The sequence below is a fragment of the Clostridium sp. AN503 genome (assembly GCF_040719375.1).
Taxonomy (GTDB): Bacteria; Bacillota; Clostridia; order Lachnospirales; family Lachnospiraceae; genus Brotaphodocola.
This window is the reverse complement of the sequence record NZ_JBFDTP010000001.1, coordinates 1,498,443-1,556,113: the sequence shown is the minus strand read 5'-3', so window position 1 is coordinate 1,556,113 and position 57,671 is coordinate 1,498,443. Positions and strand designations below refer to the sequence as shown.

The following is a 57,671-nucleotide window of genomic DNA, read 5'->3' as shown; positions in this document are numbered from 1 at the left end:
ATAGAAAGGACTGGTGATATCCGGCACCACAAGCCCAATGGTCTGGGTGTGCTGCATCACCAGTCCTCTCGCCAGTGTATTAGGTACATATGCCAGCTTCTCGCAGACACTAAGGACATACTCCCGGGTCTCCTCACTTAACCCCCCAAGGCCATTAAGTGCTCTCGAAACGGTAGCCACCGAAACACCCGCTTCTCTGGCAACATCCTTGATCGTCACCTGCTTTGGTTTCATGTCTCCTCCCCTCAGTATTTCGCAAACGTTTAACTTGTTGCAAATATCATAGCATATAATATTTTTACAAACTATTCGTGAAACAAACGATACGTTTTAAGTAAACTTGTACACATTCCACAAAACTCAAACGTTTACTCTGTGCATTTTTTATCAATTAATTTCTGTTATATGATTTTCAAAACAAAATGAGCGGAAAAATGCAGTCCACACCGCAATTTCTCCGCTCATTCTATCCTTTTTACTATGATATTATACTATGACATACACGTTTTTATCCAGTCACTGCCGCTTCTCAATCTCCATCAGCTGATCCACCCTGCGTTTATGCCGTCCCCCCTCATAGCTGTTGTCCAGCCACTCATCTACGATCATCTTTGCCATCTCCACTCCGATGACCCGGGCGCCGAAGGTAAGGACGTTGGTGTCATTGTGCATCCGGGACAGCCTGGCGCTGTAGGGCTCGCTGCAGGTGCAGACCCGCACTCCCTTTACCTTCCCCGCCGCAATGCCGATCCCGATGCCGGTGCCGCAGATGGCAATACCATAATCCGCCTCCCCGGCAGCTACCGCACGGCCGACCTTCTCTCCGAATTCTGGATAGTCACAGCTCTCATGACCGTTTGTCCCGACATCAATCACTTCATACCCCTTCGATTCCACATACGCCCTGATCTCTTCCTTCATCTCCAGAGCCGTATGGTCATTACCGATTACAATCTTCATTGTACTGTCTCCTCTTAAGATTCATTCTGTTCCGTCTGGTCTGCCTGATAGCCGCGGCGCTCCGCTGCTCATGGGATCTCAGGCCTCACGCATCCGCGCGCTCCGGTCCGCCAGCAGCAGGTCTGCTATGGTCAGCGCCGTCATGGCTTCCACCACCACCACGGCCCGCGGGACCACCACAGGGTCGTGGCGTCCTTTGATAGCGATCTCCACATTCTGTCCGGCATTGTTGGCTGTGTGCTGCTCCTGTGCGATGGACGGGGTCGGTTTAAAGGCCGCCCGCAGCACAATATCGCTGCCGTCGCTCATGCCGCCCAAAATACCGCCGGAATGATTGGTCGCCTTCTTTACCGTCCCATCCCCGTCTGCAAGGAATGGGTCGTTGTTCTGGGAACCCAGTGCCCTTGCCGCCGCGAAACCATCCCCGATCTCAAAGCCCTTCACTGCGCCGATGGACATGACTGCCCTGGCCAGACAGGCGTCCAGCTTGTCAAATACCGGCTCTCCGATCCCGGCGGGGACTCCATGTACGATACATTCTACCACGCCGCCCACCGAATCATGCGCCGCCATCATCCGTTCCAAAAACTCAGCGGTCTCTGAAGCCGCCACTGCGTCCGGCATATTGAGGCTGTTTAAATCCCGCTCCGCCAGATCAAACCGTTTCGGATCCACCTCAAACTCGCCGATGCTCTTCACATAAGCGGTCACGGTGATCCCGAATTGGGATAACAGCTTACATGCCACCGCGCCTGCCGCCACCCGCGCGATCGTCTCCCGCGCCGAGGAACGCCCGCCGCCCCGGTAATCCCGAAAACCGTACTTCTGCTCAAAACAGTAATCCGCATGTCCCGGGCGGTACACATCCATGATCGCGCTGTAGTCTTTCGACCTCTGGTCCTGGTTGCGCACCATCATGGCGATCGGGGTGCCCGTGGTCTTACCTTCAAATACTCCCGACAGGAGCTCCACCTCATCGCCCTCTTTCCTGGCGGTGGCGTACCGGCTCTGCCCCGGCTTCCTTCTGTCTAAATACTCCTGAATATCCTCCTCGCACAGAGGAAGTCCCGCGGGACAGCCGTCGATGGTGACACCGACGCCTTTGCCGTGGGACTCTCCCCATGTCATGATTCGGAATATGGTCCCAAATGTTGAACCTGCCATATCTTTCCTCCGTTGATCACAACTCTCTATTCCAGCCGTTTGCCTGCACTCAATCACCGACCTTGATGATCACGCAGCTGTTCGGCTCATTGCACCGGATCTCATTGGCGCTCATGATCAGCAGACCTTTTTCATAATCCACCTTAAAAAATGTGATCGTACCGCTCTCATGGTTGATGGATGCAAGATGCCTGTCATCCGGGAACACACACAGATCCTTGGGATACTCACCGCTGATGGGCAGGCAGCAGAGCTGTGTCAGAAGCCCGGTCTCCGGATCACGGCTGTAGACGGAAACCGTCTCGTCCCCCGCATTCCCGCAGAACAGATGCCTCTCATCCGTTGAAAACCGCATGGAACAGGCTGCCGTCAGCTGGTTGTGCTTCGGCGCTGTGGTGGAGATGGTCTGGATCTTCTCGATCACCGGCACCCGGTCCCCTCCTTCATAGGTATAAACGTCGATCACGTTCTTCTGCTCATACATCAGGTAGATGAACTTCCCGTCAGAGCTGAACCGGAAACAACGGGGCGCCGACTCTAAATCGCAGCGGATCGCGTCCACCTGCATCAGATGTTCATCCTGCTCGTTGAACCGGTAGATCTTCACCTGGTCAAGTCCCGAATCGGCGACCATCACATACTTGTCGTCCGGCGTCCTTCTGGTACAGGTCACATGGGGACGGAAATTCCGGTCCGCTACGCTCCCTAATCCCTTATGGAACACCCCGTCCACGATCTCGCCCACGCCTCCGTCACGGCGCAGCCGCAGGATCGTCGCTTTCCCATCGTGGAACCCGGAGACAAACACATATTTATCATTCTTATCCGTGGACAGATGGCAGCCTCGCATTCCCTTGATCTTGGCGCTGTTCAGCCTCGATAAGCTTCCGTTCTCCAGGATACGGAACGCCACTACCCCTTCATCTGCGATCGAATATAAGGTCTTGCCATCCGTAGATGCGATCAGATAGGAGGAATTGTCAACCTCTACCTCACAGCGCTCACGGAAAACGCCTTTTTCCACGTCCACATCATATACCGTGATACCCTTAGCTTTGCCGTTATAGGAATAGGAACCGACATACGCCATGTATTTTCCTTTTGCTGCCATAAACATTCCTCCTCGTAGTTATGTATTTAAAATCCATTATGATTACGTAATTTGTGACTTCTTACTGTCTACGTGAACATCTTACCACATAATCCGAAAAAAATCTATTCACAATGTATTGACATACGGATATTTTTCAGTATAATTAGATTTACTTTGTGTTTATTAATACTAAACTTTTATATTATTTTTACATTCATTTACTATAAGTAAACTTTTTGGTTAGTATCAGTCTGGAGGCATACGAATGAACATCGGTTTAAAACTGAAGGAACTGCGGGTCGTAAAAGGGCTTACGCAGGAGGAGCTGGCGGACCGCGCAGAGCTCTCCAAGGGCTTTATCTCCCAGCTGGAGCGGAATCTGACTTCCCCTTCCATTGCAACCCTGACTGATATCCTGCAGTGTCTGGGGACGTCACTGGGAGAATTTTTCAACGAGACCCCGGAGGAGCAGATCGTTTTCGGAAAAGCTGATTATTTTGAAAAATATGACGCGGATCTGAAGAATGATATCAGGTGGATCATCCCCAACGCCCAGAAAAATGTGATGGAGCCGATCCTCCTTACCCTGGAGGCCGGAGGCTCCACCTACCCGGACAATCCCCATGAGGGGGAGGAGTTCGGCTACGTGCTCCAGGGCGCCATATCCATACACATCGGAAGCCGGACCTACAAAGCAAAAAAAGGCGAGTCTTTCTACTTTATATCGGATAAAAAGCATTATCTTACCAGCAAAACCGGCGCAGTCCTGATCTGGGTCAGCTCACCGCCAAGCTTTTAATTACCTTCAGGAGGAAACTTAAGATGGGTCAGTCTTTAATTGATTTAGTAAATATTTCCAAGAGCTTCGACGGGACCATGGTCCTGGACGATCTAAGCCTTTCCGTAAAGGAAAACACCTTTGTAACCCTCCTGGGTCCCAGCGGCTGCGGCAAGACCACAACACTCCGGATCATCGGCGGATTTGAGACCGCTGATAAAGGACAGGTGATCTTCGACGGACAGGATATCGGGAAGATCCCGCCCAACAAGCGGCAGCTCAACACCGTTTTCCAGAAATACGCGCTGTTCCCCCATATGAACATTGCGGAAAACATCGCGTTCGGCTTAAAGATCAAGAACAAACCGAAGGCTTATATCGACGACAAGATCAAATATGCCTTAAAGCTGGTGAACTTAGACGGCTTTGAGAAACGGAGCGTGGATTCCTTAAGCGGCGGCCAGCAGCAGCGGATCGCCATCGCCCGCGCCATCGTCAACGAACCGAAGGTGCTGCTTCTCGACGAGCCTTTAGGCGCGCTGGACCTAAAACTCCGGCAGGATATGCAGTACGAGCTGATCCGCCTGAAGAATGAGCTGGGCATCACCTTTATCTATGTGACCCACGACCAGGAGGAAGCGCTCACCATGTCCGACATCATTGTGGTCATGAACCAGGGCTATATCCAGCAGATGGGTACCCCGGAGCAGATCTATAACGAGCCGGAAAATGCATTTGTTGCGGACTTCATCGGCGAGAGCAACATCGTGCCGGGTATTATGCTCCGCGACGAACTGGTGCAGATCTTCGGCGCAAACTTCCCCTGTGTGGACAAGGGCTTTGGAATCAACCAGCCGGTTGACGTGGTCATCCGGCCCGAGGATATCGACCTGGTTGACCCGTCCGCAGGGATCCTGACCGGCGTATGCACCCACCTGATCTTCAAGGGTGTGCACTACGAGATGGAGGTCACTACCCCTGACGGCTTTGAGTGGCTGGTCCATTCGACGGATATGTGCCCGGTGGGCAAAGAGGTGGGCATCCATGTGGACCCCTTCGATATCCAGATCATGAACAAGCCGGCTTCGGAAGATGAGGAGGCTGTGGGTGTCAATGAATAAGAAAATTTTAGCCGGGCCTTACCTGGTATGGATGGTTGGCTTCATCGTCATCCCGCTGGCGCTGATCTTTTTCTATGGACTGACGGACAAGTCCGGGGCCTTTACCCTGGCAAACGTTTTGTCCATCGCCACGCCGGAGCATTCCAAAGCATTGTTTTTATCTCTGCTGCTCTCTTTTGTGAGCACGGTCATCTGCCTGCTTCTGGCATATCCGCTGGCGATGATCTTGAGAAACCGCGGCGTGGGGCAGGGAAGCTTTATTGTATTTATCTTCATCCTTCCCATGTGGATGAACTTCCTGCTGCGTACCCTGGCATGGCAGACCCTTCTGGAAAAGAGCGGCGTGATCAACGGGATCCTCGCTTCCCTGCATCTGCCCAGGCAGAACCTGATCAACACGCCGGGCGCCATCGTGCTGGGCATGGTATACAACTTCCTGCCCTTTATGGTGCTTCCGATCTACAACGTGCTCTGCAAGATTGACGACAATACCATCAACGCGGCCCGGGATCTGGGCGCCAATTTTACCCAGACACTGCTCTGGGTGTGGTTTCCATTAAGCCTGCCGGGTGTGATCAGCGGCATCACCATGGTATTTGTGCCGGCGCTGACCACCTTCGTGATCTCCAACTTATTGGGCGGCAGCAAGATCCTTTTGATCGGCAACGTCATTGAGCAGGAGTTTACCAAAGGCAGCAACTGGAACCTGGGCTCCGGGCTTTCTCTGGTGCTGATGATATTTATCCTCATAAGCATGGCGCTGATCGCCAAGTATGACAAAAACGGAGAGGGGAGTGCATTCTGATGAGCCGGCTGAGACAGAATTTCAAGAAAATCTGGCAGGATTTCTATCTGGTCATCATCATGATCTTTTTGTATGCACCGATAGCCACCATGGTGGTCCTGTCCTTCAACAGTTCCAAATCCCGTACCCAGTGGGGCGGGTTCACACTGCAGTGGTATACCCAGATGTTCGCCAGCCGCAACATTATGGATGCCCTGTACAACACGCTGATGATCGCATTTTTATCGGCTCTTATCGCGACCGTCATCGGCACCGCCGCCTCCATCGCCATAAACAGCATGAAGGCCCTGCCAAAGACCATACTCATGGGCATCACCAATATCCCCATGCTGAATGCGGATATCGTGACCGGTATCTCCCTGATGCTGGCGTTCATCGCATTTGGCATCTCACTGGGATTTAAAACTGTGCTGATCGCGCATATTACCTTTAACATCCCGTATGTGATCCTAAGCGTCATGCCGAAACTGAAGCAGACCAGCCGTTCCACCTACGAGGCCGCCATGGATCTGGGCGCAGGTCCTGTATACGCATTTTTCAAGGTGGTGTTCCCGGATATCCTTCCGGGGGTGCTGTCGGGATTTTTGCTGGCTTTCACCATGTCGCTGGATGATTTCATCATCACGCATTTCACCAGAGGAGCGGGCATCAACACCCTGTCCACCCTGATCTACAGTGAAGTGCGGCGCGGCATCAAACCTTCCATGTACGCACTGTCTACCGTGATTTTTGCCACCGTCCTGGTGCTGCTGATCATCAGCAATTTTGCACCCCGCAGGAAACAGGCAGGCAAATAGGTTAACCCTGTAAAACCACAAGAGGAGAATGATTATGAAAAAAAGAGTATTTGCACTGTCCCTGGCAGTCCTGACTGCCGCTTCCACCCTTCTGTCCGGCTGCGGAGGCGGCCCGGAAGGCAGCATGCCGCCAGACGGTTCCGGCGGGGATTCCGGGTCCAATGAGCTTTTCGTCTACAACTGGGGCGAATATATTGACGAGGACGTGATCTCCCAGTTTGAGGAAGAGACCGGCATCAAGGTAGTCTATGACTTATTTGAGACCAATGAGGAGATGTATCCGGTTATCGAGGCCGGCGCTGTCAACTACGATGTGGTCTGCCCGTCCGACTACATGATCCAGAAGATGCGCGAAAATGACCTGCTGGCGGAGCTTAACTTTGACAATATCCCCAACGCCGACCAGATCGATCCGGCTTATATGGAGATGTCCAGGACCTTCGATCCGGAAAACAAATATTCCGTGCCGTACTGCTGGGGGACCGTGGGCATCCTGTACAACACAAAACGGCTGGAAGAGCTTGGAGTAGAGCCGCCCACAAGCTGGGAGGACCTTTGGGACGAGCGTTTAAGCGGCGAGATCCTTATGCAGGACAGTGTCCGCGACGCATTTATGGTAGCGCTCAAAAAAGACGGCTACTCCATGAACAGCACCAGTGAAGAAGAATTAGAGCTGGCAAAACAGGATCTGATCGACCAGAAGCCTCTTGTCCAGGCTTATGTCATCGACCAGGTACGCGACAAGATGATCGGCGGCGAGGCCGCAGTGGGCGTCATCTATTCCGGCGAAATGCTCTACATCCAGGAGGAAGTGGAAAACCTGGGCTTAGACTACAACCTGGAATATGTGCTCCCAGAGGAGGGCACCAACCTCTGGCTGGATTCCTGGGTCATCCCGAAAAATGCCAGGAACAAGGAAAATGCAGAGAAATGGATCGATTTCCTCTGCCGTCCGGAGATCGCCAAGGCCAACTTTGAGTACATCACCTATCCGACCCCGAACAAGGGCGCTTTAGAGCTGCTGGATGAAGATGTAAGGAACAACAAATCCGTATTCCCGGATATGGACTCTTTAACAAACAGTGAAGTGTACATGTATCTGGGCGATGACGTGGATGCCATCTACAATAACCTGTGGAAAGAAGTCAAATCCAACTGATGTATAATCTGTCCATTTTGGCACATACTACCTGTGTAAAGGAGGTAGCGCCATGAGAAATAAGGCATTGGATTATACGGCACTGACCATCGCGATTATCGGTGCGGTGAACTGGGGTCTGGTGGGATTCTTCGACTTCAACCTGGTGGCTTTTCTGTTCGGAAGCATGTCCTGGCTTTCCAGAATCATCTACGCTCTGGTAGGACTGTGCGGGCTTTATCTGATCAGTTTTTATATGCGGACAGGAAATGTTGAAGCCCAGTAAATAAGAGCTTTTTGTTGAACGAAGTAAACTGTACCCTAATAGCCGCAGAGCTGTTAGGGTACTTTTCTGTTCCTTGAGACAGTTTCCGCATATTGCAGCGGCGGCGGGCTGGGGATCGGACAGCATGGTTTTTGTGACTTTGCAGGTCTTTAGAAGATGTTAGCCTTCAGGATTTTCTGTTCTGACAGCGGAAGGGGTTGTCTGAGCGTTAGCGAGTTGCCCCTTCCACTGGCAGGTTTTTAAGAAAATTCTGAGGGCTTACAGCTTCTTAGAACCGAAACCGGAACAAAAACCATGCTGTCCGATCCCCCGCCCGCCGCCGCTGCAATATGCGGAAACTCAAGCTCTGTTCCAGTTTTATTTCACCGGGATTTGTGGTATGATACATGCATATATGCTGCATCCGGATATGCACACCCAGCTCAGAAAGTGAGGAATCATATATGAAGATAACCTATATCCATCACAGCGGATTCCTGGCAGAGACAGACCAGGCGCTGCTGCTGTTTGATTTTGTGGGAGGTCCTTTGCCGGACCTGGCCCGGGACAAGGACTTGATCGTATTTGCCAGCCACCGCCATGGGGACCATTTCAGCCCAAAGATCTTTGAGCTGGCCCAGACCCATCCACGCATCCGCTTTGTCCTGTCAGACGATATCTGGCAGAACCGGGTTCCCGAGAAATTAAACTGCCATACCGAATTTATGGACCCGGGCAGGACGCTCCGTCTGCCTGACGGAGGCGGTATCTGCATCACTGCCTTCAAATCCACCGATGAGGGCGTAGCTTTTATGGTGGAAACAGGCGGTAAGACCATCTATCACGCCGGAGACTTGAACGACTGGCGCTGGAAGGAGGAGCCGCTTTCCTGGAACAACAATATGAGCGCCAACTACAGGCGGGAGCTTGAGCTGATCCACAGCAAAGGATTCCTCCCCGATGTGGCGATGGTTCCGCTGGACGGACGGCAGGAAGATCTGTTTTCGCTGGGGCTGGATGCGTTTATGAGGATGGTAGGCGCAGGGACCGTATTTCCCATGCATTTCTGGGAGGAGTACGGCCTGATCCGGCAGTTTAAGGAGCTGGAATGTGCAAAGGAATACCGGGACAGGATCATGGAGATCACAGAAGAAGGACAGGTCTTCCTGCTTGAGCCGTGATCCGGGATCAAAGGGGGCAACTATGGAACAGGCAAAACGGGAACGGGAGATCCTGCTGGTGGCGCTTCAGGCCGGCAGGATCCTTCTGGAAAATGGTGCCGAGATCTTCCGCGTGGAAGATACCGTCTACCGCATCTGTCATTACTATGGGCTGAAATCAGCAAGCGCTTTTGTACTGAGCAACGGCATTTTTGTGACCTCCGGCGACGAGGAGGAGACGCAGTTTGCAAAGGTGCTGCAGATACCGGTCAACAACGCGAATTTAAGCCGGGTGGCTGAAGTCAACCAGCTCTCCCGGCAGATCGAGGAACATGCCTTTACGCTTCAAGAAGCGCGGGAGGAGTTAAACCGGATAGAAAACATGCCAGGTTTTCCGGCAAAGCTGCAAATCGCGTCCGCAGGTATTGCAGGCGCCTGTTTCAGTTTTATGTTCGGAGGAAACCTGCAGGATTTTATATGCTCCTTTTTCATCGGCGTCCTGCTGCAGTTTTACCTGCTGCGGATCGGGAAACCGCATTTTTCCAAAATCGTATGCAATATCATCGGCGGAGCCTGGGTGACTCTCTTAAGCATCCTCTGCTACCGGCTGAAGCTGGGTTCGCACTTGGAAGCGATGATGATCGGCGCCATTATCCTAATGGTCCCCGGAATGGCTTTCACCAATGGGATCCGAGATATGGCGGACGGCGACTACATATCTGGTTCTGTCCGAATGATGGATTCAGTGCTTGTATTTTTCTGCATTGCCATAGGCGTGGGATTCGTGATCGCGCTGTACGGCGTGTTGACGGGAGGTGTGCTGTTGTAATGGTATCTGCATTTTTAGTGACCGGATCATTATTCCCCCTGCTCCGGCTTCTTCTCCAGACGGCGGCCGCTGCCATAGCCACAGTAGCCTTTTCCCTGTTGTTTGGCGCACCGGCAAAGTATTTCCCCTATTGCGGGCTGATCGGAGGTGCCGGCTGGCTGTTTTACCTGCTTTTGACGCCCTCAACCTCTGCCACAACTGCCACGTTCATCGCAACTGTCATCGTGATCCTGATGTCACGATGGTTTGCAGTGCGCAAGCGCTGTCCTGTGACCATATTTTTAATCTCCGGCATTATCCCGCTGGTCCCGGGGGCAGGCATCTACTGGGCTTCCTACTATGCCGTCACAAACCAGCTGGCCATGGCGTCCGAGACCGGGTTCAATGCTCTGAAGATCGCCGTAGCTATCGTGCTTGGGATTGTATTTGTATTTGAACTGCCGCAAAAGATATTCCGTGTGGGGCTTAAGCTCCCCGATACCAAATAAAACCGATCAACACAGCAAACCGATAGGATAACAGGAGGAAATAATATGTTAATTATTGAAAACGGACGGGTGATCGATCCCCGTTTTGGCATCGACAAAGTGATGGACCTGGCGGTCGATCACGGGAAGATCACAGATATGGGTACTGGCCTAAAGGAGAAATATCTCCATGAGACATCAGAGGCTGGCGCAGACATCTGTATCGCTGCAGACACCGGAGCCGCCGCCAACATCGGTACGTCGGTGATCGACGCTTCCGGCCTGGTCGTGGCGCCTGGCCTGATCGACGTGCATGTACATTTCCGCGATCCCGGTTTTACCTACAAGGAAGATATCCAGACCGGGGCAAAGGCCGCTGCAAAAGGCGGTTTCACCACAGTTATCTGCATGGCGAATACAAAGCCGCCGGTGGACAATGTGGAAACGCTGGAATATGTCATCAGCGAGGGGAAAAAGACCGGCATCCACGTGCTGACTGCCGCCAACATCACCATCGGGATGAAAGGGGAGACTCTGACTGATATGGAGCTTTTAAAAGCCCATGGCGCCGCCGGATTTACTGACGACGGCATTCCACTAAAGGACGCCGCCCTGGTACAAAAGGCCATGGAGGAGGCCGTACGCTTAAACGTGCCATTGAGCTTCCATGAGGAAGACCCGTCCCTGATCGAGAACAACGGCATCAACCGGGGCGAGGTGTCCAGACAGCTCGGTATCGGTGGTTCTCCCGCTGCTGCCGAGGACGTGCTGGTGGCCCGCGACTGTATGCTGGCGCTCCATACCGGGGCCGTGATCGACATCCAGCACATCAGCTCCGGCCCCTCCGTCCGCATGGTGGAGCTGGCGAAACAGCTGGGCGCACACGTGATGGCAGAAGTCACACCCCATCATTTTTCCCTGGATGAGACTGCCGTTTTAAAACACGGCACGCTGGCGAAGATGAATCCTCCCCTTCGCACGGAAAAGGACCGGGAAGAGATCCTGCGCGGCCTGAAGGAAGGCATCATTGATATCATTGCCACGGACCACGCCCCTCACAGCAGTGAGGAGAAAGGCCGTCCCCTGACCCAGGCTCCCAGCGGCATCATCGGTCTGGAGACCGCCCTTGCCCTTGGCGTGACCAACCTTGTGCGCGCCGGGCATCTAAGCCTCCTTCAGCTGATGGAAAAGATGTCTTACAATCCTGCTGTCCTCTATCATCTGGAAGACAGCAGGGGCTGGCTTGGCAAAGACGCAGACGCAGATCTTGTGATCTTTGACCCGGAGGAGGCATGGACGGTGGATTCATTTGAGTCCAAATCCTCCAATTCCCCCTTTGTGGGAGAAACCTTGTATGGAAAGGTGAAATATACGATTTGTAATGGAGAGGTGGTCTATGAAGACTGAATTTACCACGGTTCTGTTAGACGTTGACGGTACCCTGCTGGATTTTGATGCGGCGGAGCGCTTAGGCGTCTGCGCCGTCATGCGCGCATGGGGAGTGGAGCCTACTGATTATCTGATCGAACGGTACCACCAGATCAACCAGGGCTTCTGGAAATCCTTTGAGCGGGGAGAGATCGCCAGAGAGGATATCTTTGGCAACCGCTACCGCAAATTTTTTGCTGCCATCGGCAAAGAAGTGGACGGCGATGCCGCCGAGGCCCTGTACCGGGAACAGCTTGACAACTGCGCGATCCTTATGGATGGTGCAGAAGAAATCTGCTCCTGGTTAAAAGAGAAGGGCTACGACCTGTACATTGTCACCAACGGTGTCTCCTCCACCCAGTACAGCCGCTTGAAACGTTCCGGCCTGGATCAGTATTTTACTGATATTTTTGTATCAGAGGATACCGGCAGCCAAAAACCCCAGAAGGAATATTTCGACTACTGCTTCGCCCGGATCCGCGAAAAGGACCCGGCCCGGATGCTGATCGTCGGCGACAGCCAGACCTCCGATATCCGCGGCGGGCTGAATGCCGGGATTGCCGCCTGCTGGCTCAACGACGGCACCCAGCCGCGGGCGGCTGGGATCAGGGCGGATTATGAGATACGGGGGCTGGAGGAGTTAAAACGCATTTTGTGAATGTGATTTACAGCTTCTATTCTGGCCCCTCCACGCGAAAAAGCCTGACCGTTTTCTCTGATACCAGTGAAAACACATCACACCCTGGTGGAATCAGGAACTGGCTTCCTGGTTCCATCAGGTATTCTTCGCTTTTACTGATCAGTTTTCCTCTCCCTTCCCAAACATATAGACCATACGCGCTTTTCTCCCCTCTCATGGTACAGTTCCCCAAAACCTCAATGTAAAGCAAGGAAAAACAGCTCACCTGCGGTTTCCCCGCCAGACAGACCCAGGAAATCCCCGCACGCTCCGTCTGCCGCCTTGAAATCCTGCAGCGCTCCATCAATTCTTTTTCTGTTAATCCATTATAATCAAAGCATTCAAACATATTTTCAATGCCAATTCCCTGATGGATCAGTTTTTCATCAATCCGCTCCCCGGATGGTGTAACGCACTCAGTCCGCAAAGTATAATCGGTCGGTTCCTGAATTTCCAGGAGAAGACATCCCGCCCCGATCGCGTGCGGCATCCCTCCTGGTATTAGATAGGTTTCTCCCGGTTTAACAGGTATCCGATGGAGACAGCCCAGCATCCGTTCTATATCCTGCCGCCAGAAACATTCTTCCCAGATCATTCTGGTTATACCGGGCCGGAAGCCAAGATAAATACAGCCGTCTTTCTGCCGTTTTCCAAGAATATGCCAGCATTCCGTCTTTCCATAGGCTGAATGAAAATACCGCATTGCCCGATCTCTGTCGGGATGTACCTGGATAGTCAAACGCTCCGCGGAGTCAATGACCTTGGTCAGCACCCCCATATTAGGACACAGCGCAGTAAACGGCATCTTCTCCCCACCCCAGTCTGCCTTACAGATTCCTTCCTCCGCTCCATCCGGCCCAACCGCCGCAACAGAAGACAAAATCCATTCCTCCGGATAATGTCCATCCCCAGCCTCCGTTTTTCCCAACCTGCCATCCAAAAGCTTTCCACCGAGATAAGTCCTCCACACACGCTCCGGATACACCTTGACTGGTCCGCTCATTGTACAATTGAGCGTCCCATTGACCGCCTCCTTCATCTGCCCCGCACCGCCTTCCTGGTTCGCCATATCAACTCGTTTCTTTCTAACCTTAAAACACCTTATTATAGATACTGTAGGAAGCGCTGGTCTCCTTCTCACCCGGACCCACCGGTGCAAAACGCAGCACATAATACTCCGCATCCGTCATGGTTACATCTCCGGTTCGTTTCATCTCAGTCCACATGCCCTGAGCCATCTCCCTGACCACTTCCTGATACCGCTCATTGTGAATCTCATTTACCAGCTCATGCGGGTCTTCCTCCAGATTGTAAAACTCATCATAATCAAAGGTATTAAATACATATTTGTACGGACCTTTCCAGAATATCCTCTGAGTATATGCGAAACGCTGTCCGAAAAATTCCGCAAAAGCAGTCCTGCCGCACGAAACCTCCCCTAAAAGCCAGGGAAGTACAGATTCCCCGTGGATCTCGCCATCCAGACTGCGGCATCCTGCGATCTCCAGGACTGTCGGTGCGATATCCTGGGTGCTGACATACTTGTTGACAAAACTTCCCGCAGAGCGGTTCTGAGGCATTTTAAAAAACAGGGGAATATGATAGATCTCTTCAAAAGCGGGCACCCCTTTACAGAACAGGCCATGCGCTCCCATGAGATCTCCATGGTCAGACAGATATACGATCAACGTATTGTCATACTGGCCTGTCCGTTTTAGATACTCTGTCAATCTGCCAACTTGGATATCCACCAGCGTACAGTAACTGTAATAGCAGCGGATGATCATTTTAGCCTCTTCTTCCGTCAAATCCTTCCATACCGACTGCAGCCTCCGGTATATGGCCGGCTTGTCTTTCATGCGGTCCCCAAAGCTTTCCGGGAGCGGGATTTCCACGTCCTTATACAGATCAAATACCTCTTTCGGCACACTGTACGGGTCATGCGGAGCGTAGGTAGATATAAAGGTACACCACGGTTTTCCCCCTGCCCTGCTCCGTTCTATAAAGTCCATAGCCTTTCCGTATATATAGGCCTCCTCCGTACTGGAGGAATCCTCAGCAAAAACTCCGCAGATAATCTTATCTGAATATTCCGGGGTATGTACCGTAACCTTGTCAACCGGCGTGAGTTGAAATTTCGGTATCGTCATCTCCGTCTCATACTCGTCAAATCCGAACCGCTCCAGCGCCCCGCTCCGTTCTATATGCCATTTCCCGTAATATGACATCTGATAACCACTATCCTTCAACGCCTGAGGAAGGGTATCTAAATCCTTATCAAAAACAGCCCTGTAAGGAGGCACCGCATGGGCGCAATCCACCATTCCATGGCGATGGGGCAGCATCCCCGTTATGAGGGACGCCCGGGACGGGGAACAGATCGCATTGCAGGTATGGGCCTGCCCGCATACAATACTGTCCCGTTTTAGTTCCCGGATATTAGGCGTGATACAAAAATGACCGTCTTCAATGGCCTGGGCCTGCTGTTGATCCTCCAACAAAAATATAATATTAGGTTTCCTCTCCAAATTCATCCATCCTTCCTGCACTGTGGCCTCCCTCCATATATCGTTTCAGGATATCCCACAGTCTCTGCTCTATTTGAGGTTCTTCCAGTATCCGGTTCTTCCGTTCGCGCACATCTTCATCCATACGATAAAGCTGATGTAAGGGAAAATGGGCAGGCACATCTCCCGGTAACGGGCTGCTTTTCCTCCCGAATCAGGACACAGGATCAGTTTCCATGTCTCATCCCGTATGGACAGAGAACCATTTACCGAGTGCAGAACCAGGCAGCTATGCCTGGACGCCTCTTGATCACCAAGCCAGAACGGAAATGCTGATTCGCTGTCTTCGGCTTCCCTCCGCCCCAATGGAACACCCAGGATATCCGCCACAGTCGCATAAAAATCAATCAACCCTGTCATGCGGCGGCATACACTTCCAGCCGCAACATGCCCCTTCCACTTCACCACCAGCGGCACCCTGTGGCCACCCTCATAAATATCAAACTTTGTCCCTCTGAATATATAGCTGGGATTATGGAAATACTGGGCCAATTCAGGATAATCGGCTCTTGGCGAGCAGCCGTTGTCGCTGGTGAATATCAAAATGGTATTCTCCTCCAGGCCACTCTCCTTCAGCCAGCAGTTGATCTTTCCCACCACATCATCACACATCAGTACAAAATCCCCGTATTCCGTGGTCCCCGATTTCCCAACCCATTCTCCGGTGGGAAGTATCGGCGTGTGCGGGGCAGTGAGAGGCATATAGATAAAAAATGGTTCTTCCTTCCACTCCCCCAGCTTTTCCATCGTCTTTTCCAGTATCCGGCCCAAAACTTCTTCATGACGGAAATCACTGCCCACCGGACCCGGACGAAAAATCTGCTTATTGTAGCTGTTCCCTTTCTCCCACCAATTGGATTCTTCCCGGTCCGGCTGCGCCGTCACATGGTCATTTTCCAGATATACATACGGAGGCATGTCTAAGGACGCACTGATGCCGAAAAAATACTCGAATCCCCGCTCTACCGGTCCTTCCCGAAATGGTTTTGTGAAATCTACTGAAGTCCTGTCCTCTGGATCATCAAGCGGCCACTCAATCCCCAGATGCCATTTTCCAATACAGGCAGTCCGGTAGCCCTGGTCTTTTAAAAAACCTGCAACCGTCCTTCTCCCCCGTTCAATAAGCGGCGGATCATAACCCTGAAGCACATCCTTTTTCAGCATGGAACGCCAGGGATACCTGCCGGTCAGGATACTGTAACGCGACGGCGTACACACTGCGGATGCAGCATGGGCATCTATAAATGTCATCCCTTCCCCTGCCAGCTGATCGATCTGCTCCGTCCGGAATCCACAGTGTTCATTGAGCGCCGACACATCACCATAGCCCATATCATCTGCCAAAATATAGATAATATTAGGTTTCTCCATTTTAACCTCCTACTTCCCCCACAACATCTGCCATACGAAACCCCTGCTACGGAAGCATCACCGATGGAAGCCAGGTAGACAGCTGCGGGATATAAGTCAGCATCATCAGGACCGTGATCATAACTCCATAAAACGGAAGCATAGCCCTGCTCAACCGCCCTACGCTCAGTTCACTCAAACTGCTTCCGATATAAAGCAGCGTGCCGACAGGCGGTGTGATCAGGCCGATACCAAGATTCAGGATCATGATCACGCCAAACTGTACCGGGGAAATCCCAATGGATGTAACCACCGGGAGCAGGATCGGTGTCGTAATCAGAATCGCCGGTACCATGTTCATGAACGTCCCAATCAAGAGCAGCATCAGATTGACGATCAGAAGAAGCACGATCCTGTTTTCTGAAATGACTAACAGTGAATCCAGCATCAGCTTCGGGATCTGTAAATAGGCCACCAGCCAGCCAAACGCTGCCGAGGAACACGCAATGATCAGGATCGTTGACAAGGTGCGGATCGTATCCTTAAACACGAATTTCAGCTTTTGCCATGTCATTTCTTTATAAATCACCGTGGAAACAAACAACGCATAGATGCACGCAATGGCAGCGGACTCTGTAGGGGTCACAATCCCTGTAAGTACTGCCACTACCACGATCAGAACCGTCCCCAGCCCCCAGATCGCCTTGCGGAACGCATCTGTAAATTCTTTGACGGAAAAACGCTCCCCCTTGGGATAGTTCCTTTTTACCGATACAAAATAGCAGTAGATCATCAGCGCAACACCCAGAAGGATACCAGGAATCATCCCTCCCATGAAAAGCTGGCCTACCGATACCCCGCCCGCGGCAACCGCATAGATCACCATATTATGGCTGGGCGGAATCAAAAGGCCCTGAACAGAACTCGCCATCGTGATGGAAGTAGAAAAGTCCATATCATAACCATCCTTGGCCATCATCGGTATCAGGATCGCTCCGATGGAAGCCGTATCCGCCGCCGCAGAGCCAGATATCCCGCCAAAAAACATACTCGCCACCACATTGACATGAGCTAGACCCCCCCGCATCCAGCCTACAATGCTTTTAGCCAGGAGCACCAGCCGGTCCGTGATCCCGCCAACCCCCATGATACTGCCCGCCAGGATGAAAAATGGCACGGCCAGCAGCGAAAAGCTGTTGAGCTGGGTAATCATACTCTGCACGATCATTTCCAGCGGAAGCCCGATGATGAATGCCGTAACCATCGCAGAAAGCCCGATGGCATACACGATATTCAGACCTATTATGATCAAAATGGCAAAACTTATCATTAAAACTGCAATTGCATGTTCACCCATTTTCCCCACCTCCTGTCCGTTTAAAGATCATTTTACCAAACAGTACGGTAAGCAGACATCCTCCTGCAAGCGGGGCTGCTATATTCTTCCAGCCGACAGATATCCTGATCCCGCCCATAACACTGATCCAGCTGCTTTGCGTAAGGCGTATCCCGTAATATAGGAGCACCAGGGAGAATATGATCTTTGCCGCCGTATATATCACCTGCCGGACAGTCCTGAACCAGGCATATTTTTCAAGGATATCAATCGTACTGATCCGGATATGAGTATCATTGAACTCCGCCAGGGAAGAACTGAGCATCCCGATCCATGTCATACCCAAAAGCGCAAGCTCCTCCGACCAGGCCGGGGTCTTGTGAAACAAGTATCTGCCCACAACCGCCACAGTAACAGAAAGCACCATGACCGTCAGACAAAGGCAGCAGATAAATTCCGTACATTTATAGAATTTCTTTAAAAAACTCATGAAAACGCCTCCTTTCAGGGTACAAAAAAAGAGCCAAAAGCGCTGCCACAGGCTTTCATTCCTGCACCTTATGGTAATTTGGCTCTTTTCCTGTTACACAGTCTTCACACGAAATGCTTATTTAAAGTCCCTGATTCTCTGAATCAAATCCATGTACTCCGTGCCGTATTTCTCGTAAAGAGGTTCCACTGCCTTTTCCCAATTCTCGATATCCTGGATTTCTATAAATTCCACACCGGCCTTTTCCAGCTCAACTATATATTCATCCATGCGCTTCCGTGTCTCCTCATGGAAGAAATCAGTTGCCTCTCTCGCCGCCTGTTTCACAATATCCTGCTGCTCCGAAGACAGCTTGTCCCAGGTCAGTTTTGAAACAAATATCACGGACGGCTCAGATGAATCATTGGGACTTAGAGAACAATATTTTGCAACCTCATAAAACTTATCATTGTAATAGCCTTTGATCGGATTCTCTGCACCATCCACAACGCCTGTCTGCAGTGCGCTGTAAACCTCACTGGTAGAGATGGGAGTTGGGCTGGCTCCAAGGGCATTGAACATATCTATGTAAAGCTCATTATTCTGTACCCTGATCTTCAGCCCTTTTAAATCATCCAGTGTCGCCACCTTCTTGCTGACTGTAAAAACATTGCGGGAAGTCGGGACAAAATACGTCAGTCCAACCACACCGGCCTGAGAATCTGTAATGGACTGGAGCAGCTCATCACCGATCTCCCCCTGCAGGACTTCCAGCTCTGTTTCATAATCTTTAAAAAGATAGGGCAGGCTGGTTATCCGGAGCACCGGGTTATTGCCTGCGTCCGCCAGGAACGGCATCTGCATCCTTCCGAAATCAATGGCGCCCATTTTTACGCCCTGCATCACATCATTGTTGCTCCCCAGCTGACCACCGGGATAAACCTGGATCTCTACTTCCCCATTCGTCCTTTCCTGCACCAGTTCAGCCATCTTCTTGATCGCCACAATCATTTCATCATTTTCACTGGGCTGATCTGCGAACCGGAGGACGATCTTCTGACCGCTGCCCTTTTCCTTTGCTTCAGATGCCGCTGCCTCCGTTTTATCCGTTTCCTTATTGCCGCTCTCCTGCGCTGCCGTCCCCGCCGTTGTATCAGGCGTTTTCTGCTCTGTGCTTCCTCCATTTTTTCCAGAACATCCTGACAATACGGCCCCTACAACCGCCAGAGAAAGCATCCATGCTGCAAACCTGCTTTTTTTCATATTTCCGACCCTCCTGCTAAGAAATTGTTAAGACTGATTCTGTTTTTATTATAGAGAGGATCTGTCCCAAATTCTTGTAATATTTTGTTTATTCCGGCAATATTTTGTTATCTACTTTTTTCTTGACACGCTTTCTGAAAATTCTCTCGGACTAAGCCCGGTCATCTTTTTAAATACCTTACTAAAATACCCACTGTCCTGATAACCGACAGAAAATGCAACATCTGTGATGGAATATGTCCCGGTCATCAACATCGTTTTCGCACATTCCACCCTAAGGTTCGTCAGATATTCCACGAAACTGGCTCCCATCGTTTTAGGAAACATCTTGCTCAAATGATATGGACTCATCCGAAAGTGCTCCGCCACCCCGTTAAGCGATAACTCCTCGCGAAAATGAGCCTTCAAATAATCAGCTACCATAAGAACCAGCTTGTCTTCTTTCCTTGCCTTCTGCTCCCGCACAGTCCTCAGTATTTCCTCGAGAAGTTCTGAAGTCACCTGCTGCAGCATATTAAAATTCCTGATCACCTGTACCCGCTCGCGAAAATCCTGTATCCGCTCAAATTTTAACTCGCGGTTAAAAAACTGCATGACATCCCTTGTAAGCAGCATATACAAAAAGTACACGCTGCTTTTTCCATTTTCCAGCCCATCCTTCTGGAATTGGAATTCCTGGCTAAATATCACCGCCTCTTTCCGGCAGTCCAGTACTTTGCCTGACAGAGCGGCATCCATCCAGACGGTCTCATACCGGTACAGAATCGCGCGGAGCGGTTCCTTTTCATGCCTTTGTGCCTTTCCTGCCTCTATTTTGTCCTTCGCCTGCCGGTATGCCTCCAGCACCATTCCCGCATCCTCATAAACCTCGCTGACCTCACATCGGCAGAACCCATCGGAAATATTCAAGAATCTGTGAAGGATCTGATCGCGGAAATGCTGCCGCCGGATAAGCTTTTCTGAGTACACCAAAAATGTCCATTCATTCCTCTGCCCGGTTCCCGCATAACGGCAGCCTCCTTCCCGAAATATCTCTCCAATATCGGAAACCATGTCCTCGGTTATGTCAGCTTCCGGCTCCTGACAAACGATACAGCAAAAGTAGCTTTTCATGGTAATTCTCTGCAGGCCAATATAATCGATGAAATATTCAGCTGCATCCTTCCTTGAAAATATCACAGATGTCATCAATTCTTCTATGAGCACTTTATCATATTGGCTTAACTGCGCCTTCACAAAAAGCAGGTGCTCCTGCTCCTCTTTCTCTTTCTTTACCTGTTCTGCCAGCGCAGACACCTTTTCTATAAGCTGTTCATCACTCCCAGGCTTCACAAAATAATCATCTACACCAATACGGATTGCCATTTTTGCATACTCGAATTCACTGAAAGCCGTCAGGATCAGTATCCGCACATCAGGTAACCGGCTCCGGATCTGCTTCGCTGCCTCAAGCCCATTCAGTTTAGGCATTTCAATATCCAGGATCAAAATATCAGGCCGGCAGCTTCTGCCTCCAGCACTGCTTCCTCACCGTCAGCACAGGATGCTGTTACAAAAATATCCTGTGCTTCCAAGCCTCCGATCAGATGCGTTAAGTATTTTCTTTCAATTGCCTCATCTTCCGCTATCAAAACCTTGATCACAGTACCTGCTCCTCTCTATGCTTTGGTATTCTTATTCTGATATCTGCCCCCTGCCCCTTTACACTGGATATCAGAAAGACATCTGGTCTGGAAAACTGCAGCTGAAGCCTCTTTTTCACATTCATAAGCCCGATTCTGTCTGTATCTCCCTGCTCCAATTTCTCCAGCAGCTCCTGATCAAATCCACTTCCATTATCCGACACATATATTTCTACACATGTCTCCTTTTCTGATACAGATATCCGGACAGTTCCTCCATCTCTTCTGTCTTTCAAGCCATGAAGAATGGAATTTTCCACCAGCGGCTGCAGGATAATCGGAGGCGCCATAAGCGTATCTGCACAGTCGATCTGATAGCATGTCACAAAATCAATCCTGTCCTGGTATCTCAGCCTTTGGATATATAAATATGCCTCCAGATTATCCAGTTCATCCTGCAAAGGTATAAGTGGCGATTTTATAGAAATACTGCTCCTTAGAATCCGGGCAGTTGACTGGATCAGCTCCACCGCTGTCTGATTTTCTTTCATCTGTACAGTCCTCATAATCAAATTCAATGTATTAAACAAAAAATGGGGGTTAATCTGCATCTGAAGCATTTTTAGTCCTGCCTCTTTCAGCATACTGCGGTTTTTTTCATTCCTCAGCTGTTCTTCCTGGAGCTGAAGTTCAATCTGGTTCTTATTTCTCATTTCGATAATATAATTATTGATTTCGCTTTTCATGAAATTCAGCGCTTTTATCACCATGTTAAACTCCCGGTACCGCCCTGCATCCATATCCGCAGCATCCCATTCATGCCGGGATAAATGACCCGTGTAGTCGGAAACCGAATTCAAAAACTTCCATATACGCTGACTGACCACCGCCATATAGATCAGGCTGGCGAATACTACACAAACCATCACCAGGTTGATTCTCAACTCCAGAACCTTATACTGTTCCATGCTGTGATTAAATGCAGCATAACTATAATTTAAATATTCTGCCATCAACAAGCTGGTATATTTTTTCAATTCATCCGAAATAGTGCGAAGGTAAGTTCCACTGTAATAATGCATCTGCGAACTTATCTCCTCCTTCTGGTACTCCTCCAGGCATTCCAGATAATGGCCATTCACCTGGCTTAATATCCGGGAATACGCAAGATAATCATCGGTTGGATTCTCACACATCTTACTAATATCTGTGAGAATTTCCCCAATCTCATTATTTAAACGGTACATGTCCGCTTTTTCTTCACTCTCCGGATACAAATAGGGTTGAACCTGATTCTGTCTCTCCGGAATCAAAAGTGAAAGCCTGCTTATTTTTAAATTATTATCTGTAATAGCCTCCATTTGATCACTGATGTTATTTCTGCTGATAGAAAGACCGCAGTATACCGCAATAGAAATTAGAATTACCACCACATAAGTCTTTAAAAGATCCCGTTTCAATGAATATTGTCCTTTTTTATATCCCATACCAAGCCACCTACTCCCAATTATGGTACCCTTTCGCATTTCATTATAACTTATCTGGGGTATTTTTCAAATAAAATAGAACATTCCAAAAAATGGGATTCTATCCTGCATCATGTTAAACAGACGCATACGAAAAAGGAGTCCCACAAATTGGAACTCCTCTTTAACCGATTTAAAAGCTATGCTCTTTTCTCTATATCCTACTTCTTATTTTTTCCAGGTGCTGTTTTTCCACCGGGCCTTTTTGTAGTTTTTCCTGCAGCCTTCTCCACAGCTTCTTTCGCCGGTTTGTTCGCTGCCGCCTTGTTCGCCGCAGCCTCAGACGGCGCTTTTACCAAAGTTTTTACAGCTTCCTTTGCTAGAGCTTTTGCTGCCGTTTTTACAGCCTCCGTCACAGGTGCTTTTGCTGCCGTTTTTACAGCCTCCTTTGCAGGTGCCTTTGCCGCTGTTTTTGCAGTTTCCTCCGCTGGAGTTTTTTCCGCTGTTTCTACTGCTTCCTTGGCTGGAGTTTTTTCCGCCGTTTTTACAGCTTCCTTCGCTGGAGTTTTTTCCGCCGTTTTTACAGCTTCCTTGGCTGGAGTTTTTTCCGCCGTTTTTACAGCTTCCTTCGCTGGAGTTTTTTCCGCTGTTTCTACAGCTTCCTTCGCAGGTGCCTTTGTCGTCGTTTCTACAGCTTCTTTTGCAGGTGTCTTTTCTACCGATTTTGCAGCCTTCTTCTCAGATGCCTTTTCTATCGTTTTTGCAGCTTCCTTTGCAGGTGTCTTCGCCACCTTTTTTATAGCCTCCCCAGACGGCGCTTTTTCCGCTGTTTTTACAGCTTCCTTTACAGAAGTTTTGGCTGCCGTTTTTACAGCCTCTTTTGCAGGCGCCTTTGCTGCCGCCTTCTTCGCTGGCGCTTTCACAGCCTTCTTTTTCGGTTCCGGCATCGGTGTACAGGTAAACGCCGTCACGGACATCGGCGGTACGTCGATCACAAGCGAATTGTCCCGCCCGTCCCACTCTTCCTGTTTGCTGGTCTTGGCACGCGGATTGCCTTTTCCGCTGCCGCCGTACGCAGACGCATCACTGTTAAATACTTCTTTGTATTTGCCATAGAACGGTACACCTACCTGATATTTCTCATGCACAACAGGAGCAAAGTTACAAACAAACAAAAGCGTCTCTTCCGGTCTGTCTGTTTTTCTCAGGAACACAAGGATATTTTCGTTGCCCGAAGTACAGTTGATCCACTCAAAACCCTCCGGCTGGAAATCCCGCTCATACAGGGCCGGATGTGACCGGTAGAACGTATTAAGCGCTTTTACATACTCCTGCATGTTTTTGTGTACCGGATACTCCAGGATATTCCATGGCAGCTCCTCATTCTCGTTCCACTCGGATACCTGCGCAAACTCCTGTCCCATAAACAACAGCTTCTTGCCTGGGTGGGCATACATAAATGCATAGGCAGCCCGCAGGTTGTCCGACTTGGCCTCATAGGTCTCACCCGGCATCTTGCACAGCATGGAGGCCTTGCCGTGCACCACCTCGTCATGGGAGAATACCAGCACAAAGTCCTCGCTATATGCATAAAGCATGCTAAAGGTCAGCTCCCCATAATGGTGGCTGCGGAAATAGGGGTCATACTGCATATATCCGGTAAAATCGTTCATCCAGCCCATGTTCCACTTGTAGTCAAAACCAAGCCCGCCTTCTTTTACACTGCTGGTGATCTGCGGCCAGGCCGTAGATTCCTCCGCGATCAGAACCGCTCCCTTTACCCGCTTTTTAAATACAGAATTCAAATGCTTTAAAAACTCCACAGCTTCCAGATTCTCATGCCCGCCGTAAATATTGGCAACCCACTCGCCATCGTTCTTGCCGTAATCCAGGTACAGCATGGAAGCCACCGCATCCATCCGGATTCCGTCCGCATGATACTGCTCCGCCCAGAAGAGCGCGTTGGAGATCAGGAAATTTGTCACCTGCGGACGCCCATAATTGTAGATCAGCGTTCCCCAATGCGGATGTGAGCCCTGACGAGGATCCTTGTGCTCATATACACAGGTCCCGTCAAAGCACGCCAGGCCATATGCATCACGGGGGAAGTGGGCCGGTACCCAGTCCAGGATCACGCCGATCCCCTGTTCATGCATATAGTTCATAAAATACATGAAATCATCCGGCGTACCATATCTGCTGGTAGGCGCATAATACCCAGTCACCTGATATCCCCAGGAAGCGTCCAGCGGATGCTCCATCACCGGCATCAACTCCACATGGGTATATCCCATATCCTTCACATAATCCGCCAGCTTCGGGGCAATCTCTCTGTAGTTATAGAACTCAGAGCCAATGATCTCCTCACCGGCTTCGTCCTTTTCAATAGGCTTGCGCATCCAGGAACCAAGATGCAGCTCGTAGATGGACATCGGCTGAAGCTTTGTATTGGCCTTCTCCCGTCCTTCCATCCACGCACCGTCATTCCAGCCAAACCCGCCGATGTCCCAAACTACCGACGCGTTATTCGGGCGCAGCTCTGCAAAATTCCCGTAGGGATCGGCCTTTAGCATCGGCTCTCCCCTCTGGTTCTTTATCTCGTATTTGTAAATCTCACCAACTTCCAGACCCGGGATAAACAGTTCAAATATACCGGAATCCCCCTGCCGCTTCATCTGATGGCGTCTGCCGTCCCACAGGTTAAAATTGCCCACAACGCTGACGCGCATGGCGCACGGCGCCCACACTGAAAAATACACGCCGGATACGCCGGACAGCCTCATGGGATGCGCTCCCATCTTCCGGTACACATCATAATAAATACCGGCTTCAAACTTCTTTAAATCCGTTTCGCTGTACAGCGATGCGTACGCGTAGGGATCATGGATCTCCTCGGTGATCCCGGTGTCATAGGTCACTAACAGCGTGTACTCCGCCATACTCTTGCGCGGCACTAAAACTGCATAGAACCCGTCATCATCCTGCTGTTCCATGGGATATTTCCTCCCATTGGCCAGCTTCACAGAAATGCTCACCGCTGTTGGGATAAATGCCTGGATCAGCAGGCCCTCCTTCACCAGATGCGGGCCAAGAAGCTGCTCAGGGTTGGCTGATTCGGAATAAACGATCTCCTCGATGCCTGCCCAGTCCATTAAGTCATATAATACCTTATCCATAGGAAATCCCCCTTGTTTGTATATGATATTCGACAAAATTCCAGACTTTTCTCAATTTCCGGCATTTTATTCTGACTTTTATTATACCTGATTTTCTTATAGTTTTCTACCTTTTGAGAAAAGAAACTTGGAATTTTAAGTGGACAAACAACATCATTTCCTCGCAGCAGGATCTCACTTTTATTTTTCATAGCCGGCAGATGTCACTTTCCATACTCCACCGATTTGTTCCACCTCCATGCTGAGATAAGTAAAGCTGTCCGTCTCCCCCTCCGCCAGGAACCCACAGGAGGCAAATGCCTTTTGCTCCGGCTCCTTTTCATCCCTGGTATAAGTCAGCTGTACGCCTTTCCCAGGCGCTGTCTGCATAAGATTTTCCAGCTCTGCTTCCTGCATGGCACTATAGCTGCGCGCAGTATCCATATCCCCGCTCAGACAGGCTTCTGAAAAAGCCCTTACCGTTTTCCCGAACTGCCAGCTGTCCAGCTCCGTCACGCTCCAGCCCCCTGCATTGTCCTTTCCCGTTACCACCTCTTTTATGGCAATATCCGGAAATGTCCCCGGTTCAAACTGATACAGCAGGTTTATAGCCCTGCCGTCCTGGCTTCCAAAAAACGGCAGGTGCAGCGGCTGACCTGTGGACTCCCCTTCCAACCGGAGGCCGACAAAGTTCTGGTTATAAAACTGCTGTGCCTCCTCTGCATTTTTTCCACTCATCAGGATCCACACTGCATTGGAATACACCTGGATCTTTTCGATGACTGCCCCCGTATCGTGCTGACCGGGAAGCAACTCCCGAAATGCACTTATCTCCACCGGATTTTCATCCTTCGCCGCATATTGATACGCCACACTCCTTTCTCCCTCCGCCAGCTCAATCCGGTAAAAAGGCGCGCCCTGCATATTCCAGAAACTCACCCGGAATGCATATCCATCCGATGCATTGGCAGAATAACCAAATCCCATGTCCATCCCTTCTGAGCGTATCGTCCCTGCTTCATCAGCATAAGCTGTCACACGAATTTCCCCGCCTTCCGCCTCATTCCTGAGAGATATATTTACTGGCAGGGCCTCCCCGGTAACTTCATCCCTGCGCTGTAATATCAGTTCATAATAATTGCCGTACCGGGACTCACTTAATAAAACAAGCTCATCCCCGTCTCCGAATCCCCTGATCTTCACAGCGGCAGGCTCCTCCGGGGCCAGGCTATGTTCTGAACCTCCGGAAAATGTACATGCCACCAGCACCGCTGTTACAGCAGCCACCAGGATACACATCATCCCTGTTGTTTTGGGATGCTTCACAAGGAGCTGTATGCGCTCCCTGACAGTTGCTTTTCCGGCTGCCATCGTAGTGGCGATCGAAAACAGCCCCTGCCCCTGGTCCCGCGCTGCGATCAGATCCACCAAAGTCTTCCCATAAGCAAAACGCTCCGCTTCCCCCAGCAGACCGACCGCAGCCTCGTCGCAGGATATTTCACAATCCCGGCGCGACAGCACAGCCGCCAGCCACACAAACGGATTCAGCCAGTAGAAGCACAAAAGTCCGCAGCGAACCATCCCCCACAGCTTGTCCGAATGCAGCACATGCCCCATTTCATGTGCAAGAGCGTGCCTCGTCTTTTCCTCGTCTTCCGCAATAAATGCCGGAAGATAAATGGCTTCTTCATGTCTGTTGCCGACAAAACAGGGCGAAAACAATCCCTCCGCCACATAAACCGGCCGGTTAACAAATACAGGTATTTTCCCCTGGTAGGGTTTTCTCACACTCCGCAGCTTCTTCTGGAACCGCAGGTTAACCCAAAACATATATCCGAAAAGGATCATACTGCCCAAGACCCAGATCACCATGATCCAAAGCTGCCAGTCAATACCCGCCGCTTTCTGTATGGCATTTGCCGCAAAGTCTCCAGATAATTCTTCTGGCCCAAACTGATACACACGCCCGGATACCACATTGTCCGCCAATGGTTCCAGTACGGTTCCCGCTATCACCTGCCCGCGCACAGCCTCTGCCGCATTCATCACGCTGAACCGGCTCTTCCACGCTGCGAAAAGCATCTGAAGAGGGTAAATCCACGGCACTGTCAATCTGATCGCCACCAGTCCCCACATGCCATATCTTAGATGAGGACTGATCCGTCCCCGCAGCAAGAAAGAGAGCAGGCTGACCGCCACAATCAGTACTGAAGAGGATATCATAATCTCAATCATCCGCTCCCTCCTCTGCTTTTTTCAGGATTTCATACAGTTCTTCGATATCTTTCCTTGACAGTGACTTTGAGGATGCCATCGCATCCACCATAAGGCTTAAGCTTCCTTCATAAACACGTTCCAGGAACCCTCTCGTCTCCTGCAGGACGGCGTCCTCCCGCAATATGGCAGGATAAAACAGCTTTGCCCTTTCCCCATTTTCATGCCGTACTGCACGTTTGGCCTCCAGCCGGTTTAACATGGTGATGACCGTGTTCTTGCTCCAGCCGGTGTCTTCCTCCATCCGATGAGTCAGCTCCATGATCGTACATGGATTCCGCTCCCACAGGATGTTCATCAGCTTCCACTCGCTGTCTGACAATCTGACTTTGACTTTATTTCCCATGGTTTCCATCCTCCTTCTGTGATCTGCTGTACCACAGGCAGTTCATTATATAGACGTGATTTTAGTTCTACAAGTGTCTACCTCTTTCTAGTTTTAGATTATCAGATTGGTAGACATATGTCAACCCATATAATCTAAGGATGTCTGCATCAATTCTTCTCATTGGTTCATTTAGCAAATTCGCGGGCTATACGTTTCCTGTGAATCAAAAAAGCTTTGCTGCAGCTGCCTTTTATGTGCCGCCGTAACAAAGCTTTTTAAACTTATGTAAACCTAGTGTCCCATTTTCCTGTACGCCAGCATCAGATCCACCATCCGTCCATAGCTGCGGACTCCGTCAGCCTGGTCGTTCATCTTCAGGTAAGTATCATTCCACTGGTTCGCAGCTTCCGCAACGCGCCCCTCATAACGGTTCCAGAAAGCATTATTGGCCTGTAGATCCGTCTCTGCCCGGGCATCTAACTTCCCACGGAGTTCGCGGTAAGCTTCCGGGTCCACTCCGGCCAGCGCATTCCCCGCATAAACCCAGCCAGTCAGATAACCGCTGTAGCGGAACGCCTGGTCATCCGAAGCAATACATGCCAGATAACCGATAAAGTTTGCTTCATCCTCCCGCATAAATCCCTTCAAATGAGAAAGTTCATGACAGATTGTATGCGGAATATTATAGTCCGGCATATCTCCATTAAAATTCGCTTCAATCGTAAACGGCACATAGATACCACAAAGCTGCTGTACCGACAGGATATAAGAGCACGCCACCTCCTTTGGCTGCGGATAAAAACCTGACAGACACGGAAATTCCTCTGCGGCCTGTGCCATGGCTGCCAGCCCCGCCTGTTTCCATTCCCTTCGGTTCTCCCTGTAATGGGCCTCCGTCACATTCTCATTCACTTTTTCAACAAGAAATGTACAGAGCTCCGTCAGTTCCTCCTTTGTATAAGCGCCCGCCTCAATCCCCGCATAGTCTGAAAATGCAGCCGCATAATAATTGACCCCGCAGTTTGCAGTATAGAGAAAAAGCAGGCAGCCCACCAAAAGCACGGTCCGGCTGGCAAGCTTCTTCGGCTGCCGGATATTCCTGGCAAAATACACAACCGTCCCCACAATCAATGCATATAGGAATATTTCCACCACTGAGAATGGAAAAATCCCATAAAAACGCCCTATTGTCCCCACCAGCGCCGGATAGATATGATGCGCGTACCAGGTCGCAAATCCGTTAACCTGGCGGGCGCAAAGCTGAAGTGCCAGCGCCGCAGCCAGCAGCACGCCTCCGGCTGCGGCAAACTGTCTGTCTCTGTTTACCATAGCAAGCTGACTTCCTTTCCTACCAGCGCAGACTAATCACCGCTTAATCTTTCCAGTATTTCACAAAATATGCCTCCGCAGCATCTTCCTCCAAAGAAAACTTTGTCATTACCTTCGATAAGGTGTCATTGCGCGTAAGCCCCAACTCTCCACAGGTTTCTATCAATGCCCTGATCCCCTGCTCCAGAGCTTCAGCCTTGCCCTCCTCGCGGCCTTCTGCACGACCTTCCTCGCGGCCTTCTGCTCTGGCTTCTGCCTTCCAGTATGCTTTCTCTTCCCATTCCTGCATATATCTCACTCCAATCTCCTCGCTGGACTTAATTCTGCAGACCTGCTCATGAAGTTCTCTCACACGTTCGCTCTTACATTGGACAGCAACCTCCGCTGTCGTCTTTTCAAAATATTGCAAAAGCTCAACAAGCTCTTCTCCCACATCTTCCGGGTTGGTCCCCCTTGTGTTCAAAAAAATCCGGCGCGCCCCGTCATCTAAAGAAAGCTGTCTTGATTCATCACATCTCATCTGGAACGTGTAGCAATACTTTCCTTCCCCAAAGAGGTCGAACGGTGCAATGGTGATCAGAGTTGCCTCCGGCATACAATTAAAATCGATCTCACCTGGGGGCAGCAGCGAACTGTCGATCAGCGCCTGGTAAAACCTGCTTCTCCGGCGCAGATTGCCCGTATTCCTTTTTTGAACTTCCGTGTTATAAAAGCCTGCCTCGTCCATGGTAATCACATCCAAACGGATGGACCGGAGCCATGGCGCCGTGCGCAGTTCCTTTTCTGTCTGTGCCTGATCCAGAAGCTTGATATCCTTCTGCAGGATCATCTGAAGGATAAGCTGCATGATCCCTCTATCCTCCATCGCACAGGCAAATAAAAAGCGGTCCAACAGAGTTAATTCTGACAATGGTTTCATAATCGGTGCATTTGTATTATCCATACATGTTCTCCTTTTTATTATATATAACTTTTGAATCTACCGCAAGAATATTATCTCTTTCGTTACGCATTTACATCGAGACAATCATAAAACACCACCGCCCATCATTTCTCTTTTATCCGCATTCGGAAAACGGGAAGAATTATCCCCTGTGACTTTCGCTGCAAGAATTGCTGCGAGAATCGTATACCCAGATTATCACAAACATATTGGACTGTCAATATGCAAAACACTTGAGTTTTCGCAGCCAAAAATCATCTTCTGCGAAAGCTCAAGTGTTCTGTACCACTATGCTTTTTTAATATATACATAGGTAGGACGCCCTACGGAACCGTATCTGGTCTGCTTAAGCAGTTCCCCCATGCTGACCAGATAATCCAGATAGAAGCGCAGCGTGACAAGGGACAGGGACAGTGTATCCGCCATCCCGTGCAAGTCAAGCTGTTCTCCTTCTGCATCCTGCACAGCATCTTTGATCCTCTCCAGGGTTATGGCATGGATCCCTTTGGGAAGCGCCGAGTCTGCCGACACTTTAAACAAGGCATCCAATTGTTCCTGGCTTACGTCACTGCCCTTCTGGAACAGGGCGTACCGCTGCCGGTATTTTTCCAGCGCAAGCCGGATCCGGTCAAAGGTAAACGGTTTGATCAGATAATCCACCGCCCCCAATTGCAGGCCGCGCTGGATCATCTTTTTCTCCTTTGCCGCCGTCACAAAGATCACATCCACATCATGGCTGCATCTGCGCAGCTCCTCCAACGCCTCGATCCCGGTCATCTTTGGCATATAGATATCCAAAATGATCAGATTGATCGTGTGATCTTTCTCCAGATAAGCGATCGCCTCCTTACCGTTTTGCACAATACCCGCCACCTGAAAATGAGGGACCCGCCGGATATAATCACTGTTTATCTGCGCTACCATCGGGTCGTCCTCAACAATCAATACACGTATCATCTCACCTGTTCTCCTTTTTAAGTGTCACGTAAAAGCGGCTTCCGACACCCGGTTTCGTCTCCACCGAGATCTGCCCCTGGTATTTATCCACCTGCTCCTTCACAAGATAGAGACCATATCCACGGCTGCCCTGCTTGGTCGTATAGCCTTTTTCAAAGATCCTGGACGGATCCGCTATCCCCTGTCCGCTGTCCCGGACCCAGATCACCAGCGCATCCTGCTCATCATTGATGTACAGCTCCAGCTCCTTTTCTTCCTTCCCGCACTGCTCCAAATGCTCCGCCCCGTTGTCGATCAGATTGCCCACGATCACCACAAGAGAGTTCACATCAAAGTCATATTCATTGGTGAAATAAGTGTCCTCGTTTAAAATCCATTTTATCTTCAGTTCATGGCATCTCTGGCTTTTGCCGATGCACAGAGCAGAAAGGGTTGGATCCAGGATGTGATTGAGCACCGTGCTGACCGTCGCCTGCAGCTCCTCATTGGTCTCACCAATGTAGGACTTTGCCCGGTCCAGCTGTCTGGTCTCGATCAGCCCCAGGATCACATGCAGCTTGTTCTTGAACTCGTGGGTGGTGGCCCGCAGGGAGTCAACGATCTTGTTCACCCCTGTGATCTCCTCCGCCAGCTTGTTCATCTCCGTCTGATCCCGGAAGGAGGAAACGCCGCCTATGATCTGTCCGCCGGAATCGGCGATCGGAATATTGTTCGATATAACGATCCGGTCCCCCAACGCATACTGGACATCCAGCTGGGCCTCCCCTGTCTGCACCACCTCCGGCAGCCTGGACAGCGGAAAAATCTCCTGCACCGCTTCCCCTCTGCAGGCATCATTCAAACGGAGATACTGCTTTGCGGCTTCATTGATCAACGTGATCTTACTGTCCTTGTCAATGGCGATAACCCCCTCGTGAATGGTTGCCAGGATCCCCTGATTCTCCAGATACAGCCGGGAAATATCCTCCGGTTCATAGGAAAGCAGGCTCTTTTTAATATAATAGGACAGAAAAACAGCTCCGCCGATGCCCACCGCGCTTCCAAGCAGGATAAATCCCACCATCATAAATGTGATCGTGCGCCGCGCTTCCGCGATCGAGTCCAGAAGCGTCCCCGCCATGACAAAACCCAGGATCTCCCCGTCATCCGATATGACCGGCGTGAATGCCCGCAGGGAATCGCCCAAAGTTCCCGGGCCTATGGAGACATAGGTTTCCCCCTTGTAGATTGCCCGGTCATGATCCTCCGCGGAAAACAATTTCCCGATCCGGTCATTTTTTGTATGGCCGTAGCGCACTCCGTCCTTGTCCGCCACTACCATGATATCGATCTGCTCCAACGCTTCCTGGGTATCCTGGACGAACTTCTGGATAGAACCGTCCTGACGTTTCTCGATCAATCCCTCAATGATGATCGGCGATTTGGCCGTGATCACCACGGCATTCAGCGTATTCTGCCGGATATGGTCCATCATCCGCTCTATGTACCAGTTGCCCGAGATCCAGGTGGACACCACCACCGCGGCGATGATAAGCGCCACCACCATAAGGGATATCTTTTGGGCAAGCTTTAATTTCCATCGTTTCATACAGACACTTCCTTTTCCGGCCCACGTCGGCCCATGTCATCTGAATAGACTTGCCATCATCCGAATAATCATATCACCAGTATACAACAGCCTCCCCCGTCTTGTCGACATACAATTTAGGGCTGTCGGAGTGGCATCTTTATCATTTCAGGGTGCCGGACGGGAGGGATGTTCCGGACAGGAAACTGGGAAGGCTTTGAATTGACAAAAAAATAACCATAAAGTATAATAAAATCATTCTCATCAGAGAAAATCGAAGTAAGATTCAGGGAGGGAATTTATGAAGAAAACAACCAGGAAACTGGTATCTGCAGTTCTTGTGTCCGCGATGGTGCTGTCATTGGCAGCCTGCGGAAGCAGCACGACAGATACGACGACCGCGGCAGAAACCACTGCAGCAGAGACAGCGGCAAAAGCAGGTATGTTTACCCCGGGAACCTATGAGGCAGCAGCAAAGGGATTTGGCGGAGATATTAACGTAAAGGTGACGGTAACTGCAGATGAGATCACTGCGGTGGAGATTGTCGGCGATTCCGAGACAGCAGGCTTGGGAAGTGTTGCAGTGGAGGAGCTGGGAGCCAAGATTGTGGCAGCACAGACGCCGAATGTGGATGCCATCACAGGCGCTACAGTATCCAGCGATGCTGTTATTGCAGCAGTAACCGAGGCTTTGACAGCGGCAGGCGCAGATATTAGCGTGCTGGATGCGAACAGAAAGGATACGGGAGCCGCGGCAGCAAAGACAGATGAAACGCTGGAGTGCGATATTGTTATCATCGGCGCAGGCGGCGCAGGTATGACGGCGGCCATCAACGCGACCCAGGAGGGCAAAAAGGTTATCCTTCTGGAGAAGATGCCGTATGCAGGCGGCAACACCACGAAGGCGACCGGCGGTATGAATGCGGCTGAGACTCACTATCAGGCAGAGCAGGGGATTGAGGATTCTGTAGAACAGTTCGTTGAGGATACGATGAAGGGCGGCAAGCAGGTCAACAATATTGATTTGGTTACCGAGATGGCAGATCAGTCTGCGGCAAGTATCGACTGGCTGGATTCCATCGGAGCTCCCCTTCCTAAGGTAGGCTTCTCCGGCGGTGCAACCAATGCACGAATCCATGCCCCGGAAGATGGTTCCGGCGTTGGAGAATATCTGGTTAATGCGTTTACCAAGAAGATGGACGAGCTTGGGATCAACGTTATGTACAACACCAAAGCTACTGAGATTATCATGGAAGACGGCAAGGCAGCCGGTGTAAAGGCAGAGGGTGAAACTGCAAATTATACGATTCAGGCAGAGGCTGTTATCCTGGCGACCGGAGGTTTCGGCGCCAATGAGGATATGTATACCCAGTACCGTCCTGACCTCAAGGGAACTGTTACGACAAACGCACCGGGAGCAACCGGCGACGGTATTGTGATGGCAGAGGCAGTTGGCGCGGATCTGGTTGATATCGAGCAGATTCAGCTTCATCCGACCGTGGAGCAGACAACCAGCATTATGATTACCGAGAGTGTGCGCGGAAACGGCGCGATTCTGGTCAACAGCGAGGGCAGGCGTTTCATCAATGAGATGGAGACTCGTGATGTGGTATCTGCGGCAGAGCTTGAGCAGGAAGGCCAGTACGCATACATTATCTTTGACCAGAAGCTGCGCGATGGCTTGAAGGCAATTGAGAAGTATGTCACGGCAGAGATTACCGTGGAGGCGGATACGATTGAGGAGCTGGCAGAAAAGATTGAGCTCGACCCGGCGACCTTAAAGGAGACTCTGGATAACTGGAACGCAATGGTTGCAGCGAAGGATGATACCGAGTTTGGCAGAAATACCGCTATGGACAATGATCTGACCACGGCTCCGTACTATGCCATCAAGATTGCACCAGGCATCCATCATACGATGGGCGGTGTGAAGATTGATACCTCTGCAGAGGTTATCGACAAAGAAGGCAACGTGATTCCGGGCTTATTCGCAGCAGGCGAGGTGACGGGCGGAATCCACGGTGCGAACAGAATCGGCGGCAACGCAGTATGCGATATCGTTGTATTCGGCAAGATTGCCAGCGACAGTGCAGTGAAATACTGCAATGGCGAGACAATAGAGGAAGTGGAAGAAGAGACTGAGGCAGCAGCATAGGAAGGTTTCTTACAAAAGAAGGTTATAGGGCGTCCCGCTTTTTGGCGGGGCGCTTTTTTTCATTATACAGGAAACTTCGTTCCCTATACAATAAAAGGCTCCACTTGGGATGCGCACTCTGCGCGAAAGAAGATGAAGGGGCTATCTATTTACCGACAGCCCCTTCATCTTCTTTTTACCGCCCTAACCTGTTTTATATTGCTGCAGCAGGTTTTATCGCTGCAATCACTACGCTTTATTTTGCGTCTCTATTTAGCTGCTTTTAAAGCTTCCTCAACCGCTGTAAGCACTGCTTTACTGGAAACCGTAGCTCCCGCTATGGCATCCACCTCCACGCCCTGGGTCTTGATGATCTGCGGAATCAGATCCCGCTCTACGCCGCCGAAGATAGCCGGGGTCTCTACCTGCTCCAGGATGTTGACTGCGGCAATATTGCCGTTCTTTACTTCCACTGCAAGCTTGATATCGCCGTTATTTCCGGTTGCCGTGGCCTCGTAGGTCCCGTCCTTGTAATTGCCTGCCGCTGTCGGAGCCGCAGCCTCCTCAGCCTCAGGCAGCACTGCCTCAAGGCTTCCCTGGGCCAGAGCATATTTTGCGGCCTCAACGCCCGCCTGATTGCCAAATACCATGATATCCGCCACCGCGTTGCCGCCCAAACGGTTCGCGCCGTGCACGCCTCCGGTCACCTCGCCTGCCGCGAACAGCCCCGGGATCACATTGCCGTCGGTGCCGATCACCTGCGTCTGTGTATCGATCTTGATTCCGCCCATGGTGTAGTGAACTGCCGGAGAGACCTTCACCGCATAGTAAGGCGCCTTGGAAAGATCCTCATCCATACCGGTATCACGGCCATATAGATCATCCTTCTTCTGGGCCACTGCCTTATTCCAGGTATCGATCGTCTCTGCCAGGACCGCCGCGTCGATCTCCAGTTCGTCGGCCAGGCCTGCTATGTCGGCGCCCTTGACAATGATACCTTTTTCGTAGTTCTCCTGAAGGGCTGCCATGCTGTCCATGACTCTCTGGTCGAATACCAGATATGCGAATTTCTCAGACTGCTCCAAGATCGCTGTAGAAAGCACGTCCCTGGTCTGCATCTCTGAAGTAAAACGCTCGCCGGACTGGTTAACAAAGATCGCCCCTTTACCGCGAACAGACTCAGAAATAACAATCTGGGTATTTACCTCAGACCGTAGGATTGGTCTGGATCTTGTCCATATCAACCGTGTCCGCGCCTACTGCCTCCGCCAGGACAATACCATCACCGGTCGCTCCCGGGTGATTGGTTGTGGAAAAGCCCTTTAAGTCAGGACGGTATTTTACATAGAGATCCTCATTGGCGCCAAAACCGCCGGTTGCAACAACCACGGCATTTGCCTTAAAGGTCAGCTTGCTGCCGTCCGCAGTCTCTGCAGCCACGCCGGTCACTGCATCCCCATCCTTGATCAGCTCCGTGGCTTTAGTGGAATACAGGATACGGATATTCTGCTTCTCAAGATTTTCCATCAGTATGGGTACCAAAACTCCGCCGATCTTGGAGCCGTCCGCCGACCTGTGCATACGCGGATTTGTCGCGCCTGCGCCCTGGGCCACATCACTTAAGTCCATGCCGATGGAAGTGAGCCAGTCAATGGTATCTGAACTGTTTTCCGCCAGGTACTGTACCAGCTCCGGGTTGTTGATCTCTTTTCCGCCGGTCATGGTATCCTTCACCATTGCCTCCACCGTATCCTCAATCCCTTTTTCCTTCTGGAAAACAGTGGCCGCGGCATTCATACCGCCTTCGGACCGGGTCGTATTGCCGCCCGCGTAATTCATCTTCTCCAGAATGATGACGCTGGCCCCTGCTTCTCCTGCCCGCAGGGCTGCCGACATGCCCGCGCCGCCTGCTCCGATGACCACCACATCCGCCTGATATTCGCCCGCTTTAGCCCCACTGGCTTTCTCAGTCTCTTTTTCCTCCGCGGTCGTCTCCGCCGCCGTTGTCTCCGCCGCTTTTGTGGTCTCAGCCGCGGTTGCCGGAGCCGTCTCTGCAGTCTTCGCGGAACACCCTGCCAATACCAGGCTCGCCGCCATGACCGCCGCCGTAATCTTTCTTAATCTCATACCTCTCCTCCTCTTGTCTGCAAATTTCACAAATGTTAATCTTGTAACAATGTGTCCATATTGTACCATATAGGAGGAGTTTCATAAATCTTTCCCAATTTAATAAAAGGTTTTCTAAATAAATAAAATGATACCAGGTTTATTTTCCACAACAAAACCGGGAAAGCAGCCACATTCGCCGCCTCCCCGGTTTTCATCTCATATCTGCATATCTGCGATTCTCTCTGTCAGCCTTTCAGCTCCAAACGCACCAGCGCACGTTTTAACGCCATTTCCGCCCGCAGCACATCCAGATTGCCATCCTTTGATGCCAGCCTGCGTTCTGCACGGATCCGCGCCTCCTCCGCACGATTGAAGTCAATCTCATCCGGCCACTCCACTGTTTCAGCCATGATGGTCACAGACTCCGGCAGGATGGTGATAAATCCTGACATCAGTGCAGCTTCCTTCACTTCGCTGCCCTCGTGGATCTTCAGCACCCCCGGCGCTACTACGGCAGTCAGCGGGATATGGTTCGGATAGATACCGATATTCCCCTCCGTCGTGGTCAGCTCTACCATGGATACTTCCCCATCATAAAACCGCTCCTCCGGAGTGATCACATGCAATTTCATTCCATCAGCCATAGACGTACCCCCTATTTCACACGGGCAAGAACGTCGTCGATATTACCGGCATTAAGGAAATACTGCTCCGGAACGTCATCATGCTTTCCTTCCAGAATCTCCTTGAAGCCCTGAATGGTCTCGCTAAGCGGTACATAGCGGCCTTCCATACCGGTAAACTGGCCTGCAACGAAGAACGGCTGAGACAAAAACCTCTGGATCTTTCTTGCGCGTGATACAGTCAGCTTATCCTCCTCGGAAAGCTCATCCATGCCCAGCATGGCGATGATATCCTGTAATTCCTTATACTTCTGCAGAACCTCCTGCACGCCGCGGGCTACCTTATAGTGCTCCTCGCCAACCACACGCGGGTCCAGAATACGGGATGTAGACTCAAGCGGATCTACTGCCGGATAGATACCCAGCTCTACGATGGAACGGCTCAGTACGGTCGTTGCATCCAGATGTGCGAAGGTATTGGCCGGAGCCGGGTCCGTCAAGTCATCCGCAGGCACATAAACCGCCTGTACGGAGGTGATGGAACCGTCCTTAGTCGAGGTGATGCGCTCCTGCAGTGCGCCCATCTCCGTCTGCAGCGTCGGCTGATAGCCTACTGCGGAAGGCATACGCCCTAAAAGCGCGGACACCTCGGAACCTGCCTGGGTAAAACGGAAAATGTTATCGATGAATAACAGCACATCCTTTCCGCCCTTATCACGGAAATACTCAGCCATGGTAAGCCCTGTCAGGCCCACACGCATACGTGCTCCCGGCGGCTCATTCATCTGACCGAATACCATGGTGGTCTTATTGATAACACCAGACTCGGTCATCTCGTAGTAAAGGTCATTTCCCTCACGGGTACGCTCGCCTACGCCGGTGAATACGGAATATCCGCCGTGCTCGGTTGCGATATTACGGATCAGCTCCTGGATCAGTACGGTCTTTCCTACGCCGGCGCCGCCGAACAGACCGATCTTACCGCCCTTCTGATACGGACAGAGCAGGTCGACGACCTTGATACCTGTCTCCAGGATCTCAGTCTCTGTGGACTGTTCCTCGAAAGTAGGAGCTTTTCTGTGGATCGGAAGATACTCCTCCACATGCGGCTTCTCTTTATTATCAATCGGCTCGCCCAGCACGTTAAAGATACGTCCGAGCGTATTCTCACCGACCGGCACCGTAATCGGCGCCCCGGTCGCAATGGCGTCCATACCACGTCTCATACCATCGGTGCTTCCCATGGCGATACATCTAACCGTATCGTCACCAAGATCCTGAGCAACCTCGACAGTCAGCTCACCGCCGGTCTCCAGCGGTATGCGGATTGCCTCATTGATTTCCGGAATCTTGCCCTGGGAGAACTTAATGTCCATAACCGCACCGATGATCTGTGTGATTTTACCAGTATTTTGTTCTGCCATCTTGATTCTCCTTATATTTATTGTCTTTCATTTTAACTGATCGCATTGGCGCCTGCAATGATCTCCGTCAGCTCCTGGGTAATGGAACCCTGACGTGCGCGGTTATACTGCAGCTCTAACTTGCCAAGCATCTCCTCTGCATTGTTGGTCGCCGAGTCCATGGCGGTCATACGCGCGCCATTTTCGCTGGCAACTGCCTCCTGCAGCGCACCAAAGATTAAACTGCTCATATATTTGGGAATGATCATATCCAGCACTTCTTCCTCGTTCGGCTCATAGTTCATCAGAGCATGGGCCTTCGGAGCCTCGTTCCCGTCCGTATCGCTGTCTTCCATGGTAAACGGAAGCAGACGGATTAGTTTGGGGATATGGACTACTGTATTCTTAAAGGAAGTGTACGCAAGATAGATCTCGCCCACCTCGCCGCGTCCAAACGCATCCAATAGTTCCGCCGTTAAATCGGCGGCATCCTGGTACATGGGCTCATTGATCACATCCGAGTAGTCTGCCTTGATCTCATAGCCTTTCTTTGTCAGTCCGTCTCGGCCCTTCCGCCCGATGGCATACACGCAGGTATTGCCTTTTGCAAGCTCCGGGTTCCCGGCGATCAGCTTCACAATGTTATTGTTGTAGCCGCCTGCCAGGCCGCGGTTGGATGTGATGGCGATGACCGCCTTCTTGTCCGTCTTGCCTGCACGGAGATATTTGTGGTCGATGTTGCCGGACTTTTTAAGCATGGATGCAATGGTTTCATACATCATGTCAAAGTAGGGTTTTGAACTCTCGGCTTTCGCTCTGGACTTTTGCAGTTTAACCGTAGAGACCAGCTTCATGGCCTTGGTAATCTGGCCGGTGCTCTGGATACTTGCTCTTCTACGTTTAATATCTCTCATGGATGCCATGAATTTTCACCTGCCTTGTCTAGCGCTGCTCTTTGCACTCTTTGATTGCCTTCACCAAAAGTTCTTCCGTCTCCTCTGACAGCACCTTGGTGTCGCGGATGGAAGCCGGAATCTCAGGATACTTCGTGTCGATATACTTAAACAGTTCCTTCTCAAAATCCAGGATATCAGCAACCGGAATATCCAGAAGATGTTTCCTGGTAGCTGCATAAATGATGATAACCTGATATTCCACCGGCATCGGCTGATACTGCGGCTGTTTGAGCACTTCCTTGATGCGCTCGCCCTGTGCCAGCTGTTCCGTGGTAGCTGCATCCAGCTCGGAGCCAAACTGGGCAAAGCTTGCCAGCTCGCGGTACTGCGCCAGCTCCACACGGATCGGAGCCGCGATCTTCTTGATCGCCTTGATCTGAGCCGCGCCGCCTACACGGGATACGGACAGACCGGCATTGATCGCCGGACGGAAACCGGAGTTAAACATCTCTGTCTCCAGATAGATCTGACCGTCAGTGATGGAGATCACATTGGTCGGAATGTATGCAGAAACGTCGCCTGCCTGGGTCTCGATGATCGGCAGTGCAGTCAAAGAACCGCCGCCTAAATCATCCGATAAGCGGGATGCGCGCTCCAGCAGTCTGGAATGCAGGTAGAAAACATCGCCCGGGTAAGCCTCACGGCCCGGCGGTCTTTTGAGCAGCAAAGACAGGGTACGGTAAGCCGCCGCGTGCTTGGTCAAATCATCATAGACTACCAGCACGTCCTCCCCTTTTTCCATCCACTCCTCGCCGATCGCACACCCGGAATACGGTGCAATGTACTGAAGGGGAGCCAAGTCTGATGCAGTGGACACCACAAGGGTGGTATAGTCCATGGCGCCAAACTCCTCCAGGGTCCTTACAATATTGGCAACGGTAGATGCCTTCTGGCCGATCGCCACATAAATACAGTGAACCCCCTGGCCTTTCTGGTTGATGATCGTATCGATCGCAATCGCAGTCTTACCGGTCTGACGGTCGCCGATGATCAGCTCACGCTGTCCACGGCCGATCGGGATCATGGAATCGATCGCCTTGATACCGGTCTGAAGCGGGGTGTCTACGGATTTTCTCTCGATAACGCCGTGAGCTACGCGCTCAATGCGGCGGAACTTGTCTGTCTCGACGGGACCTTTTCCGTCAATGGGCTGGCCCAGTGCGTTTACAACACGTCCGGTCAGCGCATCTCCTACCGGGACTTCAACAACGCGTCCGGTGGTCTTAACGATATCGCCCTCACTGATATTGCTGGTGTCACCAAGCAGAACAACACCAACGTTATCCTCCTCCAGGTTCAGGACCATGCCGTAGATCTCTCCTGGAAACTCCAGAAGCTCACCCTGCATGGCTTTCTCAAGCCCATGGATTCGAGCGATACCATCTGCAACCGTGATCACGGTGCCGACATCCGAGACTTCCAGTTTGGTAGAATACTTTTCAATCTGTTCTTTTATTACCGAACTGATTTCTTCTGGTCTCAAATTCATTTTGCTGTTTCCTTTCTGACTGATTATGCCAACTGAAGCGCCAAAAGTTCCTTCTTCAGTTCATAAAGCCGTGTTTTAATACTGCTGTCCACCACATGGTCCCCGATGCGGACTACCATGCCGCCTAAAAGCTCGGGATCCACCTCGTAATACATATCGAAGGACACGTATGGCGTGGTTGCAAGCAGCTTTTCTTCCAGACTGGCCTTCTGCTCTGCGTTCAGCTCCACTGCACTGGTCACGTAGGCGGCGCCAATCTTTTTAAATTCCTTCACCCTCTCGATGAAATACTCGAAGATGGGAATCATATCGCTCTGTCTGTCTTTCTCAACAATGATTGCCAGGAAGCCCATCAGATCCTGTGCTACCTTCTGGTCAAAAACCTGATGTATGATGGCAACCTTTTCCTCTTTGACTATCTGCGGATTGCCAAGCAGAGTCAGAAGCTCCGGGTTGTCCTTTAAGATGGGGACCAGGGCGCTTACTTCTCCATAGAGGGTATCCACCTCGTCCTTCTCCATGGCTGTCTCAAACAATGCATCGCCGTACACCTTTGAAACTAGCTTTGCCATGTGCTCTCACCCATTTCCTTCAAAGTCTCATTGATCAAAGCATCCTGGATCTTCGCATCGATGGAGTAGCCGACAACCTTTTTCGCCATCAGCGCCGCAATATCGACCACTTCCTGCTTCATGTCGTCAACTGCCTTCTTCTTCTCCAGCTCGATTTCGCGGTTTGCCCGCTCGATGATCCTGGCTGCTTCTGCCCTGGCTTCCTGGACGATCTCATCTTCACGGGCTTTGCCTTTTCTCCGTGCAGTCTCCAGGATGTTTTCTGCCTCTTTGTTTACGTCCTTTAGCTTTGCCTCATACTCTTCCTTCAGGGCCGCCGCCGAGGTCTTGTCCTCAGCCGCCCGGGCCAGCTCATCGACAATCTTCTGCCGTCTCTTCTCCAGCACATCCCGTACCGGGTTGAAAAGCAGATAGGACAACGCAAAGAATAATATGAAGATATTGATACCGGTCAGCACCGCGTCATGCAGCAGCTGGGGATCAAATCCTATCAGTCTGTCCAAGTCTTAAGCCTCCTTTCGTCGCGATCTTCTCTTTCTTAAACTCATTAAGCGCCGAAGGGCTTAACAAACATCAGGATGATCGCAACAACCAGGCCGTACAGACCGGTGGTCTCTGCAACCGCCTGTCCAAGAAGCATGGTGGAGGTGATGTCGGATTTTGCACCCGGGTTACGTCCAACTGCCGCTGCACCGTGACCGGCTGCGATACCCTGTCCGATACCAGGTCCGATACCGGCGATCATCGCCAGACCTGCACCAATTGCGGAACAACCAAAGATAAAGTCCTGTCCTGAGATACCATTCATAGTTCATTTCCTCCTAAAATAAATATACAATTTTGATTCAGTGGTTTATTCTTGATAATATATATGGTGGATAAACAACTGTGGGGTTATGGGGTGACACCTTGACGGCGCTGCGCTGGTCTCCGGTGTCGGGGATGGGCTTCGCCGAGGACACCTTGACGGCGCTTCGCTGGTCTCCGGTGTCGGGAAGTGGCGAAAGTAACGCCGCCATGCGGCCACCTCCATTCCGCTTCGCTCCATGTCGGTGACGGGCTTCGCCCTATGGGTCTGATGAAATCAAATCCGTTTAAGGAATGCAAGCATTCCTTGCTCTCCTTTGATTCCCTCATCCCCGCATGGCTCATGGCTTATTCCATTTTGTCACTAATATAAACCATGGTCAGCATACAGAATACATATGTCTGGATGCATCCTGAAAACAAATCACAATAAACATGTAGCGCTGCAGGGATGCCGATGCTGGCCAGTATTGGCATCATGCCGTACCACAGTCCCATAATGATCACGCCGGATAACAGGTTTGCAAACAGACGCAACGATATGGAAAGCGGATTGGCCAGCTCACCGATTAAGTTGATCGGGAACAGGATCGGCGTCGGTTCAAACAGGCTCGTGAAATGATGCACGCCCCGGTTCTTGATTCCCTGGTAGTTTACAATAAAGAAAGTAACCATACCAAGCAAAAAGGTCACACCGTAATCTGCTGTCGGCGCACGCAGGCCCAAAAGGCCGCTTAGATTACAAAACAAAATAAATAAGAAAATTGTACCAATATAATTGACAAACTTTCTGGCATTGCCGCCCAGGATGCCGCCTGCCATATTGGTCAGTGCTTCATATGCCATCTCCAGCGCATTCTGGAATGCGCCAGGCTCATCCGTCGCTTTTTTGAGTGAACGGTTTGCCATAAATGCGATGATCAGGATGATAATGGAAATGATCCACATTCCTATGGTAGTCGTTGTAATCCAAAAATCCTGACCGAACATCTGGTACTTCAGTACCCCGTGTATCATAAAATCAGGTTCTCTGGAAATCATTGTTCCCATACATTGTCCTCCTTTCTTTTATGATGTTTCCGAGTCTGAAACGTCTGACTCGTCCGCTGCCTGTTTCGGATCATCGTCTTTCCAGCCAGAAATCTTCCGAACCAGCGGCTGCAGGTATGCACCTGCCTTCATGCCCATGGCTCCAATCACTGCAACCAGCAGATTGATCTTCAGCACTCTCCAGCAGAAAAAAAGCGCCGCAACAAAAACCAGCTTCCGCAGAAGACTCTGCATCACTGTGAATTTGTTGGCGTAGTTCTCATTCTGGCTTTCCAGTGCCCGCTCTGTCATGACCGCCATATGGACCAGCATCAGGATCGCCCCCGCTGCACCTGCAAAAAGTCCCAGAACTACCGGTATCACCGGATAAGGCACTTTCGGAAGCAGCAAGCAGGCAAGAATCCCCAACAGCAGATTGTACAGAATGATACCCACTGACATCTCCAAAAGCAGCCGCTTCGTTGACTTACTTAGCCATTCCATCTTCGTCTGCCTCCTTTATTGTCTGAGTGATCCCCTCATCTGCCGTCTGCGCATCCTTTCGGATGCGGCTTGGCTGTTTTGGTCTGCTGATCCCTGTCCGCGAGTTCCGGGCCGACTGTTCCCGGCGGAGACACTCGTCCTCCTTCTGCTCCTGCAAAAGGGTCCGCTTTGCCATCTGCCACGCGCACCGGCCTCCGGCCAACACACCAAGGATCAGCATCGGTATCATCGTCTTCACCTCAAACCGGGTGTCGATCTGATAACCGATAAAAACACATAAAAAGACAGGCGTAACTACACACAGCCCCAGCTGTGTCACCATAGCCAGGCTTCGGAATATACTTTTCCTGTAATGCATGTTGCCCACCTTCCTCTGTATTTTTGCATGTATCTCTTATTATAACCAAAGTTTTTTTGTTTGTCCATTATTTATAGAAGATTCGTCAGGAAATCATAAAACTTGTACAACGTCAGTAAAGCTGTCATTTTTTTATCAAACACTTCAACAAATATTGTTCGGTAAATTTGGAAATACTATACAATTTCGGCACGCTTTCTGCTCTTTTGCAGCAATAAAATTTGGAAGCCCAAAAGACGTTTAAGACCGCACCCTATTGTGCCTGTTGTCTTGTTTGACTATTGTCAAATATTTTTGATAATTTTCAGACTATATTTGACTTTACAATCCAGACCCTTTATGATAAAAATGAAACATTTTTTCGTGTTTTCTGAAAGTAGGGTTCTCTATGGCACAAACAGACGCTCCGCTGCTTTTGGACAACAACACTCTTGCAAACATCGTGGGAAACGGAGATTACCGCTTTACCAATCTTTCGTTTGACGAGGCCCGGCCATTATTGATATGAAGGGAGAATCGGATGTGGTGCAGACTTTCGCTAACCCGGATCTGGAGCATTGTATCTATGAATATCTCAGGATTGAAAACGACCGCTTCCCCTACCGCCCCGTCCCGGCCATGGAGATCGGCCAGGAAGATCAAGAACGTGTATATTTACTGCCAGCATGTGCTGCGGCTGAAATAAATCCGCATAAACAATCAAAAAATGGTCTGCGCAGATGGATCAATCATCGCGCAAACCACTGATATATTCGCATGCAGTTATCGTTCTATCCATTCACTCCTCCCGCCATTTCCTATACCACTCCGGAAGATTCTTTGACAGCCTGACAATTTCTCCAGACTTATATATTGCAAATCGGCGAAATTCATCTGTATTATCATATAATGCCGCTAAATCACATAATCCTATCACTTCATGCAGGTTTTTCAAGCTCTCACCAAATCTTTTTTCAACATCCTTGTCCGGTATCCCATGCCCACCCATTTTTACTCTTTCGGCGATTCTTTCTTTTGCTATATCCGGTGTGTCTACGCCAACATAATGTAATTCTATTATATATCCGGCCTCCCTGGCCCTGTATATTGTACGAAGTATTGTATGTCCACACAGGGTTGTTTCCTGATTAAAGGTGATACCTTCTGCAAGGTAGGAATTTAAACGTTCCACTGCAATCCTGCCCGCCCTCATCAAATCCGCCGTATTCCTCCAATCGCCGAATTCCCTAAGTATTTCATCCGTATTAATCCGCGGCATCATATTCTGATAGTGGGTTGTTCTGTATAATGTGGATTTTCCCGCCCCGTTTACCCCGGCATACAAAATATATTTTTTCATTTTAAAACCTCTTTTGGGCTATTACCTTTTCTTGTTTTCTCTGTAAGATAAAATCACTCAGCATAGAGAAAAAGTCCTGCTCTTCCTCTGTCTTCGCATTCAATACCAACTCCATAGTCTCATCTATATCCATATCTTTACATTCCTGGTATAACTTTCTTGCAGCTTCTGCTCTCGACATTTACTCTCACTCCTTCTATCTATCCTCACTATAGGTCCGTCGGTCAATCCAACATTGAGCTGTTATCTACATTATACTGGATAAATTCCCAAAAGAAAAGGCGTAAAGGAATTTTCCTCTACGCCCTTTTCATCTCTATCATCACTATTCCTCGATCGTCAGCGCCCCTGCGCAGATGCATTTCCCGGATTTCCGGTCAAACAGCAGGATATCGTTTCCTTTGATGTCCATGCTGGTCTGCTCCCCGATCTTGAAGGTCACGCCGCCGAAGATCACGCCGGTCAGCAGGAATTCTCCCACTCTCAGCTTCACCGTGGATTCCATGCCGGTGGGCATCGCGCCGTAGACCGTCGCATCCAGGCTTCCGTGGTCAGCCAGCTTAATGCACTCCGGACGAACGCCCAGCACCAGGTCCTCGTTGGTGAGCACCGGCTCGTCCTCGATGCTGTAGTCTTCCTCCTCCACCTTCTGTACATGGTACTTGAAGGTCTCGTCCTTATTGCTCTTCTCTACGTATTTCTTTTCTTTGGCCTTCTCCTGCCGCAGCGCCTCCGCGTCCGTCTCCTCCCGGTCACGTCCGGCAAACCATTTTGCCAGATCCAGGGGATTCTCCGGATGGAACACCGCTTTTACATCATTTAAGATAGACAGCTTTACGGTTCCGTCCGCCGCCTGTCCTCCCTTTCCTTCAATAAAGTTGATGGACGGATTGCCGACGAAATCGGCTACGAACAGGTTGTTAGGACGATTGTAAACATCAAGGGGCGCATCGTACTGCTGGAGCACGCCGTTGTTGACCAGGCAGATCTTGGTGGCAAGGGTCATGGCCTCCATCTGATCGTGGGTTACATATACGAAGGTGCTTCCAGTCTCTACATGCAGACGCTGCAGCTCATAACGCATCTCAAGGCGGAGCTTGGCGTCTAAGTTGGAAAGCGGCTCATCCATGAACAGCACATCCGGTTCCGGAGCCAGGGTACGGGCGATCGCCACACGCTGCTGCTGGCCGCCGGACAGCTCTGCCGGATAACGTCCCATGAACATGCCGATCTTGACGACCCGGGATACCCGGCGCACAGCCAGATCCACTTCCTCTTTTGTCAGCTTTCTGACCTCGGTCTGGACCTTTCCGCCGCTCACTACGGCAAACTCCTCATTCAGCTCCTGACCCTTCGCCTTATAGGAGTCCAGGATGCCCTGAAGCTTCTTTTCCTGCTCCGCTAACCTCTCACGGGCAGCCGCATCCGGGTCCGCGGCCTCCTGAACCTTCATATCATATAAGGTCTTTGCTGTGTAGAGAGAGATCGTGAATGCGTCGATCAGCTTTAAGTAGACCTTCTCCATATCCAGCTTGCCCTTTTTATCCCGGCAGTCCTCCACCAGCTCCACGATCTTCCGCCCGCTTTTTAAGGAACGGGCCAGATCGCTGGCAGTCTTAGCCTCAAAATCAATCTTGGGCATTTCTTCCTTTATATTGTTAAGTCCAAAGGAAATGTTCTGGTATACCGTCATGTTGGGCCACAGGGCGTAGTTCTGGAACAGGAAGCCCACTTTACGCTTGTTGGCGGGGATATTGATGCCCGCGTCGCTGTCAAATACTACCCGGTCTCCGATCCTTATCTGGCCGGTGGTCGGGGTCTCCAGACCGGCAATCATACGCAGGATCGTGGTCTTGCCGCAGCCTGACGGGCCCAGCAGGGTGATGAAGGAATTGTCCGGAATATCAAGGCTTAGATCGTCCACTCCGAAGAATTTTCCCCACCGTTTTGTTATGTGTGTTAATTTAATCTCAGGCATATTCGTCAACCTCCAATACCGTCATCCAGACTTGCTCCGGTTAATTTGTTTACCAATGTGTTAAATACGAGGATCGTGATGATAAGGATCAGGTTGATGGCGCTTGAAAATGCATACAGCCCCATCTCATCAAAATAATCCAGCGTGGTGGAAAGGATAAAGCCCTGGGTACAAAGCAGTAAGAACAGGGACAGTTCCCGCAGGCAGGTCATGAACGGAAGCATGTATCCGCTGATGATCGCCGATTTCTGGATCGGGATGATGATGAACAGCATCCGCTTCCACCAGGGCAGGTCCTGGATGATCGCCGCCTCCTCGATCTCATTGCTGATCTGCAGCATGGAGTTTAGGGAGCTCCTGCTGGCAAATGGAATATACTTTATGGTACCTGCGATGATCAGCAGGGTGTAGGTGTTGAACAGGTTGATCTTCTCATTGCTGAACAGGATGAAGAACGCTGCGCCTACGGCGATGGACGGCATTAAGTACGGCAGGAATGCCATGCCGTTTACGTAGCTGGCCCACTTGCTCCGGCGGTTCTTCGCCACCGCGTATCCGATCAGGGTACCGATGGTGCCTGCGATCAGCGCACAGCACACGGCCACCAGTAAGGTTCCCCAGAATGCATGCCAGATCGTGTTGTTGTACAGGATTCCCTGCTGCCCGTACATTCCGTTCTCCGTGATATTCTCACTGGTCAGCCACCATTTGGTAGTCAGGTTGCTGAAATCCCTGGTGTACAAAAAGCTGTAGTCGCCGGGGTTTGGCAGGAAGGTCTCTAAGGCGAAGGAGATGATCGGGAAAATGCTGGTGAAGAAGGTCAGCACGATCAGCACCAGGCCGATTAAGTATTTTCCGATCTTTCCCAGGTTGATCTTGGAGAGCTGGCCGGACTTTCCGGTCACTGTGGTGTAGTTCTTCCGGCTCTTTAAGCTCACCTGGTTCATGGTAAGGATCGCCACGCCGAACACCATCATGATGATCGCCAGGATACTGGCCTCTCCCGTATACTTGGAGTTCATGGAGATGTATTTGGTGGACAGGGTGGTCAGTCCTAAGTAATGCGGCACCGGATAGCTGCCCATGGCGCTTCCGAATACCAGCAGTATGGTCGATAAAATTGCCGGTTTTACCATCGGTAAGGTAATCCGGAACATGGTTTTCCATTTCGGGGTGTCCAGGATCGTCGCCGCCTCCTCTAAGTTGGAATCCATATTCCGGAAGATCCCACCGATCAGGATGTAAGCGAACGGCGCGTAGTGAAGCCCCAGCACTACCGCACTGGGAAGCAGCCCCTGACACCACCACTTGGGGGCCAGGATGCCGAACAGCGAAGCGAGAAGGCCGTTTGAGGTGCCGACTACCGCATTGCTGTTAAATACATTCTGCCATACCACCGCCAGGGTCCACTGGGGCATGATGTATGGGAAAATAAAAATGGAACTTAAATATTTTTTGAACTTTAAATTCGTTCTTGTTACCAAAAATGCGAAAATACCACCATATACAATCGAGATCAGACAGGTAAATACTGCCAGCAGGATCGTGTTCCAGAGCGGTTTCCAGAGGTTGGTCTTTGCAAGCCTGCTGGTAAATAGATCGATGTAGTTCACCACACTATAACCGGCAGCCTTGCCGGTCAGATGGGCATCGATGGTGCCCGGGTGGATCTGGAACGTGTCTTTTACGATCGCAACAATCGGCGCAACTGTCGTAAAAGTCAGTACAATCCCAAACAGCAGCAGAATGATATTCTGGGGTTTGGAGAAAAAGGTCTTGATCTTGTTGAGCAGGATGGCTTTCCGGTTTGCCTGTTTTACCTGTATCTGCTCCATGTGAGTGCCTCCATCTAACGTTGATTACTGGTTCAATAGTTTCCGAAAGAAACGGGGTGCTGCAAAGTTGGGTGTTTGTTCCATTCTTTTGCAGCACCCCATGATGTTCTTACTTAACTGAATTTACTGGGCTCCGCCCTCGCTGTACTTGGTCAGCATCTCGATCCAGCTTCCTACGGTGAAGGATACAGATGCACAGTATTCCGGATCTTCCAGAACCAGTTCGCCTTCTGTGGTCCACCAGTCGTAGCCTCTGTCGTTCTTGGCGTCAAACTCGTTCTCACCGGCCTCATTGTAGCCGCCCTTGCTGTGTCCATAGGTTGCCTCGGTTGCAGCAGCCACATCAGGATTGGAGGAGTAACCGCCCATATCCTTGCCCCATGCGCTGAAACCGTCCTCGGTACAGGTCATGTAAGCGATGAATGCACATGCGGTCCACGGAAGCGGGCTGTTGTTGGTCAGGAACAGATAATGGCAGTAGCCATAGCCGCCGATACCCTCATAGCCATCCTGGTATGCAGCTACTTTGATGTTGTTTACGGAAACGCCTGCGGACTCCTCTACGGAACGGAGCTTGGAGTATACTAACAGGCCGCTCTGATCCTTTGCGGAATCGGTTACCAGGGTATTGCAGATCGGGCCGTCATCGGTCTGCTCATTGTAGCTCTCTACCCACAGCTTGATCCATGCCAGTGCGTAAGCGCCGTCTGCGCCCAGCCCTAAGTCTTCTGCATCCGTTGCCATCTCGTCGATGACCGGTTTGAAATATGCCTGTTTGTCAGCATCCAGTGCGTTGTAAGCATCCTTCAGCCATCCTGCGTATTTGTCCTCGGTCAGCATATACAGGAAGTTCTTGCCGACGATCTCGGAATCAATGTCCATGTATAAGGAGTGTACGCCCTCTCCCACGAAATCCCAGCAGTTTTTATACTCTGCGCTGCCGGTGCTGTTGTACATAAATACTTTATTCAGTGTCTGCAGCGGAAGGAATCCCTCGTATGCGTCTGCGGTGGTTTTGTTGGCATCTGCCCAATCCTTCGGGATAAAGGTCTTTAAGATGCCGGTCTGCACCATCTTGGATTCGATCTGGTTGCCGTCCTGGATCAGGGTCATGGCGAAGGTGCCGCTGCCCTTTAAGGAATCTGCCGACAACTGCTCAAAGATCTTGTTGTTCTTCGGCTGCTGCCACTCATATTCCATATTGTAGGACGGGTCGATGGACTGCAAATACTCGATAAACAGCGGAAGTGCAGACTTGCCGCGGCTGGAGTTGCCCACGCCGTAGAAGGTCTTTCCGTTGGACTCTTCGATCGCCTTCTTGCCCAGTTCCTCTAAGCTCATACCCTCTGCTTCTTTGATGATCTTCTCGACCTCAGAGAGGTTCGCCGTATCTTCTGCCTTGGTCTCTGCCGGAGCCGCAGTTTCTTCTTTGGCGCCTGCCGGAGCTTCTGTTGCCGCCGGAGCTGCCGGGGCCTGGGTCTCGGCCGGTTTAGAACCGCCTCCACAGCCTGCTAAGGACATTGCCAGCATGGAGCTGACCAGAACTAATGATAAGAATCTTTTTTTCACGTTACTTTTCCTCCTTTAAATTTTCCTTATTTGTTACAAACACGTTTAAGATGCTGCAGCATCATCTGATAATGTTATTCTAAGACAGATTGGAATTTTTTAACACTGGACAAAACTGTTATTCTTTTAGAAATTCAGACATATTGCACAGAATCATGCGTAACAAACTGTTTACTTCGTTTGTTTTTCACAATTTTTTTCACTCATCTCATCATGATATCTCAATATTGGATAATTATAATAATAATTATAGTAACTATTATAATAAACTATTGCCAAAATCATAGTGATGTGGTATACTTTAAAAAGTATGACAATGATTTAACGGGTAAGATATCCCGGAGTTAAATCACACAATTCATCAACAATTTAAAGGAGGTTTTTTATGAAAAAAAGTTTTGTACTGGCACTTTGCGGCGCTGCGGCGTTCAGCCTTGCAGCATGCGGCGGCAAAACAGCATCCACACCTGAGACCACTGCACCAGCCACTACTGCCGGCACAGAAGCCGCAGCAGGCGAGACCCTGACCGGTACCGCAGAGGGCTTTGGAGGAGAAGTAGCCGTTACCCTCACAAGTGTTGACGGCAAGATCACAGAATGTAAGATCACAGGCGACAAGGAAACCCCGGATATCGGCGGCAAGGCGCTGCCGGAGCTGGAGAAGCAGGTCGTTGCGGCGGGCGGTCCGGAGATTGACGGCGTGTCCGGCGCTACTGTTACCGGCGATGCGGTTAAAAAGGCAGTCGCCTCTGCCATGGGCATAGAAGCAAAAGAAGAAGAAAAAGAGACAAAGGCGCCCGAGACCGCCGCACCGGCTGCTCTGGTCCCGATCGACGGCGGACTTCAGATCGGCCAGGTTTACACAGCAGCACACGGCACAAGCTGCTTTACCGAGGCGGTAGCAGTCGTGCAGGATGACGTGATCGTAGCGGCGTACATTGATGAGTTCCAGTTCCTGGACAAGGGAGATGATGTCATCGGCGTACCGAACAGCGATGCAGATTTCGCTGCCGGATATGCAGAAGGCAAGGTTCTCGCTTCCAAGAGGGAAAACGCGGACTATTACAGCAAAATGATGGCAGAGATGGGTGGATCCACCGTTACGATCGACGGGAACTACGATGTGATCCAGGATTTCGTGGTGGGCAAGACCATTGATGAAGTAAAAGCCATCGCAGGTAAGGATGATGCCGTAGACGCAGTTTCCGGCGCCACCCTGGCAGACACCGCCGGCTATCTGAATGCGATCGCAGAGGCTGCAGAAACTGCTCAGAAAACCCAGGCAGTCGAATTCACCGGCGATTCTTCCGCGCTGAAGCTGAATGTAGCATACGCAGCCGCCCACGGAACCAAATGCTTTACCACGGCGGCAGCTCTGACCGATGGAGAGAACATCCTGTTAAGCTACATAGACGATTTCCAGTTTACCAGCGCAGATGCCGACGTAACTGGCGTCCCCAACAGCGATGAAAAATTCAGCGAAGGCATTGCAGAAGGCAATGTCCTCATCTCCAAACGTGTGAACACCGGCTACTACAGCAAGAACATGGCAGAAAAAGGCGGCTCCACGATCACCATCGACAAGAACTTTGATGCGATCCAGAACCATATCAACGGCATGAAGGTTGCAGAGGTCACAGACTTAGCCGGCAGCGAAGCTCCCGTAGATGCAATCTCAGGCGCCACTCTGGTTGACACCGCCGGTTATTTAAACGCAGTGCTCAAAGCCGCAGGGAAATAATCATATCAACGGATATTCCCATAAACTGAATGCAGGATAGCACAAAACGAAAAGCATAAATAAGCAGATTTTTCATGATCGCTTATTTATGCTTTTTCATTGAGCGAATAAACAGCTCGAAAAAACGGACTACCACTGTTGACTTTTGATTTTTTGTAAGGGTATAATCAAAGAAAACATATTGTTGCTTTGTTCCCTGCCAAGGAGGGGTTTCTTTTCTTTCCCTGGCGTCGCGACACTTTTGAAGATGGCGGGACAATTGTTTATTCCAGCCTGACCTACAAACTCTATATCTGGAATACCATAAGCGGCAAACGGGATGTGGAACTTGTCTGTTTCCCAATGTTCGCTGAATAAGGAGGACTCACCAGCATGTCACAGCCAGAGATCATCACGATCGAAGATTCCATTTCCGTAGTAAAAGATAACTGCACAAGAGTGAATTACTTTATTTTCAATGAATATGAGATCCATTTAAACACAATTCCCTCCGGCGCTGTGCAGGAATGGCATTTCCACTCCAAATTGGAAGAATCCATCCTGATCTTAACCGGTGAACTGCTGCTCTCCTGGCAGGACCATGGACAGATCTACAACCAGCTTCTAAAAGAAGGAACCATTGTCCGGGTAAAAGATTCCGTACACACCTTTTCCAATACAAGCAGCCGTGACACTACCTTCGTCGTATTCCGCTTCATCCCGGATGGCCAGGACAAACGCGAGCTGATAAAAAATGACAAGACAATTGTCAAGATTATCTAATAATGAAAATATATTGAGAACAGAACGGAGAAATCATGATACATTATATCATCGTAAAATTCAATGATACCGTCACTGACAAACAGGCTATGTGCCTCCAGATCGAAGCCCTGTTTCTTCCCGCCGCCAAAATGCCGGGAATTCACAGCATCCAGCTTCACACCACCTGCATAGACCGCCCAAACCGCCACGACCTGATGATCCAGATGGAGATGGAACCAGATGCCCTGGAAGCCTTCGACCACTCAGCGATCCACCAGACATGGAAGTCACAGTTTGGACAATTCGTAGAAAGAAAGACTATATTTGACCATATGTAGCTTCCTGGCGGCCGAGAAAACCAGCGTACCGCGCCGTTTGGGCGGCGGGTTGGCGAGGGGAAGCGAAACGAGCTGCTGCGACTTTTTCAAGGTTCGCGGATACTTAGAAAAAACAGGCGGAGCAGGCTGAGGTTGCGCAGGGTGTACAACACCCGGAGCAAAGCGAACGCGGAAGGAAAATCATCAGGATTTTCCTGGAGTTTTCGCGGTCCTCAGTCTGATCCGCCTGTTTTTTCTTAGTATCCGCCACCGAGAAAACCGGAGCAGCAGCCGTTTCACTTCCTCTCGCCAACCCGCCGCCCAAACGGCGCGGTACGCGTAGCCTTTCTTCACCGCCTCCGACTCTGATACTCCGACGGACTCACCCCCACAATCTTTTTAAACGTGCTGGAAAAATAAGTAATATCCTTATATCCCACCATCTCCGCCACCTCATACACCTTATATCGGCAGTTCTCCAAAAGCTTCATGGCCGCGCGCATCCGGTAGCGGGTGATATAAGACATGACCGTATAGTCCGTTTCCTTCTTGAACAGATGGCTTAAATGCCCCTCACTCAAGCCCAGCGACTCAGCAATGGTCCCCACACTGATATCCCCGTCCCCATAATGCTCCGCAATATAGGCAAGAGCCTCCTGGATATAACCGCTCTGTGCCCCGCCCTGTTTCAATGACAGTACTTTTTCTTCCTGGCTTCCCGTATCCTCCCGCCGCTCCTCGATCCGTTTACGCACCTTCGTCACGGCCTCTTCCAGCTCCCCGTCCTCAAACGGTTTCAAAAGATAATCAAAAGCCAGCAGCTTCAGCGCCTCCCTGGCATACTCAAACTCACTGTAGGCCGTCAGAAAGATCACCTCCACCCTGCTGCCCTCCTCCCGCAAGGCGCGCAGCATACCGATCCCGTCCAGCTTTGGCATGCGGATATCGCTGATGATCAGGTCCGGGCTGTACTTGTGGACCGCCTCAATCCCTTCCACTCCATTGGCAGCCTCCGCAACCACCTCACAGCCCAGCGCCGCCCAGTCCGTCTCCAGCACAATTCCTTTGCGCACAAACATCTCATCATCTATCACCAGTACTTTTAACATTTTCCGCCTCGCCTCCCCTTCCGGTTGGAAGCTCAATGGTCACGCGGGTTCCACCCTCCTGCGGCCTGTCTACATGAAGTCCGAACTCCTCCCCATAATGAAGCCGGATGATCGTATCTACATTGTAGAGGCCGATGTGACCGCTTATTTTCTCCCATTCCCGGTTATTTAACTGTTCCATCCGCTCCGGATCGATCCCGCAGCCATCATCCTGCACCTGGATGCTCAAACGGTTATCCTGCCTTCTGACCCGGACCCTGATATTGCCTTCCCCGGACTCCGCAAGCCCATGGATCACTGCATTCTCTACGATCGGCTGTACGATCAGTTTGGGCACCATACATGCCTCCAGCTCCGCCGGCAGCTCACACTGGAAGCTGAACCTGCCGTTGAACCGGATCCTCTGGATCTCCGTGTAGGACTCCACCAGCTCCAGCTCCTCCTTCAGGGTAATGAACGGCGCGTTGGAAATACTGGTCCGCAGGATCTTCGCCAGCTTTGCAGCCAGTGTGGCAAGCTCCGGGATGTGGTTTGCTTTCGCCACCCATTTCATAGTGTCCAGGGTATTGTATAGAAAATGCGGGTTCAGCTGTGCCTGCATCATGGCGATCTGCACATCGTTCAGCTTCTTCTGCTGGCTGACCTGTTTTTCCATGTATCCGGTCAGCTCCTTCGCCATGGTATTGAAGCTGTCCGACAGCTGCCCAAACTCATCCGAGCGCTGGGAGGTGATCCTGGTTTCCAGATTGCCCTCCTGCAGCTTCAGCATGGCATGATTCAGCACCCGGATCGGCCAGGACAGGTGATTGCTCATCCGCGCCGCCACCGCCACACAGAGCAGCAGACTTGCCAGGGCCATGATAAAGATCACACTGTACATGGAGCGGGTAGTCGATTCCGTAAATATCTCCGGCCTTAAAAATACACTGGTAAGGCCGGTCTCCCCCAGCCGGGTAATATAGATGCTGTTGTTGTGATAGGGCTTTGTAAGCGCCTCTCCGTCCAGCAGCCGTCTGCGCAGGACTGCGCCGATATCTTCCCGCTCTGCCGTCCCGCCGCTGTACACAGTCTCCCAAAAGCTGTTCAGGATACAGATCCCATCCTGGCCGCTGTACGCACCCTTTAGCGCCGTCTCAAAATGCTCCGCTTTCATGCTGATCACAACGAACCCGATACAGTTATCTTCCCCGTCCAAGATCGCCCGGGCCGCCCGCAGAAGGATATCCATCTCACCGGAATATTCCTTCTCCCGCCGGATGATCAGCTCGTCCGGATGGGCCGACGACACCTTAAGTATCCCCCAGTACGGAAGCAGCACGGTGTGGAACATCCCGGTCCCCGTTGAATAAAGGCATACTCCGTCGGCGGAATACAGCTCCACCTGCGCCCGCTCCCGCAGGCTGACTGTCTCCCCATAGAGCCGGGAATAAACCTCGCTGCGGGTCTTTGTCCCTTCCGCCTTCAGCGCTGCCCGGATCTCTTCATCCTTCGCCAATTCTCCCGCCACAAACTCAAAATTGTCAAACAGCGTCGTCAGTTTCGCATCGATCTGCTGCGCCTGTTCCAGATCCTTCTTTTGATTGTCATTGTCCAGCTTCACCTTGAACAGCTGGACCAGAAAGGTGCTGCTGATGATCAGGGGAAGCAGCGCCACCACAAGAAAGCACGCTAAAAGCTCCCGCTTAAATGACTTTTTAATAAACTCCTTCATGTCCTGTCCCCTTTAGTCCACCAGCTCCGCCCAG

At 50.9% G+C, this 57,671-nt stretch carries 56 protein-coding genes (2 of these 56 cut by a window edge); 16 read left to right on the top strand and 40 right to left on the bottom strand.

Features of this window, described 5'->3' with window-relative positions:
* From AB1I67_RS07070 to AB1I67_RS07055, 4 genes are all read right to left on the bottom strand, one after another.
* Positions 1 to 234, bottom strand: partial view of a LacI family DNA-binding transcriptional regulator gene (locus tag AB1I67_RS07070; protein ID WP_367029104.1) — the start only. Its footprint begins 792 nt before the window's first position; the window shows 234 of its 1,026 coding nt (coding positions 1-234); the start codon lies at positions 232 to 234; its stop codon lies beyond the left edge, outside the window.
* Between the two features lie 282 nt (positions 235 to 516).
* On the bottom strand, positions 517 to 960 hold the full coding sequence (rpiB, locus tag AB1I67_RS07065; RefSeq protein ID WP_367029103.1) for a ribose 5-phosphate isomerase B: 444 nt from the start codon (positions 958 to 960) through the stop codon (positions 517 to 519).
* A gap of 78 nt (positions 961 to 1,038) precedes the next feature.
* Positions 1,039 to 2,124 carry a chorismate synthase gene (aroC, locus tag AB1I67_RS07060; RefSeq protein ID WP_367029102.1) on the bottom strand — a complete coding sequence of 362 codons (1,086 nt, stop codon included), beginning with the start codon at positions 2,122 to 2,124 and terminating at the stop codon, positions 1,039 to 1,041.
* Between the two features lie 49 nt (positions 2,125 to 2,173).
* Positions 2,174 to 3,235 (bottom strand): beta-propeller fold lactonase family protein, encoded by a 1,062-nt coding sequence (locus AB1I67_RS07055; protein WP_367029101.1) that lies wholly within the window; start codon positions 3,233 to 3,235, stop codon positions 2,174 to 2,176.
* Between the two features lie 247 nt (positions 3,236 to 3,482).
* On the opposite strand from AB1I67_RS07055, the gene AB1I67_RS07050 reads away from it, so the two are divergent.
* The 11 genes from AB1I67_RS07050 to AB1I67_RS07000 all read left to right on the top strand — a co-directional run bounded on the left by AB1I67_RS07050 (position 3,483) and on the right by AB1I67_RS07000 (position 12,663).
* Entirely contained in the window at positions 3,483 to 4,016 is a 534-nt protein-coding gene (locus AB1I67_RS07050; RefSeq protein WP_367029100.1) for a cupin domain-containing protein, read from the top strand.
* Between the two features lie 23 nt (positions 4,017 to 4,039).
* Positions 4,040 to 5,116, top strand: coding sequence for an ABC transporter ATP-binding protein (locus AB1I67_RS07045; RefSeq protein WP_367029099.1), 1,077 nt, complete (start codon positions 4,040 to 4,042; stop codon positions 5,114 to 5,116).
* Positions 5,109 to 5,921 (top strand): ABC transporter permease, encoded by an 813-nt coding sequence (locus tag AB1I67_RS07040; protein WP_367029098.1) that lies wholly within the window; start codon positions 5,109 to 5,111, stop codon positions 5,919 to 5,921. Before AB1I67_RS07045 ends, AB1I67_RS07040 begins: the two co-directional genes overlap by 8 nt.
* Positions 5,921 to 6,718 carry an ABC transporter permease gene (locus AB1I67_RS07035; protein WP_367029097.1) on the top strand — a complete coding sequence of 266 codons (798 nt, stop codon included), beginning with the start codon at positions 5,921 to 5,923 and terminating at the stop codon, positions 6,716 to 6,718. The genes AB1I67_RS07040 and AB1I67_RS07035 overlap by 1 nt, the downstream gene beginning before the upstream one ends.
* Positions 6,719 to 6,752: 34 nt before the next feature.
* Positions 6,753 to 7,877: an ABC transporter substrate-binding protein gene (locus AB1I67_RS07030; RefSeq protein WP_367029096.1), complete on the top strand. Its 1,125-nt coding sequence runs from the start codon at positions 6,753 to 6,755 to the stop codon at positions 7,875 to 7,877.
* A 52-nt stretch (positions 7,878 to 7,929) separates the two neighbouring features.
* Entirely contained in the window at positions 7,930 to 8,142 is a 213-nt protein-coding gene (locus AB1I67_RS07025; protein ID WP_367029095.1) for a DUF378 domain-containing protein, read from the top strand.
* A gap of 443 nt (positions 8,143 to 8,585) precedes the next feature.
* Complete coding sequence (locus tag AB1I67_RS07020; RefSeq protein ID WP_367029094.1) at positions 8,586 to 9,302, top strand: MBL fold metallo-hydrolase; 717 nt, start codon at positions 8,586 to 8,588, stop codon at positions 9,300 to 9,302.
* Positions 9,303 to 9,324: 22 nt separating this feature from the next.
* Entirely contained in the window at positions 9,325 to 10,110 is a 786-nt protein-coding gene (locus tag AB1I67_RS07015) for a threonine/serine exporter family protein (RefSeq protein WP_367029093.1), read from the top strand.
* Positions 10,110 to 10,598, top strand: a complete 489-nt coding sequence (locus AB1I67_RS07010) for a threonine/serine exporter family protein (RefSeq protein ID WP_367029092.1) — start codon at positions 10,110 to 10,112, stop codon at positions 10,596 to 10,598. The genes AB1I67_RS07015 and AB1I67_RS07010 overlap by 1 nt, the downstream gene beginning before the upstream one ends.
* Positions 10,599 to 10,643: 45 nt before the next feature.
* Positions 10,644 to 11,984, top strand: coding sequence for a dihydroorotase (locus AB1I67_RS07005; protein WP_367029091.1), 1,341 nt, complete (start codon positions 10,644 to 10,646; stop codon positions 11,982 to 11,984).
* A complete protein-coding gene (locus AB1I67_RS07000; protein WP_367029090.1) occupies positions 11,974 to 12,663 on the top strand; it encodes a YjjG family noncanonical pyrimidine nucleotidase in 690 nt (229 codons plus the stop codon). Before AB1I67_RS07005 ends, AB1I67_RS07000 begins: the two co-directional genes overlap by 11 nt.
* Positions 12,664 to 12,679: 16 nt before the next feature.
* Here AB1I67_RS07000 and AB1I67_RS06995 read toward each other — a convergent pair whose 3' ends face one another.
* The 16 genes from AB1I67_RS06995 to AB1I67_RS06920 form a co-directional block, all read right to left on the bottom strand.
* Positions 12,680 to 13,753 (bottom strand): class I mannose-6-phosphate isomerase, encoded by a 1,074-nt coding sequence (locus tag AB1I67_RS06995; protein ID WP_367029089.1) that lies wholly within the window; start codon positions 13,751 to 13,753, stop codon positions 12,680 to 12,682.
* Positions 13,754 to 13,775: 22 nt separating this feature from the next.
* On the bottom strand, positions 13,776 to 15,218 hold the full coding sequence (locus AB1I67_RS06990) for a sulfatase-like hydrolase/transferase (RefSeq protein WP_367029088.1): 1,443 nt from the start codon (positions 15,216 to 15,218) through the stop codon (positions 13,776 to 13,778).
* 63 nt (positions 15,219 to 15,281) lie between these two features.
* Entirely contained in the window at positions 15,282 to 16,622 is a 1,341-nt protein-coding gene (locus AB1I67_RS06985; protein ID WP_367029087.1) for an arylsulfatase, read from the bottom strand.
* A gap of 46 nt (positions 16,623 to 16,668) precedes the next feature.
* Positions 16,669 to 17,958: a TRAP transporter large permease gene (locus AB1I67_RS06980; RefSeq protein ID WP_367029086.1), complete on the bottom strand. Its 1,290-nt coding sequence runs from the start codon at positions 17,956 to 17,958 to the stop codon at positions 16,669 to 16,671.
* Positions 17,951 to 18,427, bottom strand: a complete 477-nt coding sequence (locus AB1I67_RS06975; protein ID WP_367029085.1) for a TRAP transporter small permease subunit — start codon at positions 18,425 to 18,427, stop codon at positions 17,951 to 17,953. The genes AB1I67_RS06980 and AB1I67_RS06975 overlap by 8 nt, the downstream gene beginning before the upstream one ends.
* Positions 18,428 to 18,544: 117 nt before the next feature.
* A complete protein-coding gene (locus AB1I67_RS06970) occupies positions 18,545 to 19,669 on the bottom strand; it encodes a TRAP transporter substrate-binding protein (protein WP_367029084.1) in 1,125 nt (374 codons plus the stop codon).
* A gap of 111 nt (positions 19,670 to 19,780) precedes the next feature.
* Positions 19,781 to 21,139 carry a helix-turn-helix domain-containing protein gene (locus AB1I67_RS06965; RefSeq protein ID WP_367029083.1) on the bottom strand — a complete coding sequence of 453 codons (1,359 nt, stop codon included), beginning with the start codon at positions 21,137 to 21,139 and terminating at the stop codon, positions 19,781 to 19,783.
* A 14-nt stretch (positions 21,140 to 21,153) separates the two neighbouring features.
* On the bottom strand, positions 21,154 to 21,312 hold the full coding sequence (locus AB1I67_RS06960) for a hypothetical protein (RefSeq protein WP_367029082.1): 159 nt from the start codon (positions 21,310 to 21,312) through the stop codon (positions 21,154 to 21,156).
* A complete protein-coding gene (locus AB1I67_RS06955) occupies positions 21,309 to 22,778 on the bottom strand; it encodes a histidine kinase (protein WP_367029081.1) in 1,470 nt (489 codons plus the stop codon). The genes AB1I67_RS06960 and AB1I67_RS06955 overlap by 4 nt, the downstream gene beginning before the upstream one ends.
* 200 nt (positions 22,779 to 22,978) lie before the next feature.
* Positions 22,979 to 25,933: a 1,4-alpha-glucan branching protein GlgB gene (glgB, locus tag AB1I67_RS06950; RefSeq protein WP_367029080.1), complete on the bottom strand. Its 2,955-nt coding sequence runs from the start codon at positions 25,931 to 25,933 to the stop codon at positions 22,979 to 22,981.
* Positions 25,934 to 26,113: 180 nt separating this feature from the next.
* A complete protein-coding gene (locus AB1I67_RS06945; protein ID WP_367029079.1) occupies positions 26,114 to 28,147 on the bottom strand; it encodes a M56 family metallopeptidase in 2,034 nt (677 codons plus the stop codon).
* On the bottom strand, positions 28,140 to 28,532 hold the full coding sequence (locus AB1I67_RS06940; protein ID WP_367029078.1) for a BlaI/MecI/CopY family transcriptional regulator: 393 nt from the start codon (positions 28,530 to 28,532) through the stop codon (positions 28,140 to 28,142). The genes AB1I67_RS06945 and AB1I67_RS06940 overlap by 8 nt, the downstream gene beginning before the upstream one ends.
* 273 nt (positions 28,533 to 28,805) lie before the next feature.
* Positions 28,806 to 29,843 (bottom strand): DUF3810 domain-containing protein, encoded by a 1,038-nt coding sequence (locus AB1I67_RS06935; RefSeq protein ID WP_367029077.1) that lies wholly within the window; start codon positions 29,841 to 29,843, stop codon positions 28,806 to 28,808.
* A gap of 43 nt (positions 29,844 to 29,886) precedes the next feature.
* Complete coding sequence (locus AB1I67_RS06930; protein ID WP_367029076.1) at positions 29,887 to 30,786, bottom strand: Rpn family recombination-promoting nuclease/putative transposase; 900 nt, start codon at positions 30,784 to 30,786, stop codon at positions 29,887 to 29,889.
* A 288-nt stretch (positions 30,787 to 31,074) separates the two neighbouring features.
* Positions 31,075 to 31,743, bottom strand: a complete 669-nt coding sequence (locus tag AB1I67_RS06925; RefSeq protein ID WP_367029075.1) for a response regulator — start codon at positions 31,741 to 31,743, stop codon at positions 31,075 to 31,077.
* Between the two features lies 1 nt (position 31,744).
* Positions 31,745 to 33,331: a sensor histidine kinase gene (locus AB1I67_RS06920; RefSeq protein WP_367029074.1), complete on the bottom strand. Its 1,587-nt coding sequence runs from the start codon at positions 33,329 to 33,331 to the stop codon at positions 31,745 to 31,747.
* Between the two features lie 280 nt (positions 33,332 to 33,611).
* Here AB1I67_RS06920 and AB1I67_RS06915 point away from each other — a divergent pair, with 280 nt between their 5' ends.
* Positions 33,612 to 35,465, top strand: coding sequence for a flavocytochrome c (locus tag AB1I67_RS06915; RefSeq protein ID WP_367029073.1), 1,854 nt, complete (start codon positions 33,612 to 33,614; stop codon positions 35,463 to 35,465).
* 248 nt (positions 35,466 to 35,713) lie between these two features.
* Here the strand turns inward: AB1I67_RS06915 and AB1I67_RS06910 are convergent, their stop codons facing one another.
* The 12 genes from AB1I67_RS06910 to AB1I67_RS06855 all read right to left on the bottom strand — a co-directional run bounded on the left by AB1I67_RS06910 (position 35,714) and on the right by AB1I67_RS06855 (position 45,294).
* Positions 35,714 to 36,688: an FAD-binding protein gene (locus AB1I67_RS06910; RefSeq protein ID WP_367029072.1), complete on the bottom strand. Its 975-nt coding sequence runs from the start codon at positions 36,686 to 36,688 to the stop codon at positions 35,714 to 35,716.
* Positions 36,651 to 37,571 (bottom strand): FAD-dependent oxidoreductase, encoded by a 921-nt coding sequence (locus tag AB1I67_RS06905; protein WP_367029071.1) that lies wholly within the window; start codon positions 37,569 to 37,571, stop codon positions 36,651 to 36,653. The genes AB1I67_RS06910 and AB1I67_RS06905 overlap by 38 nt, the downstream gene beginning before the upstream one ends.
* 227 nt (positions 37,572 to 37,798) lie before the next feature.
* Positions 37,799 to 38,197, bottom strand: a complete 399-nt coding sequence (gene atpC, locus AB1I67_RS06900; RefSeq protein ID WP_367029070.1) for an ATP synthase F1 subunit epsilon — start codon at positions 38,195 to 38,197, stop codon at positions 37,799 to 37,801.
* Between the two features lie 11 nt (positions 38,198 to 38,208).
* On the bottom strand, positions 38,209 to 39,600 hold the full coding sequence (gene atpD / locus AB1I67_RS06895; protein ID WP_367029069.1) for a F0F1 ATP synthase subunit beta: 1,392 nt from the start codon (positions 39,598 to 39,600) through the stop codon (positions 38,209 to 38,211).
* A 32-nt stretch (positions 39,601 to 39,632) separates the two neighbouring features.
* Positions 39,633 to 40,502: an ATP synthase F1 subunit gamma gene (gene atpG / locus AB1I67_RS06890; protein WP_367029068.1), complete on the bottom strand. Its 870-nt coding sequence runs from the start codon at positions 40,500 to 40,502 to the stop codon at positions 39,633 to 39,635.
* A gap of 19 nt (positions 40,503 to 40,521) precedes the next feature.
* Complete coding sequence (gene atpA, locus AB1I67_RS06885) at positions 40,522 to 42,024, bottom strand: F0F1 ATP synthase subunit alpha (protein WP_367029067.1); 1,503 nt, start codon at positions 42,022 to 42,024, stop codon at positions 40,522 to 40,524.
* A 23-nt stretch (positions 42,025 to 42,047) separates the two neighbouring features.
* On the bottom strand, positions 42,048 to 42,596 hold the full coding sequence (gene atpH / locus AB1I67_RS06880; RefSeq protein ID WP_367029066.1) for an ATP synthase F1 subunit delta: 549 nt from the start codon (positions 42,594 to 42,596) through the stop codon (positions 42,048 to 42,050).
* The gene (gene atpF / locus AB1I67_RS06875) at positions 42,584 to 43,099 is read right to left on the bottom strand and encodes a F0F1 ATP synthase subunit B (protein WP_367029065.1); all 516 of its coding nucleotides are present in this window, start codon (positions 43,097 to 43,099) and stop codon (positions 42,584 to 42,586) included. Before atpF ends, atpH begins: the two co-directional genes overlap by 13 nt.
* Before the next feature lie 44 nt (positions 43,100 to 43,143).
* Positions 43,144 to 43,404, bottom strand: coding sequence for an ATP synthase F0 subunit C (gene atpE / locus AB1I67_RS06870; RefSeq protein WP_367029064.1), 261 nt, complete (start codon positions 43,402 to 43,404; stop codon positions 43,144 to 43,146).
* Between the two features lie 347 nt (positions 43,405 to 43,751).
* Positions 43,752 to 44,453, bottom strand: coding sequence for a F0F1 ATP synthase subunit A (atpB, locus tag AB1I67_RS06865; RefSeq protein WP_367029063.1), 702 nt, complete (start codon positions 44,451 to 44,453; stop codon positions 43,752 to 43,754).
* Positions 44,454 to 44,471: 18 nt separating this feature from the next.
* The gene (locus AB1I67_RS06860; RefSeq protein WP_367029062.1) at positions 44,472 to 44,936 is read right to left on the bottom strand and encodes a hypothetical protein; all 465 of its coding nucleotides are present in this window, start codon (positions 44,934 to 44,936) and stop codon (positions 44,472 to 44,474) included.
* Positions 44,920 to 45,294, bottom strand: coding sequence for an AtpZ/AtpI family protein (locus AB1I67_RS06855; RefSeq protein WP_367029061.1), 375 nt, complete (start codon positions 45,292 to 45,294; stop codon positions 44,920 to 44,922). Before AB1I67_RS06855 ends, AB1I67_RS06860 begins: the two co-directional genes overlap by 17 nt.
* Positions 45,295 to 45,816: 522 nt before the next feature.
* Here AB1I67_RS06855 and AB1I67_RS06850 point away from each other — a divergent pair.
* The gene (locus AB1I67_RS06850) at positions 45,817 to 46,041 is read left to right on the top strand and encodes a hypothetical protein (RefSeq protein WP_367029060.1); all 225 of its coding nucleotides are present in this window, start codon (positions 45,817 to 45,819) and stop codon (positions 46,039 to 46,041) included.
* A gap of 31 nt (positions 46,042 to 46,072) precedes the next feature.
* Here AB1I67_RS06850 and AB1I67_RS06845 read toward each other — a convergent pair whose 3' ends face one another.
* The 5 genes from AB1I67_RS06845 to AB1I67_RS06825 form a co-directional block, all read right to left on the bottom strand.
* Positions 46,073 to 46,633 carry an AAA family ATPase gene (locus AB1I67_RS06845; protein ID WP_367029059.1) on the bottom strand — a complete coding sequence of 187 codons (561 nt, stop codon included), beginning with the start codon at positions 46,631 to 46,633 and terminating at the stop codon, positions 46,073 to 46,075.
* A gap of 1 nt (position 46,634) precedes the next feature.
* Positions 46,635 to 46,814, bottom strand: a complete 180-nt coding sequence (locus AB1I67_RS06840) for a hypothetical protein (protein WP_367029058.1) — start codon at positions 46,812 to 46,814, stop codon at positions 46,635 to 46,637.
* 144 nt (positions 46,815 to 46,958) lie between these two features.
* Positions 46,959 to 48,611 (bottom strand): ABC transporter ATP-binding protein, encoded by a 1,653-nt coding sequence (locus tag AB1I67_RS06835; protein ID WP_367029057.1) that lies wholly within the window; start codon positions 48,609 to 48,611, stop codon positions 46,959 to 46,961.
* A 5-nt stretch (positions 48,612 to 48,616) separates the two neighbouring features.
* On the bottom strand, positions 48,617 to 50,446 hold the full coding sequence (locus tag AB1I67_RS06830) for an iron ABC transporter permease (protein WP_367029056.1): 1,830 nt from the start codon (positions 50,444 to 50,446) through the stop codon (positions 48,617 to 48,619).
* Between the two features lie 123 nt (positions 50,447 to 50,569).
* Positions 50,570 to 52,015, bottom strand: a complete 1,446-nt coding sequence (locus AB1I67_RS06825) for a hypothetical protein (RefSeq protein WP_367029055.1) — start codon at positions 52,013 to 52,015, stop codon at positions 50,570 to 50,572.
* 385 nt (positions 52,016 to 52,400) lie between these two features.
* Here AB1I67_RS06825 and AB1I67_RS06820 point away from each other — a divergent pair, with 385 nt between their 5' ends.
* The 3 genes from AB1I67_RS06820 to AB1I67_RS06810 all read left to right on the top strand — a co-directional run bounded on the left by AB1I67_RS06820 (position 52,401) and on the right by AB1I67_RS06810 (position 54,838).
* The gene (locus AB1I67_RS06820) at positions 52,401 to 53,756 is read left to right on the top strand and encodes an FMN-binding protein (RefSeq protein WP_367029054.1); all 1,356 of its coding nucleotides are present in this window, start codon (positions 52,401 to 52,403) and stop codon (positions 53,754 to 53,756) included.
* 372 nt (positions 53,757 to 54,128) lie between these two features.
* Positions 54,129 to 54,518 (top strand): cupin domain-containing protein, encoded by a 390-nt coding sequence (locus AB1I67_RS06815; protein ID WP_367029053.1) that lies wholly within the window; start codon positions 54,129 to 54,131, stop codon positions 54,516 to 54,518.
* A gap of 35 nt (positions 54,519 to 54,553) precedes the next feature.
* On the top strand, positions 54,554 to 54,838 hold the full coding sequence (locus tag AB1I67_RS06810) for a hypothetical protein (protein ID WP_367029052.1): 285 nt from the start codon (positions 54,554 to 54,556) through the stop codon (positions 54,836 to 54,838).
* 329 nt (positions 54,839 to 55,167) lie between these two features.
* Here the strand turns inward: AB1I67_RS06810 and AB1I67_RS06805 are convergent, their stop codons facing one another.
* The 3 genes in view from AB1I67_RS06805 to AB1I67_RS06795 are tightly spaced (at most 12 nt apart) and all read right to left on the bottom strand, a layout consistent with a single transcriptional unit that may run on beyond the window.
* Positions 55,168 to 55,926, bottom strand: a complete 759-nt coding sequence (locus AB1I67_RS06805; protein WP_367029051.1) for a response regulator — start codon at positions 55,924 to 55,926, stop codon at positions 55,168 to 55,170.
* A complete protein-coding gene (locus AB1I67_RS06800) occupies positions 55,901 to 57,637 on the bottom strand; it encodes a histidine kinase (protein WP_367029050.1) in 1,737 nt (578 codons plus the stop codon). The genes AB1I67_RS06805 and AB1I67_RS06800 overlap by 26 nt, the downstream gene beginning before the upstream one ends.
* 12 nt (positions 57,638 to 57,649) lie before the next feature.
* On the bottom strand, positions 57,650 to 57,671 hold the end of the coding sequence (locus AB1I67_RS06795; protein ID WP_367029049.1) for an ABC transporter substrate-binding protein. The gene runs 1,031 nt beyond the window's last position; 22 of the gene's 1,053 nt are visible here — the last part of the coding sequence; its start codon lies beyond the right edge, outside the window — the gene reads right to left on this strand; it ends in the stop codon at positions 57,650 to 57,652.

Bases quoted from the DNA above. Each gene is read 5' to 3' on its own strand.
- AB1I67_RS06955 (WP_367029081.1), bottom strand. From the start codon at position 22,778: ATGGGATATAAAAAAGGACAATATTCATTGAAACGGGATCTTTTAAAG.
- AB1I67_RS06990 (WP_367029088.1), bottom strand. From the start codon at position 15,218: ATGAATTTGGAGAGGAAACCTAATATTATATTTTTGTTGGAGGATCAA.
- AB1I67_RS06835 (WP_367029057.1), bottom strand. From the start codon at position 48,611: ATGCCTGAGATTAAATTAACACACATAACAAAACGGTGGGGAAAATTC.
- AB1I67_RS06855 (WP_367029061.1), bottom strand. From the start codon at position 45,294: ATGCATTACAGGAAAAGTATATTCCGAAGCCTGGCTATGGTGACACAG.
- rpiB (WP_367029103.1), bottom strand. From the start codon at position 960: ATGAAGATTGTAATCGGTAATGACCATACGGCTCTGGAGATGAAGGAA.
- AB1I67_RS06945 (WP_367029079.1), bottom strand. From the start codon at position 28,147: ATGATTGAGATTATGATATCCTCTTCAGTACTGATTGTGGCGGTCAGC.
- AB1I67_RS06985 (WP_367029087.1), bottom strand. From the start codon at position 16,622: ATGGAGAAACCTAATATTATCTATATTTTGGCAGATGATATGGGCTAT.
- atpB (WP_367029063.1), bottom strand. From the start codon at position 44,453: ATGGGAACAATGATTTCCAGAGAACCTGATTTTATGATACACGGGGTA.
- AB1I67_RS06995 (WP_367029089.1), bottom strand. From the start codon at position 13,753: ATGGCGAACCAGGAAGGCGGTGCGGGGCAGATGAAGGAGGCGGTCAAT.
- atpG (WP_367029068.1), bottom strand. From the start codon at position 40,502: ATGGCATCCATGAGAGATATTAAACGTAGAAGAGCAAGTATCCAGAGC.
- aroC (WP_367029102.1), bottom strand. From the start codon at position 2,124: ATGGCAGGTTCAACATTTGGGACCATATTCCGAATCATGACATGGGGA.
- AB1I67_RS06935 (WP_367029077.1), bottom strand. From the start codon at position 29,843: ATGGTAAACAGAGACAGACAGTTTGCCGCAGCCGGAGGCGTGCTGCTG.
- AB1I67_RS06805 (WP_367029051.1), bottom strand. From the start codon at position 55,926: ATGTTAAAAGTACTGGTGATAGATGATGAGATGTTTGTGCGCAAAGGA.
- AB1I67_RS06820 (WP_367029054.1), top strand. From the start codon at position 52,401: ATGAAAAAAAGTTTTGTACTGGCACTTTGCGGCGCTGCGGCGTTCAGC.
- AB1I67_RS06915 (WP_367029073.1), top strand. From the start codon at position 33,612: ATGAAGAAAACAACCAGGAAACTGGTATCTGCAGTTCTTGTGTCCGCG.
- atpA (WP_367029067.1), bottom strand. From the start codon at position 42,024: ATGAATTTGAGACCAGAAGAAATCAGTTCGGTAATAAAAGAACAGATT.
- AB1I67_RS06940 (WP_367029078.1), bottom strand. From the start codon at position 28,532: ATGGGAAATAAAGTCAAAGTCAGATTGTCAGACAGCGAGTGGAAGCTG.
- AB1I67_RS06810 (WP_367029052.1), top strand. From the start codon at position 54,554: ATGATACATTATATCATCGTAAAATTCAATGATACCGTCACTGACAAA.
- AB1I67_RS07000 (WP_367029090.1), top strand. From the start codon at position 11,974: ATGAAGACTGAATTTACCACGGTTCTGTTAGACGTTGACGGTACCCTG.
- atpD (WP_367029069.1), bottom strand. From the start codon at position 39,600: ATGGCAGAACAAAATACTGGTAAAATCACACAGATCATCGGTGCGGTT.
- AB1I67_RS06925 (WP_367029075.1), bottom strand. From the start codon at position 31,743: ATGATACGTGTATTGATTGTTGAGGACGACCCGATGGTAGCGCAGATA.
- AB1I67_RS06975 (WP_367029085.1), bottom strand. From the start codon at position 18,427: ATGAGTTTTTTAAAGAAATTCTATAAATGTACGGAATTTATCTGCTGC.
- AB1I67_RS06840 (WP_367029058.1), bottom strand. From the start codon at position 46,814: ATGTCGAGAGCAGAAGCTGCAAGAAAGTTATACCAGGAATGTAAAGAT.
- AB1I67_RS07035 (WP_367029097.1), top strand. From the start codon at position 5,921: ATGAGCCGGCTGAGACAGAATTTCAAGAAAATCTGGCAGGATTTCTAT.
- atpE (WP_367029064.1), bottom strand. From the start codon at position 43,404: ATGAATGGTATCTCAGGACAGGACTTTATCTTTGGTTGTTCCGCAATT.
- AB1I67_RS06920 (WP_367029074.1), bottom strand. From the start codon at position 33,331: ATGAAACGATGGAAATTAAAGCTTGCCCAAAAGATATCCCTTATGGTG.
- AB1I67_RS06905 (WP_367029071.1), bottom strand. From the start codon at position 37,571: ATGAGATTAAGAAAGATTACGGCGGCGGTCATGGCGGCGAGCCTGGTA.
- AB1I67_RS07055 (WP_367029101.1), bottom strand. From the start codon at position 3,235: ATGGCAGCAAAAGGAAAATACATGGCGTATGTCGGTTCCTATTCCTAT.
- AB1I67_RS07045 (WP_367029099.1), top strand. From the start codon at position 4,040: ATGGGTCAGTCTTTAATTGATTTAGTAAATATTTCCAAGAGCTTCGAC.
- AB1I67_RS06980 (WP_367029086.1), bottom strand. From the start codon at position 17,958: ATGGGTGAACATGCAATTGCAGTTTTAATGATAAGTTTTGCCATTTTG.
- AB1I67_RS07020 (WP_367029094.1), top strand. From the start codon at position 8,586: ATGAAGATAACCTATATCCATCACAGCGGATTCCTGGCAGAGACAGAC.
- AB1I67_RS07050 (WP_367029100.1), top strand. From the start codon at position 3,483: ATGAACATCGGTTTAAAACTGAAGGAACTGCGGGTCGTAAAAGGGCTT.
- AB1I67_RS07005 (WP_367029091.1), top strand. From the start codon at position 10,644: ATGTTAATTATTGAAAACGGACGGGTGATCGATCCCCGTTTTGGCATC.
- AB1I67_RS06800 (WP_367029050.1), bottom strand. From the start codon at position 57,637: ATGAAGGAGTTTATTAAAAAGTCATTTAAGCGGGAGCTTTTAGCGTGC.
- AB1I67_RS06965 (WP_367029083.1), bottom strand. From the start codon at position 21,139: ATGCCTAAACTGAATGGGCTTGAGGCAGCGAAGCAGATCCGGAGCCGG.
- AB1I67_RS07030 (WP_367029096.1), top strand. From the start codon at position 6,753: ATGAAAAAAAGAGTATTTGCACTGTCCCTGGCAGTCCTGACTGCCGCT.
- AB1I67_RS07040 (WP_367029098.1), top strand. From the start codon at position 5,109: ATGAATAAGAAAATTTTAGCCGGGCCTTACCTGGTATGGATGGTTGGC.
- glgB (WP_367029080.1), bottom strand. From the start codon at position 25,933: ATGGATAAGGTATTATATGACTTAATGGACTGGGCAGGCATCGAGGAG.
- AB1I67_RS06845 (WP_367029059.1), bottom strand. From the start codon at position 46,633: ATGAAAAAATATATTTTGTATGCCGGGGTAAACGGGGCGGGAAAATCC.
- AB1I67_RS07010 (WP_367029092.1), top strand. From the start codon at position 10,110: ATGGTATCTGCATTTTTAGTGACCGGATCATTATTCCCCCTGCTCCGG.
- AB1I67_RS06930 (WP_367029076.1), bottom strand. From the start codon at position 30,786: ATGGATAATACAAATGCACCGATTATGAAACCATTGTCAGAATTAACT.
- AB1I67_RS07015 (WP_367029093.1), top strand. From the start codon at position 9,325: ATGGAACAGGCAAAACGGGAACGGGAGATCCTGCTGGTGGCGCTTCAG.
- AB1I67_RS06815 (WP_367029053.1), top strand. From the start codon at position 54,129: ATGTCACAGCCAGAGATCATCACGATCGAAGATTCCATTTCCGTAGTA.
- AB1I67_RS07025 (WP_367029095.1), top strand. From the start codon at position 7,930: ATGAGAAATAAGGCATTGGATTATACGGCACTGACCATCGCGATTATC.
- AB1I67_RS06830 (WP_367029056.1), bottom strand. From the start codon at position 50,446: ATGGAGCAGATACAGGTAAAACAGGCAAACCGGAAAGCCATCCTGCTC.
- AB1I67_RS06860 (WP_367029062.1), bottom strand. From the start codon at position 44,936: ATGGAATGGCTAAGTAAGTCAACGAAGCGGCTGCTTTTGGAGATGTCA.
- atpH (WP_367029066.1), bottom strand. From the start codon at position 42,596: ATGGCAAAGCTAGTTTCAAAGGTGTACGGCGATGCATTGTTTGAGACA.
- AB1I67_RS06970 (WP_367029084.1), bottom strand. From the start codon at position 19,669: ATGAAAAAAAGCAGGTTTGCAGCATGGATGCTTTCTCTGGCGGTTGTA.
- atpC (WP_367029070.1), bottom strand. From the start codon at position 38,197: ATGGCTGATGGAATGAAATTGCATGTGATCACTCCGGAGGAGCGGTTT.